This window comes from Streptomyces sp. JLBG701, from assembly GCF_058544905.1.
In genome coordinates this window covers 4528922-4586592 of sequence record NZ_CM178588.1, presented here as the reverse complement: position 1 = coordinate 4586592, position 57671 = coordinate 4528922, and the positions used below count along the sequence as shown (strand labels likewise).

Genomic DNA, 57671 nt, shown 5'->3' with positions numbered 1-57671 from the left:
CGGGTAACTCTCCCCGGTCTCGGGGTCCTTGCACGCGGGGATGTCGACCCGGGTGTCGCGCGGAATGCTCACCACCGCGGCGCTTTTGCGGTCCGCGGAGAGATGGATGAGCATCTGCACGTCGGCGAGCGGCGGGTTGCCGCGGTTGTCCCTGCTGCCGCCCAGCGCCACGTTCTCGTCGGAGTTCCGGCTGTCGGAACCGATGAGCAGGATGTTCAGGGGCGTCTGCCCGGCCGCGTTCGGTGCCGTCTTCCGCGCCTTGGAGTCGCCGCTGCTGCGCTCACCCTTGTCGATGTTGCCGTTCAGATGCTCGTAGTAGAGGTACCCGGCGCCGGCCGTGCCGAGTATCAGCACCGCCAGGGTCGAGGCCGACCAGCGCAGCACGCGGTGCTTGCGCTTGGGCGGCAGCCGTCTCCTCGAACCCCTCGAAGCCTCTGAGCCCCCCAAAACCCCAGACTGCGTCAAAACCCCCGCCTCCCCACCCCTATGACAACCGAACGGGCCTGCCGTCCGCCTTGCTAGACGTACGACAGGCCCCTCAGGTCACTCCGGTGAGGTCAATTACTTGGCGCACTCAACCTGGTCCGCGGTGGACTTGGAGACCCCCTCCGGAGTCTTCCCCGCGGTCGAGGTCATCGAGACGCCGGCCCCCTTGTAGTCCTTGCCCAGGGTCAGCGTCATCGTGGGCAGCCCCTGGGAGTTCTCCACACTCTTGCCCGGCTTCATCGCCGATCCGGACAGCCCCATGATCGCGGCGAGCCTGCGCGCCTGGTCCGCCTGGTCCGGGTCGTACTCCAGCGTGGTCTTGGCCAGCGTCGTCGTCGCGTTGCCCGCGTTCTCCGACTTCAGGACGCCCTCTTCGTTCTGCAGATAGGTGAGGGTCGCCGACGCGGATCCCGCGACCGCGCCGCCGTTGAGGATCCGTACCCGGACCTCGGAGGCGGCGGACTTGGTGCCCTTGAGACGGGCGGCGACGGCGGCCTTCTCCTTCGCCTTCTGCTGCTTGACCTCGGTGAAGGAGGTGTCGCTCTTGATCATGTCGAAGACCTGCGGGGCGGTCGTCGGGTTGACCACGACGGTCACCTTGACCTTCTCCGCCGGGTTGTCGATCACCGGCACGGTCGTGAACGTCAGGTTCTTGACGTTGAGCTTGCCCAGTTCGAGACCGAGGTCCTTCAGCTTGCCGATGCTGTCGAGGTTGGAGTCGACGGTGAGCGCCTTGGTGCCCGCCTCCGCCAGCTTCAGCATCTTCGCCGGGTTGGTGAGCGTGTCGTTCGACTTCAACTTGCGCATCAGCGCGCTGAGGAACTGCTGCTGCAGCTCGATCCGGCTCAGGTCACCGCCGAAGCCCACCGAGTGCCGGGTGCGCACGAAGGCCAGCGCCTGCTCGCCCTGGATGGTGTGCGTGCCCTTCGACAGCTTCAGATGCGAGTCCGGGTCGTCGATGTCCTTGGCCAGACACACCTCGACACCGCCGACGGCCGTGGTCAGCGTCTTGACCGCGTTGAAGTCGGCCACCAGGAAGTTGTCGGGCTGGATCCCGGTGAGCTCGGTGACGGTCCGCGCCGTGCAGCTGGGTGTACGGCCGTCCTGCCCGAGGCTCGTGTTGAAGCGGACGTCGGTCGTCCCCGGGATGGTCTTCGTCGACCCGTCCTCCTGCGTGGTCGGACAGTCCGGGACGTCGACGATCAGGTCGCGCGGGATGCTGAGCGCGGTCGCGTTCGAACGGTCCTTGGAGACGTGCAGCAGGATCGTCGTGTCGGCGTGCCCGACGCTGCCGGAGTCGCCGTACTTCGTGTTGCCCGCGCCGGTGCGCTTGTCGGTGCCGATCACCAGGATGTTGATGGCTTTGCCCTTGTTGAAGCCACCGGTGCTCGCACCGTCGTCGGAGACGGCCGTGATGTTGTCGTTGAGGTGCTTGAGGTAGAAGTACCCGGCGGTCGAGGCGGCGAGCACGATGAACGCCAGACTGCCGCCGGTCCACATCAGGACCTTCTTCGCCTTCGACTTCCTCTTCACCGGCCGACGCCCACGCCGCCCGGGCAACGGCTCCTCGGGCACCCCGCGCCGCCTGCGCGGCGGCGGCACCTCACGGCCCGGCGTCTGACGACCGGGCGGCGCGGCGGTCCGGTTGCGCACCGGAACCCCCCCGGCATCACGCGGTGCAGCTCTACGAGGCCCAGGGACCGCTGATTGCGGTCCGGAAGGAGTCAGTCGCAGTTCGTATTCGCCAGTGTTCGGATTGAGTACCCACTGGTCTGCGGGGTCGATGTTGTCCGCCCGCCCACGGCTTTGCGCGTCCACGGTTGTCCGAATCCTCCGTCGGGGCCACGCGGCGCCTTCCCCCTCAAAGACGCTCGGGTCTCTCGGTCAAACAGTGCGCGACCCCAGGACTGTCCTGAGCCGGTGCACACCGGATCGCTCACACTATCCGCCCAGTTCACAGCCAAGCGACGGCCGTGACGAATTCCACGTCCCTACAACTGGGCAATCCGACGCATTTCTTTGAACTGAAGTTCGTCGGCTTGGCGATCGCTTTACCCGCAGGCGTCCTCGGCGGCCGTGTTCCCCCGAAAAGTGGGGGCGGGGGAGGTGTCGCCGGAGTCGTCGTCGGGCTTCCCGTCGTAGTCGGAGCCGTACTCGCTGTAGTCGTAGGGTTCCTCTTCGTACGCCTCTTCTCCGTACGGTTCTTCGTACGACTGCTTATACGGCTCGCCGTGCGTGTTGTTCTCAACGGATTCGGAAGTCACCTCGACCGGAGCGTCTGCCCGCAGCCGCGCGAACAGCTTCTCCGCCTCCGGCTCCACGAGTTGGTCGCGATTGGAGTTGTAGACGTACGACTCCCGCGGAACGGTCAGGAATTGCACACGTTCAGTGGGAATGTCGCGCAGTCCACGCACGAGTTGGTACAAACCGCTCAGGCTCGCCAAATCCGGGTCGGTGGTCAGCGAGGAGGTGGCGGCGTCGAGCACCGGGTACAGCTTCACGGGGTTCAGCAGAACGTCATTGCCGCGCACCTTGTTGACGAGCGCCCCCAGAAAACGTTGCTGACGGTCCATCCGGTCGGTGTCGCTGCCGTCGCCGATCGACTTACGGGCCCGGACGTACCCGAGCGCCTGCTCGCCGTCGAGCGTCACCTTCCCGGCGGGCAGCTTCAGCCTGGCGGCGGGATCGTCGATGGGTTTGGCGAGACACACCTGAACCCCGTCAAGGGCATCGACCATGTCCTTGAACCCATGGAAGTCGACGACGACATGATGGTCGACCCGAACGTTCGTGAGCCGCTCGACGGTCCGAATGGTGCAGGCCGACCCGCCCACCTGGAACGCGTGGTTGAACATCGCGAACATCGGCTCGGTACGACTCCCGTCCGGCCGCCGGCACCCGGGCACGTCCACCATCAGATCGCGGGGCAGTGAGACGGCGGTGGCGCTGCGCCGGTCGGCGGCGAGATGCAACAGGATCGTCGTGTCCGACCGCTCGGTCCCGGAGTCCTGCCCGTACTTCCCGTTCCCGTCCCCGGCCCGCGAGTCGGACCCGATGAGCAGAATGTTCTGCGCGTCCTTGACGAGCGAGCTGGGTCGCTCCTTCTCATACCGGGCAAGCTCGGCGGCGGCGTCATCGTCGGGCGTGATGTTCGAGTCCAGTTTCGCGTAGAGAACCCACCCGACCCCGGCGGCCCCGAGAACAACGGCACCCACCCCGACAGCACCCCACCGCAGCCAACGCCGCCGACGGCGACGACGTATGTGCGTGCCTTCGCTGTCGGTCACGTCGGAGTCCACCCCTCAGCGTGTACGAGCGTGTCGTGCTGCTCCTACGACGATGACGCGGGGGGAGGGTGAGGGGCGGCTGGAGCTAGGCCGAACGGGCGACGCGGGCAGCGACCGAACAACCGTCACCTGGCGGTAGCAGTGACCCGCTCACTCTCAATCCGCTTGGCCACGGAATCCTCCCCCAACTGCTCAAGATGCCGACACAACACCACAGACCCCCCGGTGGCGAGCGGCGCATACAACCCCGCGCTCAGCCCCGCCCACGTGTCATACGACAACCCCGACAACAGCCGAGACCCCGGCCCGGTCAGCCCCAGCGCCCCCGCGTCGGCCCGAGCCCGCTCCACAACCTCGGCCCCCGTGAACTCACCCCCGGCCACAATCAACGCGGCCTCTTCAGGATCAACGGCGGAAAAGGCGACAAACCGATCCCCTTGGCTCGGCACCTCAACGGCATAGTCGACAAACCCACCCGGCGTCTCCGGAAACCGGCCCCCAAGCGGCCGCAACGCAAGAGCAACCCGCTCCCCCCGACACCCCCGAGCAACCTCCAACGTGTCCGGGCCACTGACCACCATGTCGGCCACGGCAGGGTCCCCACCCACATCGGCGATCACCCCAACCGACGAACAGGCGAGCAACCACACCGCCGTCTGCCAGTGCGCGGGCAACAACAGCGCGACCCGGTCCCCGGGCCCCGCGCCCAGTTCCCCCTGGAGCAGGTTCGAGGTCTTGGCCACCCAATTGGCGAAGGTGGCCACGGACAATTCGACACGTTCGCCCGTGGCATCGTCGTAGAAGGTCACCAGAGGGCGTCCGGGATCCGCGGCAAGCGCGGAACGCAGCAGGTCGGCAGGGGTGCGATCGGTGGCGTTCACCCGCGCAAGCGTACGCGCAGGCACCGACAGTCACCCAGCGCCGGGCCACCGATTCGGACGAACGCGACCCGGCGCCCGGCCCGACGCCCCGTCAGTTCCCCGATGGACAGATTTGTATGACTATGTCCAAGATCAGGAGCATGCGTGGATTCCTAGCTTCCTCGATCGGCGTCACGTGTGCGGCGGCTCTCGCCCTCCCGTTGACCTTGCCCGCAACCGCGGCGACCGCGAGACCGGCGCCGGCCGCGGAAGCGGCCACGACGTCAGCCCGGGCGGCCGAGCCGGACGTACTCGGCAGCACCCAGTCGCTGCCCCTGACCCCCCTCACCCACGACCGTGTCCTGGGCGGTCCCGCCGAACAGGGCGTGCCCCGTCGGGACGTACGGCACTTCTCCCTCGTCGGCGTCATCTGGGACAACCCGGACACCGAACTGCACGGCCGCGTCCAGGTCCGCACCCGCGCGGCCAAGACGGGCGCCTGGTCCGGCTGGCAGGACGTGGAGACGCACAACGCCGACCACGCGCCCGACCCCGACACGGCCGAGCGCACCTCGGGCCGGGTGCGCGGCTCGACCGCCCCGCTGTGGGTGGGGGACTCGGACGGCGTGGAGGTACGCGTGCGTGCGGAGCCGGAAGCGGCGGCGACCCGGGTCGAGGAAACGGCCAGGGGCAGCCGCACGGTAACCGCGTTTACCGCGGCGCCCCCTCTCCCGTCGGGCCTGCGCCTGGAACTGGTGAACCCGGGCGAAGAGTCGGAGTCCCTCCCCCAGGGCGCTCCGGCGAGGGCCCCGCGCGCGGGTGCGGGCGTCCTCTCCGCCGAGACGACCGCAGCCCAGGCCGCGTCCGCCGCCAACACCGAGCTCGTACCGCTCGGCGCGACCGTGATCCCGGCGCTGGGCAGAGCGGCGACCGAACGGGAGTTGGTGACCCTGCCCGGCGCCGAACTGACAGAGGCGCAGCGGGCGAAACCGTACATCGGTCCGCGGCCGCGCATCATCACGCGGCGCGGCTGGGGCGCGAACGAGAAGTGGCGGGAGAAGAAGTTCGTCTACACGAAGAAGGTCAAGGCGGCCTTCGTGCACCACACGGCGGCCGGCAACAACTACTGGTGCTCACAAGCCCCGTCCGTCATCCGCAGTATCTACCGTTACCACGTCAAGAGCAGCGGCTGGCGTGACCTCGGCTACAACTTCCTCGTCGACAAGTGCGGAAACATCTACGAGGGACGCGCCGGGGGCGTGGCCAAGCCGGTCATGGGCGCCCACACTCTCGGTTTCAACACCAACAGCATGGGGATCGCCGTCCTCGGTACGTTCAACTCCGTAAAGCCGTCGTCGGCGGCGGTCAACGCCATCGCCCGGCTCACGGCGTGGAAGCTCGGCCTCTACCGGGTCAACCCGCGCGGAAAGACATATCTGAAGTCCGGCGGTGGAAATCTCTACCCAAAGGGAAGGAATGTACGACTGAATGTGATCTCCGGTCACCGGGACGGTTTCGCGACCCAGTGCCCAGGCCGGCGGCTGTACGGCAAGCTCGGCTCGGCCCGCTCCACGGCGGCGCGCTACCAGGGACGATGAGGTCCGCCACCGCCGTCGAACGTGCCATCGAAACGCGCCATCGAACTGATCGAACGGTCTGCATACACTGGCCGGCCGAGCGACAGCTCGGCCGGTCCCGGCAGGAAGCAGAGACGACAGGTGACAGAAGCGATCCTCCTGGTCGGCGGCAAAGGCACCCGGCTGCGCCCGCTCACGGTGCACACCCCCAAGCCCATGGTCCCGGCTGCCGGGGTCCCGTTCCTCACGCACCAACTGGCGAGAGCGAGAGCGGCGGGCGTCGACCACATCGTCCTGGCGACGTCCTATCTGGCGGAGGTCTTCGAGCCGTACTTCGGCGACGGCTCGGCGCTGGGCCTGCACATCGAGTACGTCACGGAGGACGAACCCCTGGGCACGGGCGGCGCGATCCGCAACGTGGCCCCCCGTCTCCACTCGTCCCCGGACGACCCGATCCTGGTCTTCAACGGCGACATCCTGACCGGCCTGGACATCAGGGCGCTGGTCCGCACACACGAGACGACGGGCGCGGACGTCTCGCTCCACCTGACAAAGGTGACGGACCCGCGCGCATACGGCCTGGTCCCCACGGACGAGGAGGGCAGGGTCCTGGCCTTCCTGGAGAAGCCGCAGACCCCGGAAGAGATCGTCACGGACCAGATCAACGCGGGGGCGTACGTCTTCCGCCGCTCGGTGATCGACACGATCCCGCAGTCCCGCCCGGTATCGGTGGAACGCGAAACGTTCCCGGACCTCCTGGCGGCAGGGGCCCACCTCCAGGGCATGGTCGACTCGACGTACTGGCTGGACCTGGGCACCCCGGCCGCCTTCGTCCGAGGCTCAGCAGACCTCGTGCTCGGCCGAGCCCCGTCCCCGGCGGTCCCGGGCCGCTGCGGCGACCGCCTGGTACTCCCGACGGCACGGGTAGCCCCCGACGCCAAGCTGACGGGCGGCACGGTGGTGGGCGAGGGCGCGTTCGTAGCGGAGGGCGCGAGAGTCTTCGGCTCGACGATCCTCCCCGGCGCCGTCATCGAACCCGGCGCGGTCATCACCGACTCCCTGATCGGCACCCGAGCCCGAGTAGGCGAACGCTCCATCCTCACCGGCACGGTAATCGGCGACGGCGCGGTGATCGGCCCCGACAACGAGTTGAGATCAGGCGTACGGGTGTGGTGCGACGCGAGGATCCCGGCGGGGGCGGTGCGGTTCTCTTCGGACCAGTGAGGTTCGCTGCTGTGGGCGGGCTGGATCTTGCCGGGGCTTCTCAGCGCCGGTCCAGGAATCTCAGCCCGTCTGGGGGTCCCCCCTCTGGGGGAGTTTGAGGACAAGGCCCGTTCAGGGCCGGCAGCGGGGGTCTGGGGGCGCAGCCCCCAGGGATGGGACGGGTAGGGGCGGCGGGGGCGAGATCAAAGCCGCCCGATATCCCCCCGCGGCATCCGCGGAGCACGCCGCGGCGGAGTCCTCCCACTCAACAGAATCAACCGAGCAGCCCGATGCCGCTGCCCCGCATAAGGCTCCAACAACTCCAACATCACGGAGTCATCCGCATCCCGATCCCCCGCAAGCGCCCACCCCACAATCCCGGGCAAATGCAGATCCCCCACGGTCACCGCATCCGCGGCCCCATGACTGCGCTGCACAGTCTCCGCAGACGTCCACGGCCCAACCCCCGGCACAACCTCCAACCGAGCCCGCGCAGCCTCCGCCTCCATCCCCACCGCCTGCTCCAGCCGCGCAGCAACCCGCACGGCCCGCAAAATCGTCGAGGCCCGCTTGTTGTCGACCCCGGCCCGATGCCACTCCCAAGACGGAATCAACGCCCACGTCCGAGCGGCCGGCATCACAAACATCCCCCCGGGCACAGGCACGGGCCCAGGCGCAGGCTCCCCGAACTTCCGCACCAGCGACCGCCACGCCCGATAAGCCTCATCGGTCGTGACCTTCTGCTCCAACACGGACGGAATCAAGGACTCCAACACCATCCCGGTCCGAGTCAGCCGCAACCCAGGCCGCCGATGCCGCGCAAGGGCGACTACCCGATGCCGAGGCTCAAAGGCACCAGGATCATCGGCACCCCCGAGCAACTCCGGCAACCGCTCCAACAGCCACTCGCCCCCCGGCCCCCAAGCTTCCCCACGCACCTCACTCCCGGACACGGCGACCCGCAGCGTCCCAGGCCCGGCGGGCGTAAGACTGGCCCGCCACACGGACCCGTCGGGCATCGCCCGAAACGTAGGATCACCGGGCCCACGCCGAAGCGGCCCCAGCACCAGCCCAAGATCCACCGGTCCATCAGGCACGACAGTCCGCACCCGCCCAGGCACACGGACCTGCCGAGGCACACCCGAGGCCACGGCAACATGCCCACCACGCACAGTCGTACGAGTGGTCCGGGGAGCGAATCGTCCTGCCACGGCGAAGTTCCTAGGGGTGTAAGGGGTGCAGGGGATACCCAACGAGACTAGGCGCTACCTACGACAACGGCGTGCGATGCAAACGACAGTCGGTGCGCCATATCCGAACCCCCCAAAAAAACCATAGGCGCCCGGCACCTCCAGCGAAGCGTCACCGCACCTCGATGAACGCCCCGGCATCCCGATCCCCCCGAGCCCGAGGCTCCTCCGCCGCGTGCCCGACCGCAACGGCCCCCATCGGATCCCACCCCTCCGGCAGCGCCAACACCTCCCGCACGACATCCCGGCAGAACATCGTCGAGGAAACCCACGCAGACCCGAGCCGCTCCCCGGCCAACGCGACCAGGAAGTTCTGCACCCCGGCCCCCATGGCGACGACGAACATCTCCCGCTCGGCCCCGTCCCGCCGAGCGTCCCCGTACGTGTGTGACCCGTCCATCACAAGACACGGCACCACGAGATAAGGCGCGTCACGCAGAACGTCCCCGCGCCGCACCCGCTTGGCAATCGACTCCTCGCTCTTCCCGTCCCGCCGCAGATCGGCGACCCAGGCATCCCGCATGGCATCCAGCAGCGCCCCCCGAGCCCGCTCGGACTCCAGCAGCACGAACCGCCAAGGCGTCGTGTGATGCGGCGCCGGCGCCGTCACAGCCGCGGCCACCGCACGCCGTACGGCCCCAGGATCGACAGGCTCAGAGGTGAACGCCCGCACGGTACGCCGCTGGGTCACCGCCTCCCGTACCGCCTCCGACGTCCCGAGCCGAAACATGTCGTCGCGCGCGTCACGCACCAGGGCCCGTGCCCCCTCGCCGTCGGCGACCACCTGCGACAGCCCGCGCAAGACGGCGACGGGCAGCCCGGCCGCCTTGCCCTTGACCAGGTCACCCGCGGCGGCGAGTTCGTCGGCGGTGGCGACGACGGTGGAGCTGAGCGGATTGCCGTACGCGTCCGTGCCCCCGCGCAGATCGTCGAGTACGCGCACGCCCGCGGCGCCGATCGCGACATCCGTGACCCCCGCGCGCCAGGGTCGCCCGAAGGTGTCGGTGACGACGACGCCGACGTTGACGCCGAGGGCGTCCCGCAGGCCGTCCCGGATCGCGCGCGCGGAACCGTCCGGGTCCTCGGGCAGCAACAGCACGGTTCCGGAAGGGGTGTTGGAGGCGTCGACCCCGGCGGCGGCCATGACGAGCCCCTGCCGGTTCTCGACGATCCGCAGGGCACCGCGCCGCGCCACGACCCGTACGGTCTCGGCGTCGATGGCGGCCTCCCGGTCGGTCGCCTCGACGACCCGCCCCTCCGCCTTGGACACGATCTTCGAGGTGACGAGCAGGACGTCCCCGTCGAGGAGATCCGGCTCGGCGGCGGCGATCAGCTTGGCGAGATCGTCGCCAGGCGCCACCTCGGGAATCCCGGGCAGCGCCCACACCCGATAGCCGTCGGCGGAGGCTTCAGGGAAGCCGCCGTCGGATGCCCCGCTCAAGTCTTCTGACGCTCTCCTCAAGACGCCCGCACCTCCTCCGCCAGCGTCAGCGCCTCGCGCGCCATCCGCGCGGCCGCGTCCACGTCGGTCATCATCAGCGGCACGGCCCGGCACCGGATCCCGGCCGACTCGACCCGCTCCACGGTGCCCGCGTCGACGGTGTCGACGAGCCAGCCGTCCAGCAGCCCCGAGCCGTAGTGCTCGGCCACCGCCGCGGCCGTGGACTCCACGCCCACCGCCGCGAGCACCTTGTCGGCCATGCCCCGCACGGGCGCGTCCCCGACGATGGGGGACAGGCCGACCACGGGCACCCCGGCGTCGGCGATCGCCTCGCGGATGCCGGGCACGGCGAGGATCGTGCCGACGGAGACGACCGGGTTGGAGGGCGGGAAGAGGATGACGTCCGCCGCCGCGATGGCCTCCAGCACCCCCGGCGCGGGCTTCGACTGCTCGGCGCCCACCGGCACGATCGCCTCGGCCGGCACGGAGGCCCGCAGCCGCACCCAGTACTCCTGGAAGTGGATCGCCTTGCGCTCCCCGTCGACCTCGACGGCGACATGGGTCTCGACGCGGTCGTCGGTCATGGGGATCAGCCGTACACCCGGCTTCCACCGGTCGCACAGGGCCTGCGTCACCGCACTGAGCGGATACCCGGCACTGAGCATCTGCGTCCGCACGATGTGCGTGGCGAAGTCCCGGTCGCCGAGCCCGAACCACTCGGGCCCCACGCCGTACGCCGCGAGCTCCCCCTTGACGTGGAAGGTCTCGTCGGCCCGGCCCCAGCCCTGCTCCTCGTTGATGCCGCCGCCGAGCGTGTACATCACCGTGTCGAGGTCCGGGCAGACCTTCAGCCCGAAGAGGTGGATGTCGTCCCCGGTGTTGCCGATGACCGTGATGTCCGCGTCCGGCACGGCCTGCTGGAGACCGCGCAGGAACCGGGCACCACCGATGCCGCCTGCCAGAACCACAATGCGCATGGGAGCAAGTCTTGCAGGCGGGTACGACAACGCGGCAGGCGGTTACGAGACCTGCCTACGAGACCTGTGCGGCGGCCGTGCACTGAGGGGCGTGCATCGGCATCTCCGTCAGGCCCGGGTAGTAGACGTGCAGGCTGACCGCCGGCTCCAGCGCGTCGTTGACGACCTCGTGGACGTACCCCGGCGCGAACACCCGCTGGGCGCCGTCGCTCAACGCGCGCGTGCCGCGCTCGGTGCGTTCGGTGAGTGTCCCCTCCAGGACGGTCAGGACGCCGGACGAGCGGCCGTGGTCGTGCAGCCCGCTGCCCTGTCCGGGTACCCAGGACAGGAGCCACACCTCGTAGCCCGGGCCGGTGCGCAGCCGGTGGTACCAGCGGCTCGTCGCGTCGTACTGGACGAGGTGTTCCCACTGGGAGCGGTCGGCGGCGATGGAGCGGGCCAGGCCGACGAAGTCGGCGACGGTGGCCGGGTGCTCGCGCGGTGCCTGGAGGAGGTGGGGGACTTCGAGGATGTCGCCGGCGATCTGGAGGTCGCTGTCGCTGTTCATGGAGTGCGGTGGTTCCTCAGTGAAAGAAGGTCAGAGGGGAACGGAGGTCGGGCCCGCCCGGGTCACGGACGACTCGGCCGACAGCTGGAGCAGGTGTGGCTCAACAGCTGGAACAGCAACAACAGCTACAGCGAGCGTGGACAGCACCGAGGAACCCGGCGGAGCGGGTCGAGGTGAGTGCCAAGTTCGCGAGCATGCCCACAAGGCAATCGGTTCACACCTTCACTGTCAACTCGACGCCCGGTATGTGGGACATGTTTCACCTCATCCGGTTCATCTCCGAGGTGAAAGGTTTGTTCATACGCCTACCGGGACACATGGCGCACAACCGGGCGCGCGAGCCCCGTGGGAACGAGATCGAACTCCTGGGCGTCCTCCTCTGTACAAGCCCTGTGCCGGGCGGGAGGCCCTCACGGGTCTCCTCTGCCTGTCAAGGTTTATGCCGATTTGAACACTTTCTGCATGGCCTTGGTTCCGCAGAGTGAATAAGGGGCCCAATAGCAGATCTCGGCTTGACTCGCCCGGAGCAGCACACTTGTAATTTCACTCGTGTCGTTCAGCCGAAATCGGTAACGGCTACATCACGGGGACGCGAAAGACAGACGAGGGGCGCACATGACCGAGACGGTGCAGCAACTGCTGGTCGACGACGCGGACGAGGAACTCGGCTGGCAGGAGCGCGCACTGTGCGCCCAGACCGACCCCGAGTCCTTCTTTCCCGAGAAGGGCGGCTCCACCCGCGAGGCCAAGAAGGTCTGCCTCGCCTGTGAGGTCCGCTCCGAGTGCCTCGAATACGCCCTCGCCAACGACGAACGCTTCGGCATCTGGGGCGGCCTGTCCGAGCGCGAGCGCCGCCGGCTGAAGAAGGCCGCCGTCTGACGTACGCCGGGGTACAAACCCCCACGTATTCTCGTACCTACGTAACGAACGGCCCGTCGCGGGTGGGTTATCCACAGGCGGCGGGCCGCCGTGCTGCCCAGCCGATAGTGTGGTCGCTCGTCCAAGACACCCCGCTGCCCCCTGTGGGCACAGGCGTCCACCGCATTCCATCGAACCGGGGCCCGTACCTCGATGTCCGTGCACAGCCACACGGCAGCCCACCAAGACGTCGCTGCCACACCTGAGTTCCCGCGTCATGTGGTGACCGCGGTGCTCGTCTCCCACGACGGCGCCCGCTGGCTGCCCGACGCGCTCGCCGGTCTGCTCGGCCAGGAGCGCCCCGTTCAGAACGTGATGGCGGCCGACACCGGCAGCGCCGACGCCTCCGCACAGCTGGTCACCGACGCCCTCGGCGCCGACCATGTGCTGCACCTCGCGCGCCGTACCGGCTTCGGCCAGGCCGTCGAGGAGGCCAACCGCACGGCCCCCGTCCTCACCCCGGACGACCTGCCGTACCTGAAGCGCCCCAGCGGCTGGGACCCCGTCACGCGCACGTGGCGCGACGACGCCTACGACATGCCGGAGCTCCCGCACGGCGAGCCCGTCCAGTGGCTGTGGCTGCTGCACGACGACTGCGCTCCCGAGCCGGACGCCCTGGCCCAGTTGCTGCGGGTCGTGGAGAACGAGCACGAACTCGGCCGCGACGACGTCGCCGTCGTAGGCCCCAAGCTCCGTGGCTGGTACGACCGCCGGCAGCTCCTGGAGGTCGGCGTCACCATCGCCCACTCCGGCCGCCGCTGGACCGGCCTCGACCGCCGCGAACAGGACCAGGGCCAGCACGACCACGTGCGGCCCGTGCTGTCCGTGTCCACCGCCGGCATGCTGATCCGCCGCGACGTCTTCGAGGAACTCGGCGGCTTCGACCGACGGCTGCCCCTGATGCGCGACGACGTCGACCTGTGCTGGCGCGCCAGCGCCCTCGGCCACCGCGTCCTCGTCGCCCCCGAGGCGGTCGTACGACATGCCGAGGCGGCCTCCCGCGAGCGCCGCGCCGTCGACTGCGTGGGCCGCACCGCCGCCTCCCCGCACAAGGTCGACAAGGCCGGCGCCGTCTACACCCTGCTCGTCAACACGCGTACGGCCATGCTGCCCTGGGTGCTGCTGCGGGTCGTCCTCGGCACGGTGCTGAGGACCGTCGCCTACCTCGTCGGCAAGGTCCCCGGACAGGCCGTCGACGAGATCCGCGGCCTCGTGGGCACGCTGCTGCGACCCGAGCGGATCATCGCCGGGCGGCGCAGGCGCGGCAAGCCGCAGGTCGACAAGGGCGAACTGCGGGCGCTGTTCCCGCCGCCCGGTGCGACCGTCCGGGCCACCATCGAACAGGCCGCGGGCAACCTGGTCGGCAGCTCCGACCCCGAGGCCACCTCGGGAGCGGGCCGGCACGGCGGCGGCGTCGAGTCCGGACCCGGCGGCGACGACGCCGACTTCCTGGAGATCGAGCAGTTCGCCCGCCTCAAGCGCATCGCCCGCAAGCCCGGCCCGGTGCTCTTCGTGGTGCTGCTGTTCGTCTCGCTCATCGCCTGCCGCGAACTCCTCGGCAGCGGCGCGCTCGCGGGCGGTGCCCTGCTGCCCGCCCCGGCCGACTCCAGCGAGCTGTGGGCGCGCTACCTGGACGCCTGGCACCCCGTCGGCGCGGGCGGCAGCCCCTCCGCACCGCCGTATCTCGCGCTCATCGCGATGCTGGCCTCCCTGCTCTTCGGCTCCACGGGCCTCGCGGTCACCGTCCTCCTGGTCGCCTCGGTGCCGCTGGCCGGCTTCACCGCGTACTTCGCCTCCCGCCCGCTCGTCGAGTCGCGCCTGCTGCGCGCGTGGGCGGCCGTCGTCTACGCCTTCCTGCCTGCCGCCACCGGCGCGCTCGCGGGCGGCCGCATCGGCACCGCCGTCCTCGCGATCCTGCTGCCGCTCATCGCGCGCGCGGGCATCTCGGCCAGCGGCCTGGCGCACGCCTCGGACGCGCGCGGCAGCTGGCGTGCGACCTGGGCGTACGCCCTGCTCCTGACGATCACCACGGCCTTCACGCCGATCGTGTGGCCCATCGCCCTGCTCCTGGGCATCGGGCTCCTGGCCGTGCGCCGAAGCGACATCACGGCCTATGGGCTGCGCTTCCTGGCCCAGCTCGGCACCCCGCTGCTGATCCTCGCGCCCTGGTCGCTGACGCTGCTCCCGTTCGGCTTCTTCCGGGAAGCCGGCCTGGAGTACGGCTCGGGGTCCGCCTCCGCCCTCGACCTCCTCGGCGCCAGTCCCGGCGGACCCGGCACGGTCAACGGGCTGATGCTCATCGGCATCGTGCTGGCCGCGCTGGCCGCCCTGCTGCGCTCGGACCGTCAGTTCGGAATCTGGACGGCCTGGGTCGTCGCCCTCCTGGGCTTCGTCTTCGCCGTCCTGTCCAACAGCTCCACCTGGGCCGGCCCCGCGACCCTCGTCTACGGCCTCGCCCTCCTCGCCGCCGCCCTCCTCGGCGCCGACGGGGCACGCACGCGCGTGGCCGAGCAGAGCTTCGGCTGGCGTCAGCCGGTCGCCGCGCTGATCCTGTTCACGGCGGCCGCCGGGCCTTTGCTCGTCGCCGCCGGCTGGATGATCCGTGGCGCCGACGGACCCGTCGAGCGACGCGACCCCGTACAGGTGCCCGCGTTCGTCGCCGAGGAGAGCGGCACCCGCGACCAGGCCCGCACCCTCGTCCTCGACAGCGACTCCGGCGCCCACGTCGGCTACAGCCTGGTCCGCGGCTCCGGCGCCCGCCTCGGCGACGCCGAACTCGCCGCGGCCGACGGCGAGAACGCCAAGCTCGACAAGGTCGTCGCCAACCTCGTCGCCGGCTCCGGCGCCGACCAGGCCGACCAACTCGGCGGCTTTGCGGTGCGCTACGTCCTCGTCCACAAGGGCGCGCCCCGCGAGGTCAGCCGCGTCCTGGACGCCACGCCCGGCCTGAGCCGGCTCAGCCAGCAGGACGGCAGCGCCCTGTGGCGGGTGGACCGCCAGGTCGCCCGCGCGACCATCGTGGCGAAATCCGGCGACCCGCAGCCGATCGCCGCCGGACCCGTCGAGATCCACACCACGGTTCCCGCCGGCGCGGACGGCCGCGTCCTGCGTCTCGCCGACTCCGCGGCCGAGGGCTGGACCGCCACCCTGGACGGCGCGCCCCTCACCCCGACCACGGTCGACGGCTGGGCCCAGGGCTTCGAACTCCCCGCCTCCGGCGGCACGCTGGACGTCACCTTCGACGACCCGATCGGCCACACCGCGTGGCTGTGGGTCCAGGGCTCCCTCGCCGTCGTCCTCGTGGTGATGGCGCTGCCCGGCCGGCGCCGCGACATCGACGACGACCTCCCGGAGGAGGAGATCGTCCCCTCCGAGCCCGTCGCAGGCGAGGGCCGCCGCGCCCGCCGACTGCGCGCCCAGGCGGAGGCCGAGGAGGCCGAGCAGACGAACGAGGCCGGGGAACCGGGCGAGTTCGGCCCGGACATGCCTCCTCCTCCGGAGGAGGTCCCCGTCGCCGTCCCACAGCAGCAGACCTACGGCGAGTGGGACTCGGCGAGCTACACGGGCGCCGAGTACGGCACCTACGGCGGCGAGCAGTACCAGGGCGCCCAGCAGTACCCGGCCGGCACCTACGACCAGTCGTACCAGGCCGACCCGTACCAGGCGGACCCCTACCAGGGTGGTCAGTACGACCAGTACACCTACGGCGGACAGCCCCAGCAGCAGTCGTACGACCAGACGTACCAGCAGGGTTACGACCCCACGTACGACCCCGCTCAGCAGCATCCGCACGACGGCAGTGAGCGCCCCGACGGGAGCCAGCAGTGAACCGCACCACCCTGTCCCTGATCGCCGGCGCGACCGCGCTCGCCGCCGTCACCGGATTCGCCGCACTCACCACGCCGGACGCCACCGGCTCCACCACGGCCGAGGCCGCCGCCCAGCTGCCCGTGGAGCGCACCAGCCTGCTCTGCCCGGCTCCCAGCACCTCCGACATCGCGGAGACGTCGTACACATCCTTCACGCCCGTCACCGAGGGCACGGAGAGCAGCGGCACGGCCGAACTCCAGTCCGCCACGGGGGAGTCGGCCGACGGCGCCTCGGAGAAGAGCGGCAAGAAGGCGGACAAGCCCGTACTGGAGCCCGCCGACCCGGGGAAGCCGGCCATCGGTGACACCTCCGGCGGTGACGCGCCCGCGCTGGTCGGCACCGCCGAGGGGAAGTTCGCGCCCGGCTGGACCGTCCAGGAGACCACCGAGGTCGCCGCGGGCACCGGACGCGGCCTTCTGGGCGTCAACTGCACCGCTCCGGACACCGAGTTCTGGTTCCCGGGCGCCAGCACCGCCGCCGACCGCACCGACTACGTCCACCTGACCAACCCCGACGACTCCGCCGCCGTCGTCGACATCGAGCTCTACGGCAAGGACGGCGCCCTCAAGTCCACGGTGGCGGAAGGCATCACGGTCCAGCCGCACGCCACCGAGCCGATCCTGCTGTCCACGCTGACCGACGAGGAACAGACCGACCTCACCGTGCACGTCACCGTCCGCAGCGGGCGGGTCGGCGCCGCGGTGCAGGCCCTCGACGACAAGCTGGGCGGCGACTGGCTCGCCGCGTCCACGGATCCGACGGGCAGCCTCGTCCTGCCGGGCATCCCGAAGGACGCGACGTCGGTGCGGCTGGTGGCCTTCACCACCGGGGACGCCGACGCGGACCTGAAGGTGCGCCTGGCCTCCCCGTCCGGGCTGATCACACCCGCCGGGAACGAGACACTGCACGTCAAGTCGGGCATGACGACCGCCGTCGACCTCGGCGACGTCACGCGCGGCGAGGCGGGCTCCCTGGTGCTGACCCCCAGCGACCGGTCCGTGCCGGTCGTCGCCGCCCTCAAGGTCGTACGGGGCAAGGGTGCCAAGCAGGAGACGGCGTTCATCCCCGCCACGCGCGCGGTCGGCACGCGCGCGACGTCCGTCGACAACACCGCGAAGGGCTCCACCCTGTCGCTGACGGCCCCCGGCCGCACCGCGCAGGTCAAGGTCACCGCGTCGGCCGGCAGCGGTGGCGGTACGGCGGTCTCGAAGACGTACACGATCAAGGGCGGCACGACGCAGGACGTCGAACTGCCGGTGCCGGGCGGCCTGAAGGGCACGTACGCGCTGACGGTGGAACCGGTGTCGGGCGGCTCGGTCTACGCGGCCCGGACCCGGACGACGACGGTGAACGGCGTATCGGGCTTCACGGTGCAGACGCTGCCCGACGACCGGGGGATGGTGGCGGTGCCGGAAGCGGACGAGGACCTGTCGGTGCTGCAGAAGTAGGCGGGGTGGCCGGCGACGTACAAGCCCGCCGGTCAGTCCTCCCCGTACCGCGGATCCACCGTCTCCGGCGTCAGCCCCAGCAACTCGGCCACCTGCTCGACCACGACCTCGTGCACCAGCGCCGCCCGCTCGTCGCGCCCCTTCGTGCGGATCTCCACGGGCCGCCGATAGACCACCACGCGCGCGGGACGCCCCTCGCGGGCGGCGATCGTGCCGCCCAGCGGAACCGACTCGTCGTTCCACGCATCCCCGGACCCGCCCAGTCGCGGCACCTCGAGGATGAGGAAATCGATGTCGGCGAGCTGCGGCCAGCGGCGTTCGAGGCGCTCCACGGAGTCCTGCACCAGGTCCGCGAACGCCTCGGCGCGGCTCGCGGCGAGCGGCACCTGGGGTGGCGCGATCGGGCCGCGCATGCCCCGGCCGTGGCGATCGCGGCGGCGGGGCCCGGGGCCGGCGGCACGGGGCGGTACGGGGTTGTCCATCACTGGTGAAGCGTAGTCCCCGCCGAGTCCGGGTGCCCGACACCCGCGCGGCGTCCGGGACGACATCAGGGTCCGTAGGGCATGTCGCCGGATGACTATTCCAGCCAAGGTTGGGCTCGTTTCCGTGTCTCTCCGAGACCGTCGTTCTCAAGGCAATTGACGTGGTTTGTGCCGAGTGGTGACCGGAACCAGGATCGCTCCGCATGCCGGAAGGCGGTATCTGTGCAGGTCAGGGACGTGTGTCCGGAGGGGCGTGTGGGGCGTTTCACAACACGACACGGTGGAGTGACCCGGGGGAGAGTCGTCGCGGCCCGCTCAAGAGTGCGGTACCGTCCAACGTCGTGAGCCCTGTACGTCGCTGTTCGCGCACCGCTTGCGGCCGTCCCGCCGTCGCGACGCTGACGTACGTCTACGCCGACTCGACCGCGGTCCTCGGCCCGCTCGCCACCTACGCCGAACCCCACTGCTACGACCTGTGCGCCGAGCACTCAGAGCGCCTCACCGCCCCCCGGGGCTGGGAGGTCGTCCGACTGCTCGACTCCTCGGCCCCCGCGCGCCCCAGCGGCGACGACCTGGAAGCGCTCGCCAACGCGGTGCGCGAGGCGGCCCGACCGCAGCAGCGGACGGCGGAGGCCGGCGGGAGCGGGGCGCGTGCCGCGGACCCGATGGAGGTCGCGCGCCGCGGTCACCTGCGAGTGCTGCGCTCGCCGGACAACTGACCCGGGACGGGGCCCAGTCGGCTCGCCTCTCCATCCAATCTCCACCGCTTCCGTTTCGCTGAGTGACGCACGCCCATTGACTTGGAGTTGTCGCGGACACGACCATGCCGTCACCCGTGTGAATTCACTTTCCGCATAGCGGAATCCGGGGAGGCGCCCGTGTACGTCCAGGAACTGGAACCCGTCGCCAACTCGCTGGGCCTGTCCGCCCTCGTGGCAGCCCTGCCCCTCGTCATCGTCCTGGTCCTGCTCGGCGGCGTCCGTCTGAAAGCGCATCTGGCGGGCCTGACCGGCCTGTTGGCGGCCGCGCTGGTCGCCTGGCTCGCCTACGGCATGCCGCTGGACCAGACGATCTCCAGCGCCGCCCAGGGGGCCGTCTTCGGCCTCTTCCCCATCCTGTGGATCGTCGTCAACGCCCTGTGGGTGTACCGGATGACCGTCCGCACCCGGCACTTCGACATCCTGCGCCGCTCGTTCGGGCGGCTGTCCGACGACCCGCGCATCCATGCGCTCGTGGTCGCCTTCTGCTTCGGCGCCCTGCTGGAGGCCCTCGCGGGCTTCGGCGCGCCGGTCGCGATCTGCTCGGTCATGCTCGTCGCGCTCGGCTTCGATCCGGTGCGCGCGGCCGTCGTCGCGCTGGTCGCCAACACCGCGCCCGTGGCCTTCGGCGCGATGGGCACGCCCGTGGTGACGCTCGCCCAAGTCACCGGCCTGCCCCTGGACTCGGTGGCGTCCGTGGTGGGGCGCCAGACGCCGCTGCTGGCCCTGGTCGTGCCCCTTGTCCTGGTCTTCCTGGTGGACGGGCGGCGAGGGCTGCGCGAAACCTGGGTGCCCGCCCTCGCCTGCGGAACGGCCTTCGCCGTCGGCCAGTTCGTCGCCTCCAACTACGTCTCCGCACAACTCGCCGACATCGGCGCCGCCTTGCTGGGCGCGGGCGCCCTCGTCGCCGTACCGCAGGCGCGCAGGCCCGCCGCCGAACCCGTACGCGTGGCCGTGCTGACCGGCGTGCGGAGCGAGGACCTCGACGAGGAGGACCCGCGGCCCGAAGTCCTGCGCGCCTACGCCCCGTACGCGCTGATCGTCGTCATCTTCTCCATCGCCCAGATCCCGGCGATCAAGGACTGGCTGGCCAAGGCGACACGGACGTACGACTGGCCCTTCCTGAACGTCGCGAACCCGGACGGGAAACCGGTCGGCGGCAACATCTACACCTGGCCGATCGTCTCCACGGGAGGCACGCTCGTGCTGCTCGCCGGCCTGTGCACAGCGGTCGTGCTCGGCGTGCACGCGCGCGTGGCGGTCAAGGAATGGGCGGCCACCGTGCACGAGTTGCGGTTCGCGATCCTGACCGTGACGTCCGTGCTGGCGCTCGCCTACGTCATGAACCTCTCCGGACAGGCGGCCACCATCGGCCACTTCGTGGCGGCGGCGGGTGCGGGACTCGCCTTCCTGTCACCCGTTCTCGGGTGGTTCGGCGTCGCGGTGTCGGGGTCGGACACCTCGGCGAACGCGCTCTTCGGAGCCCTCCAGGTGACCGCGGCCCGCGAGTCGGGGCTGTCGCCCGAACTCCTCGCCGCCGCCAACAGTTCGGGCGGCGTCCTCGGCAAGATGATCTCCCCGCAGAACCTCACCATCGCGTGCGCGGCCGTGGGACTCGCAGGTCGTGAGGGGGACCTGCTGCGCAAGGTGCTGCCCTGGAGCATCGGACTGCTGCTGGTGATGTGTCTGATCGTGGTCGGACAGAGTTCACCGGTGCTGGGCTGGATGCTGCCCTGATCTGTTGCCCTGACCTGAGGTTACGGCTGGGAGTCCACTGGGCTCCCACACAGCCGATTGTCAGCCGGTGCGGGTAGTTTGGGGTGACCGATAGGACTTTCAGGAGGGTTGGCCGTGACCGCTGATCTGTCGCAGCTCGTGAAGGCGTATGACGTACGCGGGGTGGTCCCGGACCAGTGGGACGAGTCGATGGCCGAGCTCTTCGGAGCCGCCTTCGTCCAGGTGGCCGGGGCGAGCGCGATCGTGATCGGGCATGACATGCGCCCCTCGTCACCGGGGCTCTCGGGTGCTTTCGCGCGCGGGGCGGCGGCGCAGGGGGCCGACGTGACCGAGATCGGCCTGTGCTCGACCGACCAGCTGTACTACGCGTCGGGCGCGTTCGACCTGCCCGGCGCGATGTTCACGGCCTCGCACAACCCGGCCCAGTACAACGGCATCAAGATGTGCCGGGCGGGCGCGGCCCCCGTCGGCCAGGACACGGGCCTCGCGGACATCCGCGCGCTGGTGGAGGGCTGGCTGGACTCGGGCGCCCCGCAGCCGGTCGGGACGCCGGGAACGATCACGCAGCGTGACACGTTGGAGGATTACGCGGCGCACCTCCGCTCCCTCGTCGACCTGACCTCGATCCGCCCCCTGAAGGTCGTGGTCGACGCCGGCAACGGCATGGGCGGCCACACGGTCCCCACGGTCTTCGCCAGCCTGCCCCTGACCCTCGTCCCGATGTACTTCGAACTGGACGGCACCTTCCCCAACCACGAGGCCAACCCCCTCGACCCGGCCAACATCGTCGACCTCCAGAAGCGGGTCCGCGAGGAGGGCGCCGACCTCGGCATCGCCTTCGACGGCGACGCCGACCGCTGCTTCGTGGTCGACGAGCACGGCGACCCGGTCTCCCCGTCGGCGATCACCGCCCTGGTCGCCTCGCGCGAACTGGCCAGGCACGGTGGCAAGGGCGTGGTCATCCACAACCTGATCACCTCCTGGACCGTCCCCGAGGTAGTCAAGGAGAACGGCGGCACCCCGGTCCGCACCCGCGTGGGCCACTCCTTCATCAAGGCCGAGATGGCGGCCTCCGGCGCGATCTTCGGCGGCGAGCACTCCGCGCACTACTACTTCAAGGACTTCTGGAACGCCGACACGGGCATGCTGGCAGCTCTACACGTCCTGGCGGCCCTGGGAGGCCAGGAGGGCCCCCTCTCCGCGCTGGTGGCCCAGTACGACCGCTACGCAGGCTCGGGCGAGATCAACTCCACGGTCGACGACCAGACGGCCCGCCTGGCCGCGATCAAATCGGCGTACGAGTCCCGCGAGGGCATCACCCTGGACGAACTGGACGGCCTCACCGTCTCCGCCCCCGACTGGTGGTTCAACGTCCGCCCATCCAACACGGAGCCCCTCCTCCGCCTGAACGCAGAGGCCCGCGACGAGGCAACGATGACCAAGGTGAGGGACGAGGTACTGGAGATCATCAGGGGCTGACACGTAGAGGAGCACGCCTGGACGCCGGCCGGGTTCATCGGACCTGTCCGGCGTCACTGCTAGATGCCGGGCGGTGTTCTCAGCCCGTCTGGGGGTCCCCCCTCTGGGGGAGTTTGAGGACGAGGCCCGTTCAGGGCCGAAAGGGGGGTCTGGGGGCGCAGCCCCCAGGGATGGGACGGGTAGGGGCGGCGGGGGCGAAAGACCGCGACGCTCACCCCAACCCCGGCCGGCCCAACCCCCGCACCCAACCCCCACCGGCGGTAACCTGACCAGGCACATCCGCACACGCACACACAGACGAACCCGCCCCGAAGGGACACCCCATGCCGCTCGAAGCCGGCCTCCTGGAGATCCTCGCCTGCCCGGCCTGCCACGCCCCCCTCAAGGAGCAGGACACCGAGCTGATCTGCACAGGCCAGGACTGCGGCCTGGCATACCCCGTCCGAGACGGCATCCCCGTCCTCCTCGTCGACGAGGCCCGCCGCCCCGCGTAACGACGACACGCGATCGGAGGCTGCCGCCCATGCTCGACGAATCGCTGCTAGACGCCCCCGAGGCACTCTCGGAGGCCGACCGCCGAGGCCTGCTCCGCGGCGCCGCAGAGGCCGGCGCCCGCGTCCGCACGGCCGCCCGCCACGCCGCCGAGGCCGGCGTCAACGACCTCAAGCCCGACGGCCGCCCCCGCGGCATCCTGATCGCGGGCCCCGGCGCGGCCGCGGCCTGCGCAGCCGACCTCCTCGGCACCCTGGCAGGCGCCGCCTGCCCGGTGACCAGGCTCGCCCCGACGGGCGTAGCCCCCGCCGCAGGCGCCCTGCGCTGGGAACTCCCCGGCTGGGTCGGCTCCGTGGACCTGCTCCTCATCGCCACCCCCGACGGTTCGGAACCGGGCCTGTCCCTGCTCGCCGAGCAGGCCTACCGCCGCGGCTGCACAGTCGTAGCCGTAGCCCCCGCCCGCAGCCCGATCACGGAGGCGGTAGACGGCGCGCACGGCCTGTTCGTCCCGATGGCGACGGCCCCCTACGAGCAGGACGAACCCCTCACCGCCTCGGCTCCCGGCGTCCTGTGGGCGCTGCTCACCCCACTGCTCGCACTCCTCGACCGCACCGGCCTGCTCACCGCCCCGCCGGACGCCCTGGAGAAGATCGCCGACCGCCTCGACGGCATCGCCGAACGCTGCGGCCCGGCCATCGCGACCTACAGCAACCCCGCCAAGACCCTCGCCGCCGAGCTCTTCGAGGCGCTCCCGGTGGTCTGGACGGAGGGCACGTCGGCGGGTCCCGCGGGCCGCCGTTTCGCCGCCGCGCTCGCCGAACTCGCCGGCCGCCCCGCGCTCGTCGCCGAACTGCCGGAGGCGCTCGCCGCGCACAACGCCCTGCTCGCGGGCCCGTTCGCGGAAGGCAGCGACCCGGACGACTTCTTCCGCGACCGCGTGGAGGAGGCACCCACCCTGCACGCACGCGTGGTGCTACTCCGCGACCGTCCGATCGGCGGTCTCACCGCCGCCCCGTCCGCCCGTGACCTGGCCCTCAGCCACGACACGCCGATCAGCGAACTGGAGCCGGAGCCCGGCGGCGAACTGGAGACCCTCGCGGAACTGATCGCCATCACGGATTTCGCCGCCGTTTACCTGGCGCTCGCTTCGGGGGCCTGATCCTGGCGTCGACGCCCTGACCGCCGTACGAGGGACGAACCGACAGTCGTACCCACGGCGAACCGGCGTCGTACGCAGAGACAACGGCCGCGACACCGGCTGAGACGACGGCTGAAAGAACCGGCAGAGAGAAGCGCATGGACCGCCTCGACAACACCATCCGCCCCTACGCCTGGGGTTCCACCACCGCCATCCCGAAGCTGCTCGGCGTCGAGCCGAGCGGCGAACCGCAGGCGGAGATGTGGATGGGCGCCCACCCGGGCGCACCCTCGCGCACGGAGCGCGGCACCCTCGTCGAGGTGATCGACGCGGCCCCGGAGCGCGAACTCGGCCCCAGGACCGTCGCCAAGTTCGGCCCGCGCCTGCCCTTCCTCCTCAAGATCCTTGCCGCCGGCGCCCCGCTCTCCCTCCAGGTGCACCCCAACCTGGCGCAGGCCAAGGAGGGCTACGAGGACGAGGAGCGCCGCGGTATCCCGGTCGACGCCGGCCACCGCAACTACAAGGACGCCAACCACAAGCCCGAACTGATCTGCGCCCTCACCGAGTTCGACGGCCTGTGCGGCTTCCGCGACCCGATCCAGGCCGCCGACCTGGTCGACGGCCTGGGTGTCGACTCCCTCAAGCCGTACGTCGACCTCCTGCACGCCCACCCGGAGGAGGCGGCCCTGCGCGAGGTCCTCACCGCCGTACTCAGCGCGGACCGCGAGGAGATGGCCCACACGGTCGCCGCGGCCACCACCGCCTGTACCCGCCTCGGCGGCGACTACGCCCCCTATGCCGACCTCGCCCACCACTACCCGGGCGACCCGGGCGTCATCGCGGCGATGCTCCTCAACCACGTCCGCCTCCAGCCCGGCGAGGCCCTGTTCCTCGGCGCGGGCATCCCGCACGCCTACCTCAACGGCCTCGGCGTCGAGATCATGGCCAACTCCGACAACGTCCTGCGCTGCGGCCTGACCCCCAAGCACGTCGACGTCCCCGAACTCCTGCGCATCGTCCGCTTCGAGGCGGCCGACCCCGGAGTCCTGCGCCCGGAGGCATCCCCGGACGGCGAGGAGGTCTACGAGACCCCCATCGACGAGTTCCGCCTCTCCCGCTACGTCCTCCCCGAGGGAGCCGTCGCCCACGACCTCGCCCTGGAGACCCCGCAGATCCTGCTCTGCACGGCGGGTTCGGTGAGGGCGGGGGAGGAACAGCTGACCCCCGGTCAGTCCGTCTTCGTCCCGGCGGGCGAAAAGGTCGAAGTATCCGGTACCGGCACGATCTTCCGTGCCACGGTGGTCGCCTGAGGCAGGCGGTACGGGTGGCCTGACGCGTCGCTGTCGGACCGGGCTGCAACAATGGCCCACTGGCAAAGGACGGGCAAAGGCCGGGAGGGCGTACGAGGGTGTACGACCGGGGCCCGGGAACGGCGTACGAAGGGACAACGCGAACACATGAGCGCGTCAGGCGGCACCAAGGCGATCGTGGCGGCACTCGGCGCCAACCTCGCGATCGCGGTAGCGAAGTTCGTGGCGTTCCTCTTCAGTGGTTCGTCGTCGATGCTCGCCGAGTCCGTGCACTCGCTCGCGGACTCCGGCAACCAGTTCCTGCTGCTGCTCGGCGGCAAGAAGGCTCAGCGCGAAGCGACCCCGCAACACCCCTTCGGCTACGGCCGCGAGCGCTACATCTACGCCTTCCTCGTCTCCATCGTGCTCTTCTCCGTCGGCGGCATGTTCGCGGTCTACGAGGGCTACGAGAAGATCAAGCACCCGCACGAGATCGAGCACTGGTACTGGCCGGTCGGCGTCCTGGTCTTCGCGATCATCGCGGAGTCGTTCTCCTTCCGGACCGCCATCAAGGAGTCCAACCCGCTGCGCGGCGACCTTTCCTGGAAGGAGTTCGTCCGCCGCGCCAAGGCCCCCGAGCTCCCAGTCGTCCTCCTGGAGGACTTCGGCGCGCTCGTCGGCCTGGTCCTCGCCCTCGGCGGCGTCGGCCTGGCCCTGATCACCGGCGACGGCGTCTGGGACGGCATCGGCACCCTCTGCATCGGCATCCTGCTCATCGTCATCGCGATCGTCCTGGCCGCCGAGACCAAGTCCCTCCTGCTGGGCGAGGCCGCCGGCATCGACGAGGTCAAGAAGATCGAGACCGCCGTCGTCGACGGCGACACCGTCACCGGCATCATCCACATGCGCACGCTCCACCTCGGCCCCGAGGAACTCCTCATCGCCGCCAAGATCGCCGTCCAGCACGACGACACGGCCGCCGAGGTCGCCTCCGCCATCAACGCCGCCGAGGCCCGCATCCGCGAAGCCGTCCCGATCGCCCGAGTCATCTACCTCGAACCGGACATCTACAGCGAGGCGGAAGCCGCCAAGGGCCCGGACCGCGAGGCCACCCCGGGCGGCCCGGCCCAGCACCCCGCCGAACACTGATTTCCCAGTCCTACGCCCCTGGGGCCCGCCGAGTTCCGGCGGGCCCTGCCCGTTGCGGCACCGGCCGGACAGGGGCGTCGACCACCCGATCCGGCCGATGCCCCGCACGATGTGTCTGGAGGCGGACTGGGGACGGCTGGGCCGTCCGGTGTAGCTTGGGACGGAGCCAGACGTCGCTGCTGATGGCGGTCGGGCGGTCCCACCGCGGACCGACCGAGGGAGAGAGGGCCTCCGACGAACTGCGCTGCGCGCACCGGGCATGCCTGTGCCCTCTTCGGGCACCCCCGTGTCCGCCGCCGCGCAGACCAGCCCTACCCACCTCGACCCATACTCCGAGGAGCAGCCCGTAATGACGACTGTCGAAAACCGACAGGACTTCAAGGTCGCCGATCTCTCCCTGGCCGAGTTCGGCCGCAAGGAGATCACCCTCGCCGAGCACGAGATGCCCGGCCTGATGTCGATCCGCAAGGAGTTCGCCGCCACCCAGCCGCTGGCCGGCGCCCGAATCATGGGCTCGCTGCACATGACCGTGCAGACCGCCGTCCTGATCGAGACCCTGGTCGCGCTGGGCGCCGAGGTCCGCTGGGTGTCCTGCAACATCTTCTCCACCCAGGACCACGCGGCCGCCGCCATCGCCGTCGGCCCGAACGGCACGCCCGAGAACCCGCAGGGCATCCCGGTCTTCGCCTGGAAGGGCGAGACCCTGGAGGAGTACTGGTGGTGCACGGAGCAGGCGCTGACCTGGCCGAACACCCCCTCCGGCGGCCCGAACATGATCCTGGACGACGGCGGCGACGCCACCATGCTCGTCCACAAGGGCGTCGAGTACGAGAAGGCCGGCAAGGTCCCCTCTGCCGACACCGCCGAGTCCGACGAGCACCGCGTCGTCCTCGAACTGCTCGACCGCACCATCACCGAGGGCTCGCAGAAGTGGACCCAGCTCGCCTCGGAGATCCGCGGCGTGACCGAGGAGACCACGACCGGCGTCCACCGCCTGTACGAGATGCAGCGCGACGGCTCCCTCCTGTTCCCGGCGATCAACGTCAACGACGCCGTCACCAAGTCGAAGTTCGACAACAAGTACGGCTGCCGCCACTCCCTGATCGACGGCATCAACCGCGCCACCGACGTCCTCATCGGCGGCAAGACCGCGGTCGTCTTCGGCTACGGCGACGTGGGCAAGGGCTGCGCGGAGTCCCTGCGCGGACAGGGCGCCCGCGTCATCGTCACCGAGATCGACCCGATCTGCGCGCTCCAGGCGGCGATGGACGGCTACCAGGTCGCGACTCTTGACGACGTCGTCGACAAGGCCGACATCTTCATCACCACGACCGGCAACAAGGACATCATCATGGCCTCGGACATGGCCAAGATGAAGCACCAGGCGATCGTGGGCAACATCGGCCACTTCGACAACGAGATCGACATGGCCGGCCTCGCGAAGATCCCGGGCATCGTCAAGGACGAGGTCAAGCCGCAGGTCCACACCTGGAAGTTCCCCGACGGCAAGGTCCTCATCGTGCTGTCTGAGGGCCGCCTGCTGAACCTGGGCAACGCCACCGGTCACCCGTCGTTCGTGATGTCCAACTCCTTCGCGGACCAGACCCTGGCCCAGATCGAGCTGTTCACCAAGCCCGACGAGTACCCGACCGACGTCTACGTGCTCCCCAAGCACCTCGACGAGAAGGTCGCCCGCCTCCACCTGGACGCCCTCGGCGTGAAGCTGACGACGCTCCGCCCGGAGCAGGCCGCGTACATCGGCGTCGAGGTCGAGGGCCCGTACAAGCCGGACCACTACCGCTACTGAGCCGGCACCCCAGCGTGTGGTGAGCGCCGCCCGTGCACTGACGGCGCTCACCGACAACTGACACGCGGCCCAGCAGCAGACCGGATCCTCCGGGGCAGGCCCCCGCACCCCCGTGCCGGGGGCCTGCCTCTTTGGCCCGGATCAGCCCGTCAAGACCCAGGACCCCCATGCCCCGCGGCCGTTATTCGCTCCACGATCCGCACGATCACACCCCCCTCGCAGACGAGCACTTCCACTGCGCCCCCGGCCCATCCGGCTGGCGCTACGTCTCCCAGCTGACCACCCCCGCAGGCGACCACAGCGGCTCCGTCGACCTCACCCTCGACGACCTCGGCCGCCCCATCCGTCTCGAACTCCACGCGGCGAGCTGGCAGGTGCGCGGCGCCGCCCTCGAAGGCGTCACCTGGGTCCGCACCGACCCCACCGGCACTCATGCCACCGAAGGCAATGTCCGCGCCCACGCCTTCACCGGCACATCCCCCGCGTTCCTCATCGCCACCACCCGTCTCCTGCGCCTCACCCCCTCCGCCTCGGCAACCCGCGTACGCCTCGTCGCTTTCACAGACCCGGTCCTCGCTCCGCGCACCGTGGACCAGTCCTGGGCCTTGCTGAAAAGAGAAGCACACGCCACTGACAACGGCCCTCTGACCGTGGAGGAATACCAGGTCACAGCCCTGGACACGGGCGAACAGCACACCGTGCACATCGCCGGCGACGTGGTGCTCGCGGCACCCGGAATCGAGCTGGAAGACCTCGAGTCACCGCCGTCCGTCTTCGCCTGAGGACCCGAGCGGGACTACGCAGGCGGCGCGAACCCGGTGGAGGGGCGGTCGGCTACCGGCGCCGCGTCCCCGAAACCACCGTCCGGGGACGGCGAAGGAGCAGAGGGAAGCGGAGCAGGAGAGGTGCCGGACGACTGGGGAGCCTGAGCACCCGGATGAGACGCTGCCGTCGGGTAAGGAGCAGGGTTGCCGTGGGCGCCAGGCACCCCGGCGGGCGGCCAGACACCGACAGCCGGTCCACTCCCCGCGCCCCCGTCCCCATAGGCCCGCCGCACCTCCCGAGCCTGCCGCTCCTGCACCACGGCCGCCAGATACGCGGCCGCCGGAACGCCTTGCGGCGCCGGAGCCCCCGTACGAGCCGCGAGATCGGCGGCGAGCTGCTCGGCCATGGCCCATGCGACCTGCGGATCCAGCTGATGCATGCGCGTCAGGTACTGCCGGATGGCAAGCCACAAGTCGTCCGGCACCGCCGACAGATCAAGTCCCGAGAACCGCCCGGCCAGCCAGTGCGGCGGCGGAGGAACGAAACCGGTCCGAGAAGCGGGCACCCGTTCCCGTACGACGAGAGTCCCCGCGAAGACGTCCCCGAGCCGCCGTCCTCGCGCCGAAACGAGCGAGGCGATACAGGCGATGACCCCGAACGTCATCAGAATCTCGACGACACCGATGGCACCCCGCACCAGCGCGTGCCGGAACCGGATCGGCCCACCGTCGTCCCGCACCACCCGCAACCCGCACGCCATCTTCCCGAGCGAGCGCCCATGGCTGAGGGTCTCGACCGCGATGGGTCCGCCCACCAGGACGAGAAGGAAAGCCGCGATCGACAGCGCGACCTGCGCCGCCTCGTCAAGCGACGCCGTGGAAGCGACCAGGACGATCGACACCACGATGTAGACGACCATGGCCACGGCGAGATCCAGCAACACGGCCAACGCTCTACTGGGCAGCTTCGCCGGGCGCAGTTCCAGCGCCACCGCCTCGCCCGTCACCAGCTCACTCACGTCCGCCGCCCTTCCCCTGACCTGCCCCGAGAACGGCCAGTCTGCCAAGCTGTGGCCACATCGCGCCCCAGTACGACAAGCTGACACCAACGACGAGCCCCTGACGAGCAGCCGAGGAGCAGGCAAACCGATGGACCTCGACGTCTTCGTCTCCGCCCACCGGGCAGAGTGGGACCGCCTGGACGCCTTGCTCCGCCGCCAGCGCCGCCTCACCGGAGCCGAGAGCGACGAACTCGTCGTCCTCTACCAACGCACCGCCACCCATCTCTCCCTGATCCAGTCCAGCGCCCCGGACCCCCAGCTGACCGGCCGACTCAGCCAGCTCGTGGCACGCGCGCGTAGCGCCGTGACGGGGACCCGCCGCGCTTCCTGGCGCGATGTCACACGCTTCCTCGCGTACGGCTTCCCCGCAGCCGTCTACCGATCGCGCCACTGGTGGGTACCGACCGCACTCCTGTCCACCGCGGTCGCGGTCCTCCTGGGCTGGTGGATAGGTAGCCACCCCGAAGTGCAGTCCTCCATCGCGGCCCCCGACGAACTCCGCGCACTCACCCGCCCGGGCGGCGAGTACGAGACGTACTACTCCAGCCACCCCGCGGCCTCCTTCGCGGCCCAGGTCTGGACGAACAACGCCCAAGCCGCCGCGATGTGCCTCGTCCTGGGAATCTTCCTGGGCCTCCCCGTCATCTGGATCCTCTTCCAGAACATGCTCAACCTCGGCGTCGGATTCGGCCTGATGTCCTCAGCAGGCCGCCTCGACACCTTCCTCGGCCTCGTCCTGCCGCACGGCCTTCTCGAACTGACCGCGGTCTTCGTGGCCGCCGGCACCGGACTACGCCTCGGCTGGACCCTCATCGACCCAGGCCCACGTTCCCGCCGCACGGCCCTCGCAGAGGAGGGCCGTGCAGCCGTGGGCATGGCGATAGGCCTCGCCCTGGTCCTCTTCGTCTCCGGCGCCATAGAAGGCTTCGTGACCCCGTCGGGCCTCCCCACCTGGGCCCGCATCGGCATAGGCATCGCTGCAGAGGTCGCCTTCCTGGCGTACGTCTATGTCCTGGGCGGTCGTGCGTCCCGCACGGGCGAGACGGGGGACGTCGAGGCGGCCGAGCGCAGCGCCAGTGTTCCGACGGCCGCCTGATGTGCGTCCACCGCCGTTGAGCTGCTAGTCTCCTCTTCGCCCACAAGAGCCGTTGACACGGAGCGCGTGGGGAGGTAGATTCGAACAGTTGCCTAGAACTGGACTCGTCCGGTCGCAACGGTTAGCATCTGCTGGCTCCCCAGGAACTTGGATTCCTGAGAAGCCCCTCCCGATTACTCAGAAATGAGCGGCCGGTCAGACCGGCCGAAAGCTTCTGATAAAGTCGGACTCGCCGAAAGAGAGCCGGAAGGCAATCGAATAGGCAAAGGCCCATCCAGCGGCCACCGGAAATGAATTCCGACCGGAAACGGAACGGAAAACGGATCTGGTAAGGTTGGAAACACAGAAGGGAAGCGCCCGGAGGAAAGCCCGAGAGGGTGAGTACAAAGGAAGCGTCCGTTCCTTGAGAACTCAACAGCGTGCCAAAAATCAACGCCAGATATGTTGATACCCCGTCCATCGGATTCTTCCGGTGGCGAGGTTCCTTTGAAGAAAACACAGCGAGGACGCTGTGAACGGCCGGGCTTATTCCGTCTGGCTGTTCCGCTCTCGTGTGTGTGCACCGGATGACCGGTAAACATTCACGGAGAGTTTGATCCTGGCTCAGGACGAACGCTGGCGGCGTGCTTAACACATGCAAGTCGAACGATGAACCGCTTCGGTGGGGATTAGTGGCGAACGGGTGAGTAACACGTGGGCAATCTGCCCTGCACTCTGGGACAAGCCCTGGAAACGGGGTCTAATACCGGATAACACCGTCTCGGGCATCTGGGATGGTTGAAAGCTCCGGCGGTGCAGGATGAGCCCGCGGCCTATCAGCTTGTTGGTGAGGTAGTGGCTCACCAAGGCGACGACGGGTAGCCGGCCTGAGAGGGCGACCGGCCACACTGGGACTGAGACACGGCCCAGACTCCTACGGGAGGCAGCAGTGGGGAATATTGCACAATGGGCGAAAGCCTGATGCAGCGACGCCGCGTGAGGGATGACGGCCTTCGGGTTGTAAACCTCTTTCAGCAGGGAAGAAGCGCAAGTGACGGTACCTGCAGAAGAAGCGCCGGCTAACTACGTGCCAGCAGCCGCGGTAATACGTAGGGCGCAAGCGTTGTCCGGAATTATTGGGCGTAAAGAGCTCGTAGGCGGTCTGTCGCGTCGGATGTGAAAGCCCGGGGCTTAACCCCGGGTCTGCATTCGATACGGGCAGACTAGAGTGTGGTAGGGGAGATCGGAATTCCTGGTGTAGCGGTGAAATGCGCAGATATCAGGAGGAACACCGGTGGCGAAGGCGGATCTCTGGGCCATTACTGACGCTGAGGAGCGAAAGCGTGGGGAGCGAACAGGATTAGATACCCTGGTAGTCCACGCCGTAAACGGTGGGAACTAGGTGTTGGCGACATTCCACGTCGTCGGTGCCGCAGCTAACGCATTAAGTTCCCCGCCTGGGGAGTACGGCCGCAAGGCTAAAACTCAAAGGAATTGACGGGGGCCCGCACAAGCAGCGGAGCATGTGGCTTAATTCGACGCAACGCGAAGAACCTTACCAAGGCTTGACATACACCGGAAAGCATCAGAGATGGTGCCCCCCTTGTGGTCGGTGTACAGGTGGTGCATGGCTGTCGTCAGCTCGTGTCGTGAGATGTTGGGTTAAGTCCCGCAACGAGCGCAACCCTTGTTCTGTGTTGCCAGCATGCCCTTCGGGGTGATGGGGACTCACAGGAGACCGCCGGGGTCAACTCGGAGGAAGGTGGGGACGACGTCAAGTCATCATGCCCCTTATGTCTTGGGCTGCACACGTGCTACAATGGCAGGTACAATGAGCTGCGATGCCGTGAGGCGGAGCGAATCTCAAAAAGCCTGTCTCAGTTCGGATTGAGGTCTGCAACTCGACCCCATGAAGTCGGAGTTGCTAGTAATCGCAGATCAGCATTGCTGCGGTGAATACGTTCCCGGGCCTTGTACACACCGCCCGTCACGTCACGAAAGTCGGTAACACCCGAAGCCGGTGGCCCAACCCCCTTGCGGGGAGGGAGCTGTCGAAGGTGGGACTGGCGATTGGGACGAAGTCGTAACAAGGTAGCCGTACCGGAAGGTGCGGCTGGATCACCTCCTTTCTAAGGAGCACTTCTCACCGACTCCGGTTGGTCAGAGGCCAGTACATCGGCGTACGTCCGATGCTGGTTGCTCATGGGTGGAACGTTGATTATTCGGCCGGGTTCACGGGTCGGAGGCTGCAAGTACTGCCCTCGCAAGAGGGCGTGGAAAGCATGATCTCCGGGCGGGACCGGGCCGGGCACGCTGTTGGGTGTCTGAGGGCACGGCCGTCTGGTCGTCCTTCGGTGCCGGCCCCAGTGAACTCGCCGAGTAGGGCGGGGTGATGGGTGGTTGGTCGTTGTTTGAGAACTGCACAGTGGACGCGAGCATCTGTGGCCAAGTTTTTAAGGGCGCACGGTGGATGCCTTGGCACCAGGAACCGATGAAGGACGTGGGAGGCCACGATAGTCCCCGGGGAGTCGTCAACCAGGCTTTGATCCGGGGGTTTCCGAATGGGGAAACCCGGCAGTCGTCATGGGCTGTCACCCATACCTGAACACATAGGGTATGTGGAGGGAACGCGGGGAAGTGAAACATCTCAGTACCCGCAGGAAGAGAAAACAACCGTGATTCCGGGAGTAGTGGCGAGCGAAACCGGATGAGGCCAAACCGTATACGTGTGAGACCCGGCAGGGGTTGCGTGTGCGGGGTTGTGGGATCTCTCTTTCACAGTCTGCCGGCTGTGAGACGAGTCAGAAACCGTTGATGTAGGCGAAGGACATGCGAAAGGTCCGGCGTAGAGGGTAAGACCCCCGTAGTCGAAACGTCAGCGGCTCGTTTGAGAGACACCCAAGTAGCACGGGGCCCGAGAAATCCCGTGTGAATCTGGCGGGACCACCCGTTAAGCCTAAATATTCCCTGGTGACCGATAGCGGATAGTACCGTGAGGGAATGGTGAAAAGTACCGCGGGAGCGGAGTGAAATAGTACCTGAAACCGTGTGCCTACAAGCCGTGGGAGCGTCGGGATGGAGCTTGCTCCATCCTCGTGACTGCGTGCCTTTTGAAGAATGAGCCTGCGAGTTTGCGGTGTGTTGCGAGGTTAACCCGTGTGGGGAAGCCGTAGCGAAAGCGAGTCCGAACAGGGCGGTACAGTAGCGCGCTCAAGACCCGAAGCGGAGTGATCTAGCCATGGGCAGGTTGAAGCGGAGGTAAGACTTCGTGGAGGACCGAACCCACCAGGGTTGAAAACCTGGGGGATGACCTGTGGTTAGGGGTGAAAGGCCAATCAAACTCCGTGATAGCTGGTTCTCCCCGAAATGCATTTAGGTGCAGCGTCGTGTGTTTCTTGCCGGAGGTAGAGCACTGGATAGGCGATGGGCCCTACCGGGTTACTGACCTTAGCCAAACTCCGAATGCCGGTAAGTGAGAGCGCGGCAGTGAGACTGTGGGGGATAAGCTCCATGGTCGAGAGGGAAACAGCCCAGAGCATCGACTAAGGCCCCTAAGCGTACGCTAAGTGGGAAAGGATGTGGAGTCGCAGAGACAACCAGGAGGTTGGCTTAGAAGCAGCCACCCTTGAAAGAGTGCGTAATAGCTCACTGGTCTAGTGATTCCGCGCCGACAATGTAGCGGGGCTCAAGCGTACCGCCGAAGTCGTGTCATTCCAGCATGAGGGCCAACGCCCGCTGGGATGGGTAGGGGAGCGTCGTGTGCCGGGTGAAGCCGCAGCGGAAGCTAGTGGTGGACGGTTCACGAGTGAGAATGCAGGCATGAGTAGCGATACACACGTGGGAAACGTGTGCGCCGATTGACTAAGGGTTCCTGGGTCAAGCTGATCTGCCCAGGGTAAGTCGGGACCTAAGGCGAGGCCGACAGGCGTAGTCGATGGATAACCGGTTGATATTCCGGTACCCGCTGTGAAGCGTCAAACATTGAACCAGGCGATGCTAAGTCCGTGAAGCCGCCCCGGAGCCTTCGGGCAAGGGGGAGTGGTGGAGCCGACGGACCAGACCTGCAGTAGGTGAGTGATGGGGTGACGCAGGAAGGTAGTCCAGCCCGGGCGGTGGTTGTCCCGGGGTAAGGGTGTAGGACGTCAGGTAGGTAAATCCGCCTGGCACATAGTCTGAGACCTGATGCCGAGCCGATTGTGGTGAAGTGGATGATCCTATGCTGTCGAGAAAAGCCTCTAGCGAGTTTCATGGCGGCCCGTACCCTAAACCGACTCAGGTGGTCAGGTAGAGAATACCGAGGCGTTCGGGTGAACTATGGTTAAGGAACTCGGCAAAATGCCCCCGTAACTTCGGGAGAAGGGGGGCCATCACTGGTGAGGGGACTTGCTCTCCGAGCTGGGGGTGGCCGCAGAGACCAGCGAGAAGCGACTGTTTACTAAAAACACAGGTCCGTGCGAAGCCGTAAGGCGATGTATACGGACTGACGCCTGCCCGGTGCTGGAACGTTAAGGGGACCGGTTAGTCAAGATTCGTCTTGGCGAAGCTGAGAACTTAAGCGCCAGTAAACGGCGGTGGTAACTATAACCATCCTAAGGTAGCGAAATTCCTTGTCGGGTAAGTTCCGACCTGCACGAATGGCGTAACGACTTCTCGACTGTCTCAACCATAGGCCCGGTGAAATTGCACTACGAGTAAAGATGCTCGTTTCGCGCAGCAGGACGGAAAGACCCCGGGACCTTTACTACAGTTTGATATTGGTGTTCGGTTCGGCTTGTGTAGGATAGCTGGGAGACTTTGAGCTCTGGACGCCAGTTCAGGGGGAGTCGTCGTTGAAATACCAGTCTGGTCGTGCTGGATGTCTAACCTGGGTCCGTGATCCGGATCAGGGACAGTGTCTGATGGGTAGTTTAACTGGGGCGGTTGCCTCCTAAAGAGTAACGGAGGCGCCCAAAGGTTCCCTCAGCCTGGTTGGCAATCAGGTGTTGAGTGTAAGTGCACAAGGGAGCTTGACTGTGAGACCGACGGGTCGAGCAGGGACGAAAGTCGGGACTAGTGATCCGGCGGTGGCTTGTGGAAGCGCCGTCGCTCAACGGATAAAAGGTACCCCGGGGATAACAGGCTGATCTTCCCCAAGAGTCCATATCGACGGGATGGTTTGGCACCTCGATGTCGGCTCGTCGCATCCTGGGGCTGGAGTCGGTCCCAAGGGTTGGGCTGTTCGCCCATTAAAGCGGTACGCGAGCTGGGTTTAGAACGTCGTGAGACAGTTCGGTCCCTATCCGCTGCGCGCGCAGGAATATTGAGAAGGGCTGTCCCTAGTACGAGAGGACCGGGACGGACGAACCTCTGGTGTGCCAGTTGTTCTGCCAAGGGCATGGCTGGTTGGCTACGTTCGGGAGGGATAACCGCTGAAAGCATCTAAGCGGGAAGCCTGCTTCGAGATGAGTATTCCCACCCCCATGAGGGGTTAAGGCTCCCAGTAGACGACTGGGTTGATAGGCCAGATCTGGAAGCCCGGTAACGGGTGGAGGTGACTGGTACTAATAGGCCGAGGGCTTGTCCTCAGTTGCTCGCGTCCACTGTGTTGGTTCTGAAACCACGAACAACCCCGTTGTCACGGTCACGGCAGCGGTGCGGTATTCACAGTTTCATAGTGTTTCGGTGGTCATAGCGTGAGGGAAACGCCCGGTTACATTCCGAACCCGGAAGCTAAGCCTTACAGCGCCGATGGTACTGCAGGGGGGACCCTGTGGGAGAGTAGGACACCGCCGAACAAATATTGCGAAAGGCCCACACCTTTATGGTGTGGGCCTTTTTTGCGTTCAAAGGCGTCCGGCCGCTTTCAGTGCCAGATACGCATCCGCCAATGCCGGGGCAAGTTCGTCCGGTGTCGCGTCGACGATTACGACGCCGTGGCGGCGGAGTTGTTCTGCCGTGCGCCGGCGTTCGGTCTGTGCCTGGGCGGCGGCTGCCGCCTCGTAGACCGCCTCCGTGTTTCCGCGGGCCATTGCCATGTTGGCGATGTGCGGGTCCGCCACTGATGCCACCAGGACCGTGTGGCGCTGGGTGAGTTGGGAGAGGACGGGGAGCAGGCCTTCCTCCACCGGTGCGGCTTCGAGGCTGGTGAGCAGCACGATGAGGGAGCGGCGGGGGGCCGTGCGGAGCGCGGTGGCTGTGAGGCCTCGGGCGTCTGTCTCGATGAGTTCCGGTTCGAGGGTTGCCATCGCGTTGACCAGGGACGGCAGGACGTCGCCGGCTGTGCGGCCCTGCACCAGGGCGCGTACTCGGCGGTCGTAGGCGAGGAGGTCGACGCGGTCGCCGGCTCGGGAGGCCAGGGCGGCGAGGAGTAGTGCCGCGTCCATGGAGGCGTCCAGACGGGGGGCGTCGCCGACGCGGCCGGCCGAGGTGCGGCCGGTGTCGAGGACCAGGAGGATGTGGCGGTCACGTTCGGGGCGCCAGGTGCGCACGGCGACCGTGGTCTGGCGGGCTGTGGCTCGCCAGTCGATGGAGCGGGTGTCGTCGCCGGGGACGTATTCGCGCAGGCTGTCGAATTCGGTGCCCTCGCCTCGGGTGAGGACGCTGGTCCGGCCGTCCAGTTCGCGCAGGCGGGCGAGCTTGGACGGGAGGTGCTTGCGGCTGGTGAACGGGGGCAGGACGCGTACCGTCCAGGGGACTTTGTGGGTGCCCTGGCGGGAGAGGAGGCCGAGGGGGCCGTACGAGCGGATGGTGAGGCGGTCGGCCTGGCGGTCGCCGCGTCGGGTGGGGCGTAGGCGGGTCGTGACGCGGCGGCGTTCGCCCGGGGGGACTGTGAGGCGGTGTCGGGAGGCCTCTACCTCTGTGCCGGGCTGCCAGCTGCTGGGGGGCCAGGCGTCGCGGAGGCGGGCGCGGAGCAGGCGGCGGGACGGGTTGGCGACAGTGAGGGTGACCTCGGCCGGTTCGCCGAGGCGTGCGGAGGTGTCGCCGGAGCGGGTCAGGCCGAGACGGCGTACGGGTGCTGCCAGGGCGAAGTCGCAGGCGCAGGCCAGTGCCAAGGGGGCGTTCACGGCGAGGATGCCCGTCCAGCTGGGTTCCCAGATGCCGACGGGGAGGGAGCCGAGGGCCGCCAGGAGGGCGGCGCGTCCGGTGAGTGCCATCAGCGGGGGACGGGGACGTGGGCGAGGATCGCGTTGATGACGGAGTCGGCCGTCACGCCCTCCATTTCGGCCTCCGGGCGGAGTTGCACACGGTGGCGGAGGGTGGGGAGGGCCAGTGCCTTGACGTCGTCGGGGATGACGTAGTCGCGGCCCGTCAGCCAGGCCCAGGCGCGCGAGGTTGCCAGGAGGGCGGTGGCGCCTCGGGGGGAGACGCCGAGGGTGAGGGACGGGGATTCGCGGGTGGCTCGGCAGATGTCCACGACGTAGGCGGTGATTTCGGGGGAGATCGCTGTCTTGGCGACTGCCGCGCGGGCGGCTTCCAGGTCGGCGGGGCCCGCGACCGGGCGTACGCCGGCGGCGCGCAGGTCGCGCGGGTTGAAGCCCTCCGCGTGGCGGGTGAGGACGTCGATCTCGTCCTGGCGGGAGGGGAGCGGGATCGTCAGCTTGAGGAGGAAACGGTCCAGCTGGGCTTCGGGGAGGGGGTATGTGCCCTCGTACTCGACCGGGTTCTGTGTCGCGGCGACCAGGAACGGGTCGGGGAGGAGGCGGGGGGTGCCGTCGACCGTGACCTGGCGTTCCTCCATGGCCTCCAGGAGGGACGACTGGGTCTTCGGCGGGGTGCGGTTGATCTCGTCCGCGAGGAGGAGGTTGGTGAAGACCGGGCCGGGCTGGAAGGAGAACTCCGCGCTGCGCGTGTCGTAGACGAGGGAGCCTGTGATGTCGCTCGGCATCAGGTCGGGAGTGAACTGGACGCGTTTGGTGTCGAGTTCGAGTGCGGACGCGAGGGCGCGGACGAGCAGGGTTTTGGCGACTCCGGGGACGCCTTCGAGGAGGACGTGTCCGCGGCAGAGGAGGGCGACGACTAGGCCGGTCACGGCGGGGTCCTGGCCGACCACGGCTTTGGCGATCTCGGTGCGCAGGGCCTCCAGGGAGGCTCGGGCGGTGCCCGGGTCCCCGGTGATCCCGGCGTTGTCAGTGGTCGGGTCCATCATGGACGGCGAACCTCTCTTTCGAGGGCGTCGAGTTGGTCGGCGAGGGCGATGAGGGCCGTGTCGTCGCTGGGCGGCGGGCCGAAGAGGAGGGAGTGCAGGGCCTGTCCGTCTCCGTGGTTGTGGAGGTGGGAGGACAAGGCGGGGAGCAGGGCTTCGGGCGCGTGCGCCTGCGAGACGGGGACGCCTACCAGGGGGGCGAGGCGAGTGCGGGTGGTGGAGCGAAGAGCGGTGGCCGCGCGGTCGCGGGCGTTGGCCTTGCGGTAGAGACGGGCGCGGCCTTCGACGGTTTCGGAGGCGCGGATCGCCACGGGGAGTTTTTCAGGCACCAGGGGGCCGAGCCGGCGTGCCCGCCAGAGGGCGGCCAGGGCTGCGGCGATGAAGAGCTGCAGGGTGCCCCAGAGCCAGCCCGAGGGGAGCAGATCGAAGAAGTCCTGGTCACCGGTGTCGGTGGCCGAGCCGTCGGACAGGGAGGGGAGGTACCAGACCAGATGGGGGCGGGAGCCGAGGAGTTGGAGGGCGAGGGAGGCGTTGCCCTGCTCGTCGAGGCGGTCGTTGAAGAGGATGTCGGGCGCGCCGAGTACGACGGTGTCGCCGTCCCCGGAGACCGCCGGGACGCGCAACAGGGTGGCCAGGCCCTCGCTGAAGTAGCACGAGTCGGCGTCGAGGTTTGTGGTGGTGTAGCGGTAGCCGCCCGTCTCGGCGGTGCCCGCGCGGCGGGCGGCCGGCAGGCCGCAGTCGGGGGCGAGGGCCGAGTCGAGGCTGGTGACGGGGTCCGCGGTGACGCCGGGAGCGAGCCTCCCGACGGACCAGTCACCGGGGGAGACCAGGACGGTACGCCCTCCGGAGTCGGTGATCGCCGAGTGGAGCCGGGTCTGTTGACGTTCCGTCAGCAGGTCGGGGACGGCGACCAGGAGCGTGGTGTCGGGGCCGGCTGCCGCGCGGGCTTCGGCCAGGGTGGTGACCACGCGCGTGGACACGCCGCGGTCGGCGAGGAGTTCGGCGACGGCTCGGCTGCCGTAGGTGTCGACGGAGCGCGGGTCGAGGCGACCGTGCTGGGCGTCGGAGCGGATCGCGGCGATCGCCACGGCCGCCGCCAGCAGGACCAGGAGGGCGAGCAGGATGCCTCGCCCGCGCGTCCACACCTGGCGGGCGGTGGGCGAGGTCGAGGTGGACGGGAGCGTGGCCTCAGCGGTCATTCGGCGGCTCCCTGGCGGGTGTTGTGGGCCGCGCTGTGGGCGCTGCTCGCGAGCACCGGCTTGGTGCGCTCCAGGTCACGGTCGAGTTCGGCGATGCGGTGGTACGACTGCTCGCTCGCCCTCCGTCCGCCGTACGTCACGTCGTCGAAGTCCCGCGCGGCGGCGCGCAGTCGGTCCGTGTGGGCGGGCAGGGCGTGGCCGGCCTCGGCGGCCGCCTCGTCGGCGGTGCGGCCGGGGCGGACGTCGAGGAGAGCGCGTTCCTCCAGGGAACGGACGATGGCGCGCATGCGTTCCTGGACGGCCTGGTTCCAGTGGCCCTGGGCGGCGTGCGCCTCGGCGGCCGCGCGGTGCTCGGCGGCGCTGCGGGGGCGGTCGTCGAACAGGGCGGCGGAGGAGGTCGGTTGGCGGCGCGGGGTGCCGAGGCGCCACCACAGGGCGCCCAGGACCGCGAGCACGGCCAGGACGACCAAGATCAGGCCGATGGCTCCGCCGGGTGTCATGGCGGAGGCCGCGCCGAACAGCCTGCCGACCCAGTCCCAGAAGGCGTCGATGGCGCGTTGGAGCAGGCCGGGGTCGTTCTCGTGGTACATCCGCTTGGACAGTTCGCGCCGGGCGGCTTCCCGCGCGGGGTCGCGCGGGATCGTCAACGGTGGTTCGTCGCCGGAGCGCGCGAGTGACAGTACGGATGTGTCGCCGGCGCGCAGCAAGGTGCGTACGGCGTTGTCCGCGGCGCTCTGCAGGATCGGCGCCGTGGTGAGAACTCCCCCCGCCAGGCTCACCGCATCAGCTCCCCGGGGTGGTGCCGGGCGCGCCGGCGCCGTAGTCCTGGAGGCCGGCGGCGCGGGCGAGGTCGAGGTCGAGGGCCTCGCGGCGGATGCGCTGGTCGATGTAGAGCAGCACGGTGACGCCCGCCGAGATCGGGAACGTGATCATGGAGCCGATCACCGAGCCGATGCCGCTGATGATGAGGAACGTCCAGCCGTAGTTGCCGGTGCCGTTGAGGAAGCCGGAGATGCCGTCGCCGCTGAGGGCCGCGGCGATGACGGCGAAGGGGATGACCACGATCGACGCCACGATGTTGGCGATGATCGTGGCGAGCAGCTGGATGCCGAAGACGCGCCACCAGGAGCCGCGGACCAGCTTCACGGAGCGGCTCATCGCCTTCGCGATGCCCTGCTTCTCCAGCATCAGCGCGGGCGAGGCCAGGGAGAAGCGGACCATCAGCCACAGTGCGACGACACCGGCGCCGAGGCTGCCGAGTACGGCCAGGGCGGCACCCGCGGCGTTGGATCCCGCGACGGCCACGAGGATGCCGGGCAGCGCACCGCCCGCGACGATGGCGACGCCGATGAGCAGCAGCAGGAAGATCAGGCCGGCCAGCTTCAGGATCTGCGGGCGGGCGTCGCGCCAGGCTTCGCCCGCGGTCACCGACTTGCCGAGGACGGCGCGGCTGGTGACGGTCGTGAGCAGGGCGGTCGCGGCGATGGTGCCGATCAGGGAGATCAGGAAGACGATGCCCGTGCTGAGCATGGTGTCGCCCATGGCGCGGGTCAGTTCGTCGAGGCTGGCGCTCGGGTCGTTGAGGGCTTCGGTGCTCGCGCTGTCGTCCAGGGCGAAGCCCTGGACGAGGATGACGATGATCTGCATGACGACCGCGACGGTCAGCGAGATGCCCAGCACCGTGCGCCAGTAGGTGCGCATGGTGGAGACCGCGCCGTCGAGGATCTCGCCCACGCCGAGCGGTCGCAGGGGGATCACGCCGGGCTTGGCCGCGGGCGGGGGGCCGCCCCAGCCGCCGCCCCAGCCTCCGTAACCACCGGGGGCGCCGTAGCCGCCGGGGCCGCTCGGGGGCGGGCCGCCCCAGCCCGGGCCGGGTGGCGGGGGCGGTGGGGCCTGGCCGGGGCTCGGCGGTCCGGTGGGCGCGGACCACTGGGCGGCGGGCGGCTGCTCCTTGGACCACTTCGGGCCGGCGTCCTGCGGGTCCTGGGCGGGCTGGTCCGCGGGCTCTGCGGGGCCGGACGCGTCGGGCTCCTGCCCGTCGGACGGGGCAGATCCGGGCGAGGCCCAGCCCGGAGTGTCGTTCATCGTCGCTCCTTCACAGTGCCCGTCCGCGCTCGCGGCGGCAGGTTGGCAGACATCGTGTCATGGGGTGGTCGTCGGGGGACCGGCCACGGTATGGGCTGCACACCTTCAATTGTCCGCCGGACAAGGGGCAGACTGACCGCATGGCTGATCAGTACGCGCAATCCGGTGGCGACAACCGGCCGTCCGAGATACCTGCGATCCGTTGGGAGGAGCCACCCGAAGGCCCCGTACTGGTCCTTCTCGACCAGACGCGGTTGCCGGCCGAGGAGGTCGAGCTGGTGTGCACGGACGCGCCGGTTCTGGTGGAGGCGATCCGTTCGCTCGCCGTGCGCGGAGCGCCGCTGCTCGGCATCGCGGGGGCGTACGGCGTCGCGCTCGCCGCCGTACGCGGCTTCGACGTGGACGAGGCCGCGGACTCGCTGGCGGGTGCCCGGCCCACCGCGGTGAACCTCGCCGTCGGCGTGCGCAGAGCCCAGTCCGCGCATCGGGCGGTGCTGGCCCGGGGCGGGGATTCCGCGGAGGCCGCCGCGGCGGCACTGTTGGCGGCGCGGCAGCTGCACCGGGAGGACGCCGAGGCCAGTGCGCGGATGGCCGAGCGGGGGCTGGCGCTGCTGGACGAGCTGTTGCCCGGTGGCGGGCACCGGATCCTCACGCACTGCAACACCGGATCGCTGGTGTCGGGCGGTGAGGGCACGGCGTTCGCGGTGGCGCTCGCGGCGCATCGGGCGGGACGGCTGCGGCGGCTCTGGGTGGACGAAACGCGTCCGTTGCTGCAAGGTGCTCGCCTGACGGCCTATGAGGCGGCGCGCAGCGGAATGGCGTACACCTTGCTCACGGACAACGCGGCGGGATCGCTCTTCGCGGCGGGGGAGGTGGACGCGGTGCTGATCGGTGCCGACCGCATCGCGGCCGACGGTTCGGTGGCGAACAAGGTGGGGAGCTATCCGCTCGCGGTGCTCGCGCGGTATCACCATGTGCCGTTCATCGTGGTGGCGCCGGTGACGACGGTGGATTTGGAGACGCCGGACGGGGCGTCGATAGAGGTCGAGCAGCGCCCAGGCCATGAGGTGACGGAGATCACAGCGCCCCAGGTGCCGGTGGCGGGAGCGGAAGCGGGAGGCGGGATTCCGGTAGCACCCCTGGGGACCCAGGCGTACAACCCGGCGTTCGATGTGACGCCGCCGGAGCTGGTGACGGCGATCGTCACCGAAGAAGGTGCTGTTTCCCCCGTGACGGCTGATGCTCTTGCTGAGCTGTGTGACAGGTCACGACAGGTAACGATTTAGTTAATGGGATGATGACGTTTATGAAGGGACGAGTCCTTGTCGTCGATGACGACACCGCACTGGCCGAGATGCTCGGCATTGTGTTGCGTGGTGAAGGTTTTGAGCCGTCTTTCGTAGCCGACGGCGACAAGGCGCTGGCCGCTTTCCGCGAGGCGAAGCCCGATCTGGTGCTGCTGGACCTGATGCTGCCCGGCCGGGACGGCATCGAGGTGTGCCGCCTGATCAGGGCGGAGTCCGGGGTGCCGATCGTGATGCTCACGGCGAAGAGCGACACCGTCGATGTCGTCGTGGGCCTCGAGTCGGGCGCCGACGACTACATCGTGAAGCCGTTCAAGCCGAAGGAGCTCGTGGCCCGGATCCGGGCGCGGCTGCGGAGGTCGGAGGAGCCGGCTCCCGAGCAGCTGACCATAGGTGACCTCGTCATCGACGTGGCCGGTCACTCCGTGAAGCGGGACGGGCAGTCGATCGCGCTGACGCCGCTGGAGTTCGACCTGCTGGTGGCGCTGGCCAGGAAGCCCTGGCAGGTGTTCACCCGTGAGGTCCTGCTGGAGCAGGTCTGGGGGTACCGGCACGCGGCGGACACCCGTCTCGTGAACGTTCATGTGCAGCGGCTGCGTTCCAAGGTCGAGCGGGACCCGGAGCGGCCGGAGATCGTGGTGACCGTCCGTGGCGTGGGTTACAAGGCCGGGCCGAGCTGACATGTCCGGAGACAGTGCCGCTTCGGCGCCCGGTCGGTCCGGGGCCCCCGCGGGGCGGCCTGTCGGCCGGAAGACGACGGGCTCCCGCTGGGGACGCCTGTGGGAGGACGCGCTGCTGCAGGGCGGCGTCCAGGGCAGCCCGGTCCTCCGCCTGTTCATGCGCTGGGTGCGCCGGCCGCTGCTGCCCGTCATGCGGCTGTGGCGGCGCAACATCCAGCTCAAGGTCGTCGTCACGACGCTGCTGATGTCGCTGGGCGTCGTTCTGCTGCTCGGTTTCGTCGTCATCGGGCAGGTGCGCAACGGCCTCCTCGACGCAAAGGTGAAGGCCTCGCAGAGCCAGGCCACCGGTGGGTTCGCGGTGGCCAAGCAGAAGTCCGACGAGGCGGCGAGCGGGACCGGCGAAGACGCCGTCGGCGCGGACGGCCGTCCCTCGCAGAACGTCAGCGAATGGATGAGCGATCTCGTGGCATCGCTCTCCAGCGGCGGCCAGGGCGCCTTCGACGTGGTGACGCTCCCTGTGGGCGACGACACGGGCGGCGGGCGTGGACGGCGTGCCTCCGGCGGCGTGGACCCGACGGCGAGCGTGCCCGAGGATCTGCGCGAGCGGGTCGACAGCAGTGTGCTGGCGGCGCAGAGCTACACCCGCATCGTCTACAAGGAGGGCACGGAGTCCCAGCCCGCCCTGGTCATCGGCAAGCAGGTCAGCGACCCGAACGGTAACGCGTACCAGCTCTACTACCTCTTCCCGCTCACGCAGGAGGAGAAGTCGCTGAGCCTGGTCAAGGGGACGCTCGCGACGGCCGGCCTGTTCGTCGTCGTACTGCTCGGAGCCATCGCGTGGCTCGTGGTGCGGCAGGTCGTCACGCCCGTACGGATGGCGGCCGGGATCGCCGAGCGGCTGTCTGCCGGGCGCCTTCAGGAACGTATGAAGGTCACCGGCGAGGACGACATCGCGCGGCTCGGCGAGGCCTTCAACAAGATGGCGCAGAACCTGCAGCTGAAGATCCAGCAGCTGGAGGACCTGTCGCGGATGCAGCGGCGGTTCGTGTCCGACGTGTCGCACGAGCTGCGGACGCCGCTGACGACCGTACGGATGGCCGCCGACGTCATCCACGAGGCGCGGCAGGACTTCGATCCGGTGACCGCGCGGTCGGCCGAGCTGCTCGCCGACCAGCTGGACCGGTTCGAGTCGCTGCTCGCGGATCTGCTGGAGATCAGCCGCTTCGACGCGGGCGCTGCGGCGCTGGAGGCCGACGCGATAGACCTCAGGGAGGTCGTACGGCGGGTCGTGAGCGGTGCCGAGCCGCTCGCCGAGCGCAAGGGCACGACGATACGGGTCGTCGGCGACCAGCAGCCCGTCGTCGCCGAGGCGGACGCCCGGCGGGTGGAGCGGGTGCTGCGCAACCTCGTCGTCAACGCCGTGGAGCACGGCGAGGGCAAGGACGTCATCGTGAAGCTGGCCTCCGCCGGCGGTGCGGTCGCGGTCGCGGTGCGCGACTACGGAGTCGGGCTCAAGCCCGGCGAGGCCACGCGCGTGTTCAGCCGCTTCTGGCGGGCCGACCCGGCACGCGCGCGTACCACCGGTGGCACGGGGCTGGGGCTGTCCATCGCCCTGGAGGACGCGCGGCTGCACGGCGGCTGGCTGCAGGCTTGGGGCGAGCCCGGGGGCGGATCGCAGTTCCGGCTGACACTGCCGCGGACCGCGGACGAGCCGCTGCGAGGCTCCCCGATACCACTGGAGCCCAAGGACTCACGCCGAAATCGTGGACTTGACGACGCAGGTCTGCCGCGCGGGGGCGAGGACAAGTCCGCCACCGTGCCGGCGCAGCCCAGGAGTGACCAGGGCCGGCCCAGACCGGCGCAGACCCCGATCGCGCCGCTTATGAACGCCGCGCTACCCACGGCCGACCCGACCGCGCTGCCCGGCAACGGCGCGCGCGTGGTGCCCCGGCCCACCGGCGGCACGCGGCGGCAGGACGACAGGCCCGTCGTTGACGCGGCGCGGAGCGAGACCTCGCGCCGCACGGACGCCGGGCCCGAGGACTCGATCAAGCAAGGGGAGGCATTCCGTGGGCGCTGACCGCGCGCGGGGCGCCCGGCGGACGCCGGGACGAGCGGTGGCGTACGCCGTCTGTGGCGTCGTAGCGCTGGCGGGGTGTGCCTCGATGCCCGACAGCGGGGACCTGCGGCAGGTCGAGTCCACGCCCAGGCAGGACACGCAGGTGCGGGTCTTCGCGATGCCGCCCAGCAAGGACGCCGACCCCCAGGAAATCGTGCAGGGCTTCCTTGAGGCGCTGACCAGCGACGATTCGACCTACGCGACGGCGCGCCAGTATCTGACGACCGAGGCCGGGAAGGCGTGGCAGCCGGAGAGGTCCACCACCGTGCTCGCCAACGCGCCCGGCACGGACGTGGTCAGCCAGCGCGACCCGGAGGACACCCAGAACTACGCGATCATGCTGACCGGCAACAGGGCCGCCTCGGTGGACGCGCAGCAGGCGTACTCGCCGACCGAGGGGCCCTACAGCCAGGCGGTGCACCTGACGCGGAGCAAGAAGACCGGGCAGTGGCGCATCGACACGCCGCCGCAGGGCGTCGTCATGGGGCAGTCGGACTTCCAGCGCAACTACATGTCCGTCAACAAGTACTACTTCGCCTCGAACGTCACGGTCACCTCGGACTCACGGCCGATGGCCGTCGCGGATCCCGTCTACGTGCGCAGGCGCGTTGACCCCATGACGCAGATGGTGCGCTCCCTCCTCAACGGCCCCACCAGCGGACTCGGCCCCGTGGTCAGGTCGAGCTTCCCAACCGGTACGGCGTTGCAGAAGGGCGTCTCCTCGCTGACGCCCGACGACCAGAACAAGCTGACGGTGCCGTTGAACGAGAAGGCCGCGCAGGTCGGCCTGGGCAAGTGCGACGAGATGGCGACCCAGCTCCTGTTCACCCTGCAGAACCTCACGCCCGCGGTGGACGAGGTCGAGGTGCAGGCGGGCGGCTCGCAGCTGTGCGTGGTCAACGAGAGCGATGCCGTGAGCACCGCGGCGCACGGCTCGGCGAAGGGCCCCGAGTATCTGTACTTCCTCGACGCCAAGCACCGGCTCGTACGGATACCGGGCGGCACCAGCGGCACGGACGCCGATCCGGTGCCGGGCGCGCTGGGCGAGGGCGACAAGGAGCTGCGGTCCGTGGCGGTCTCCCGGGACGAGGCCACCGCGGCCGGCGTCGGCCTCGACGGAAAGGCGCTCTACGTCGGGTCGTTGGCGTCCGGCGGTTCGCTCGGGGAACCCGTCCTGGAGAGCAAGGGCAAGACGACCGAGGACCGGCTGACGACGCCCAGCTGGGACGCCGAGAACGACCTGTGGGTGGCCGACCGCGACCCCGAGAACGCCCGGCTGCTCATGCTGCAGGACGGCGCGGGCGAGCCGTTGAAGGTGGAGACTCCGGGGCTCGACGGGCGCATCGAGGCGGTGCGGGTGGCCGCCGATGGAGTGCGGATCGCGCTCGTCGTCGAGAAGGACGGCAAGCAGTCCCTGCTCGTCGGGCGGATCGAACGGCAGCGGGAGGCGGGGGAGACCCCGACCGTCTCGGTCCTCGAACTGACCTCTGTGGCACGGGAGCTGGAGGAGGTTACGACCATGTCGTGGGCCGGGGACAGCCGGCTCGTGGTGGTCGGGCGCGAGGAGGGTGGCGTGCAGCAGCTGCGGTACGTCCAGGTCGACGGCTCCACACCGGAGGGGGCGGCGCCCGCGGCCCTGACCGGGGTGAAGGACATCGCCGCGTCGGAGGACGAGCGGCTGCCTCTGGTGGCGTACTCGGAGGACGGGATCGTACGGCTGCCGTCCGGGGAGCAGTGGCAGACGGTGGTCAAGGACGGGTCGGCGCCGGTTTATCCGGGGTGACGGGCTGAGGGGCTTGGGGGCTGACAAGACGGCCGTCTTTGTCGGGGTGCGGTTCTGGGCGGTGGTCCGGGGCTGGAGCCTGGCGGAGGCGGCCGATTTGCGTGGGGTGGGGAGGCCGTGCACTCGTGTGAGTGACGGCCGTGGGCTGGTGCGTGGAGTTGTCCACAGGCAGTTGTCCACAGGGGTGGCCGGTCGGCGTGGGCGTTGGCACAGTGGTGGGCATGCGGGGGTGGTGGCAGGACCTCACGGATCTGGTGCTGCCGGCCGAGTGCGGAGGCTGCGGGAGGCCTCGCACGGTGCTCTGCCCGGAGTGCCGTGCCGCCTTGACCGGGGCCGCACCGCGCCGGGTGCGACCGGCGCCGGAGCCGCCGGGGCTGCCGGCCGTGCACGCGGCGGCTCCCTATGCGGACGAGGTGCGGGCGGTGCTCCTGGCCCACAAGGAGCGCGGCGCGCTGGCACTCGCGGGGCCGCTCGGAACGGCTCTGGCGGGGGCTGTGCGGGCGGGGCTCGGGGCGGGTGTCGGCGCAGGTATCGGGACGAGGGCATACGGGGCTTGGGCGGAGGTCGGTGGGACGGGTGCCCAAAGGGGCGCTCCGGGGGCGTCAGGGGTGCTCCCAGGGTCCCTGGAGGGGCATGCCTTGACTTCGGCGGGTCGCCCCGCGGGGCACGCGGTGCGGGCGACGGGCGGCGATGTGCGCGCCGGTGCTCCCGTGCTTCTCGTTCCCGTTCCGTCCGCGGTGCGGGCGGTGCGGGCGCGGGGGCATGATCCGGCGCGGCGGATCGCGCTCGCGGCGGCGGGTGAGCTGCGGCGGGCCGGGACGCCGGCCCGGGTGCTTGCCGTGCTGCGGCAGCGGCGGGCCGTGGCCGACCAGTCGGGGCTCAACTCCCGGCAGCGGCTGGACAATCTCGCGGGCGCGCTGATGGTGGCCGCCGGTGGGGGGCGGCTGCTCGTCGGCGGGGGCAGGGTGGTGCTCGTGGACGACCTGATGACGACGGGGGCCTCCCTCGCGGAGGCGGCGCGTGCCGTGCGCGGGGCCATGGCGGAGGAGGCGGGCACAGAGGGGGCGAGCGTTGAGTCGGATGCGTGCGGCGGCACGTACGGAGAAGTAACTATGGCCGTGTACCGGGGAGCTGATGGGGAAGACGGGGGAGAACGAGGGAATGGATCAACGGGTGTGAACGGCCTGGGTGACGCGATCTGCGCGGCTGTGGTCGCCGCGTCGCCGGATTCCTTCGAAATAAACCGGAACTGACTGCGAACTTGCATCGTTGCAGGTAACGAGAGGCTCATTTCACCTGAACGGAGGTACGCCGCGGTAGAGGGTGACGACATCCGTCCGGGCGAGATATGTTCGGTTGTGAGAGAAAGGCGCAGGCCATCCCTCTCGTATCCGAATGCCGTGCCGCGGGTTCTGCGTAATCACCCGCCGCGCTGGGGTGGAGATCTTGCCCATGGGGGAGGAGGAGGTGGAAGTCACCGAGTCCGAGGTTCCGGGGCTTACCGGAGCCTGGTGCAAAAGGGAGATGCTCCGCCGTGGATGCGGAGCGATCCGGGAACGGAGTTCTGCGTGGACATCGTCGTCAAGGGCCGCAAGACCGAGGTGCCCGAGCGGTTCCGCAAGCACGTGGCCGAGAAGCTGAAGCTGGAGAAGATCCAGAAGCTCGATGGCAAGGTGATCAGCCTCGACGTCGAGGTGTCCAAGGAGCCCAACCCCCGACAGGCCGACCGCTGTGACCGAGTGGAGATCACGCTCCGCTCCCGCGGTCCGGTGATCCGGGCGGAGGCAGCGGCCAGCGATCCCTACGCGGCGCTCGACCTGGCGGCGGAAAAGCTGGATGCCCGGCTGCGGAAGCAGCACGACAAGCGTCACACGCGCCGAGGCGCACGCCGACTCACGGCGGCCGAGGTCCCCGACCACGTTCAGGGCGCGGCGACGCTCAACGGGAACGGCCACGACTTCCAGGAGGAAGAGCCGGAGGGCGTGCCCACGAAGAAGATCGGCTCGCTGGAAGTGAAGGGCGAAGGCCCCCTCATCGTCCGCGAGAAGACGCACGTAGCCTCCCCGATGTCCCTTGACCAGGCTCTCTACGAGATGGAACTGGTCGGGCACGACTTCTATCTGTTCGTCGACTCCGAGACCAAGGAACCGAGTGTCGTCTACCGGCGGCACGCATACGACTACGGCGTCATCCACCTCAGCACGGACCCGATGGTCGCCCAGGCGCACTCGCCCGCGGCCGGCGGCACGCTGGGCGGCTGACCCACTCGACTGACGGCTGAGCCGGTGCCCCTGGAGCGCTTGTGCGCCCCCAGGGGCACCGGTGTGCGACCACTTCGCGCCCCGCACTGTGACCGCGGTGCGGTCCGGGCATGAAATCATGGCCGCATCGGCCCAACCGGTGGGCCGTTGCCTTGGGTTGGCGATGGCACAGGACCACAGGCCACAGCCTTCAGGGGGAGGAACGATGGCGGACAGCTTCGGACCGATGCATGACGGGGACGCCGACGACGGCGTCGTCGGCATGGGACCGGACGCGGGCTCTCCACGCAAGGAACCGATCAGAGTCCTTGTGGTGGACGACCATGCCCTCTTCCGCCGGGGACTGGAGATCGTCCTCGCCGCCGAGGAGGACATCCAGGTCGTGGGAGAGGCGGGTGACGGGGCCGAGGCCGTCGACAAGGCCGCCGACCTGCTGCCCGACATCGTCCTGATGGACGTACGGATGCCCAAGCGGGGCGGGATCGAGGCGTGCACTTCCATCAAGGAGGTCGCGCCCAGCGCGAAGATCATCATGCTGACGATCAGCGATGAGGAAGCCGATCTCTACGACGCGATCAAGGCGGGCGCGACCGGCTATCTCCTCAAGGAGATCTCGACCGATGAGGTCGCCACCGCCATTCGCGCCGTGGCCGACGGACAGTCGCAGATCAGCCCTTCCATGGCGTCGAAGCTGCTCACCGAGTTCAAGTCGATGATTCAGCGGACGGACGAGCGTCGGCTCGTTCCCGCGCCGCGGCTGACGGAACGCGAGCTGGAGGTTCTCAAACTCGTCGCCACGGGGATGAACAACCGGGATATCGCCAAGGAGTTGTTCATCTCCGAGAACACCGTGAAGAACCACGTCCGCAACATCCTGGAGAAGCTGCAGCTGCACTCCAGGATGGAGGCGGTTGTGTATGCGATGCGGGAGAAGATCCTTGAGATCCGGTGAGATGCGCTGAGCTGTGGTTGCCGTCAGGCCAGGGTGCGGGCTAGTTCCTTGGCCAGCGGGGCGCGCAGTTCTGGGGCGTCCACTATCTCCACGCGTACGTTCGTGCAGTCCACCCAGGTCGCGGCCTCGATGAGCGCCTGAGCCACGGCGGGGATCGCCTTCGGGCCGTCCAGGGTGACCTGCCTGGCCACCAGCGTGCGGCCCTCGCGAGCCGGGTCCACGCGGCCCACCAGGTGGCCGCCGGCCAGGACCGGCATCGCGAAGTAGCCGTACACGCGCTTCGGCTTGGGGACGTAGGCCTCCAGGCGGTGGGTGAAGCCGAAGATCCGTTCTGTGCGGGCCCGTTCCCAGATCAGGGAGTCGAACGGGGACAGGAGTGTGGTGCGGTGGCGGCCTCGCGGGGGTGTCTCCAGGGCCGCCGGGTCGGCCCACGCGGGTTTGCCCCAGCCCTCTACCGTGACCGGGACCAGGCCCGAGTCGGCGATGACCGCGTCTACCTGTTCGCTCTTGATGCGGTGGTAGTCGGCGATGTCCGTGCGGGTGCCGACGCCGAGGGAGTGGCCCGCGAGGGCGACCAGGCGGCGTAGGCACTCGGTGTCGTCCAGGTCGTCGTGCAGCAGTGCTTGGGGGATGGCGCGCTCGGCCAGGTCGTAGACGCGCTTCCAGCCGCGGCGTTCCACGCAGACCACCTCGCCGTACATGAGTGCTCGTTCTGCGGCGACCTTTGTGCCGGACCAGTCCCACCACTCGCTGGTGCGTTTGGCTCCGCCCAACTCCGTGGCTGTGAGGGGGCCTTCGGTTTTTAGCTGCTTGATGACCTGGTCGTAGGCGCCGTCCGGGAGTTCGTGGTTCCAGTGGGGGCGGTTGCGGTAGGTGCGGCGGCGGAAGGCGAAGTGGGGCCACTCCTCTACCGGGAGGATGCAGGCGGCGTGCGACCAGTACTCGAAGGCGTGGGTCTCCGTCCAGTAGGAGCTCTCCACGGTTTTGCGGCCTACGGCGCCCAGGCGGGCGTAGGGGATGAGTTCGTGGGAGCGGGCCAGGACCGAGATGGTGTCGAGTTGGACCGCGCCGAGGTGGCGGAGGATGCCGCGGACGCCGGACTTTCGGTCGGGGGTGCCGAGGAAGCCTTGGGCTCGGAGGGCGATGCGGCGGGCGTCGTCTGCCGAGAGTTCCGTCGTCGGGCGCGGGAGGGTCGTCATGGCTCCGCACGATAGGGGGTGGGACTGACAGTGCGGGGTGAGCTGGGGGTTTGGGGGTGAGGGGGTGCGGTGCTGCTGCGGGCGCCGGCTTTTCTCGCCCCCGCCGCCCCTACCCGTCCCATCCCTGGGGGCTGCGCCCCCAGACCCCCCTTCGGCCCGAAGGGCCTCGTCCTCGAACGCCGGGCGGGCTGAAGACACCGGCCGGCAGCGGGAAGTGCGGCCCCCAGTGGGTGGGTGGGGGATCGGGACGGCAGGGCGTCCTCGAACGCTGGGCGGGCTGGAATGCACCGGCCGGCATCGAGGAGCGCGGCCCCAGTGGGTGGGAGGGGGATTGGGAAGGTGGGAGCTTCCTCGGGCCCGGGCTGTAGTTACCTGGGCCGGTGTCGGGAGGTGTGGGTCCTCCTCAGGTGTTGGAACGGCTGGGGTCTGTCGGTGTGTACGGGGACATCGACGGTAGGCCCAGGTCCGATGGGAGTAGGGAAGCGACCCAGCAGTCCCTGCGTACGCCCTTGTTGTTCAGGGCTGAGCGGAGAGTGCCTTCCATGGTGAAGCCCGCTCGGGTTGCTGTTGCTCGGGAGGCCTCGTTGCCTACCTCCGCTCGCCATTCCACTCGGTCGATCGAGGCGTGGGTGAAGGCCCAGCGGGAGGCGGCGATCGTCGCTTCGGTGATGTAGCCGTTGCCTCGGTGCTCTTTTGTGGCCCAGAAGCCGATTTCGCCCACGCCTACAGGGCGCGTCATGATGCCGAGCATGCCCACCAGCTCCCCTTCGGGGAGGAAGACGCCGAAGGTGAACATGGAGCCGCTTGCCCAGCCGTCGGGGGCCAGTTGTTCCGTGAAGCTTTCCGCGTGCTCGGGGAGGTACGGCGAGGGGATCAACGTCCAGCGCTGGATGTCCGGGTCCTGGGCGGCGCTGTACACGGCGTCGGTGTCGGGCGGGCCGACCGTGCGCAGGACGAGGCGGGCGGTGGTGAGGGTGACGGGGTCCATCGGCCGATTCTGCTCGGGGGTGCGCCGGGGCGCCATCCTTTTGCCGTGCGTGAGCGGGTGATCACAATTCGCGCAATTCGGCGGTGAGACGCGGCACCATCCGAGAGGCCCGGCCGTTGTGCCCTTTGAAGCAGACGGCAGGCCTCCCGGCGTGGCGGGGTCCTCGCATACGATGGCCGTTGCTCAGTTATGTCAATGGAAACCGACCGTCCAAGGCCCGACCGGCAAGGAGACCAACCCCCGTGTCCGTCCTCTCGAAGATCATGCGTGCAGGCGAAGGCAAAATCCTGCGCAAGCTGCACCGCATCGCGGACCAGGTCAACTCCATCGAAGAGGACTTTGTCGACCTCTCCGACGCCGAGCTGCGGGCCCTCACCGATGAGTACAAGCAGCGGTACGCCGACGGTGAGAGTCTGGACGACCTGTTGCCCGAGGCCTTCGCCACCGTGCGCGAAGCGGCCAAGCGCGTTCTTGGCCAGCGTCACTACGACGTCCAGATCATGGGCGGTGCCGCCCTCCACCTCGGCTATGTCGCCGAGATGAAGACCGGCGAGGGCAAGACCCTGGTCGGCACCCTGCCCACTTATCTCAACGCCCTCTCCGGAGACGGCGTTCACCTCATCACGGTCAACGACTACCTGGCCGAGCGCGACTCCGAGATGATGGGTCGCGTCCACAAGTTCCTGGGCCTGACCGTCGGCTGCATCCTCGCCAACATGACGCCCGCCCAGCGCCGCGAGCAGTACGCGAGCGACATCACGTACGGCACGAACAACGAGTTCGGCTTCGACTACCTGCGCGACAACATGGCGTGGTCCAAGGACGAACTCGTCCAGCGCGGCCACAACTTCGCCGTGGTCGACGAGGTCGACTCGATCCTCATCGACGAGGCCCGTACGCCGCTGATCATCTCCGGCCCGGCCGACCAGGCCACCAAGTGGTACGGCGACTTCGCCAAGCTGGTCACGCGCCTCAAGCGCGGCGAGGTCGGCAACCCGCTGAAGGGCGTGGAGGAGACCGGCGACTACGACGTCGACGAGAAGAAGCGCACGGTCGCCATCCACGAGCCCGGTGTCAGCAAGGTCGAGGACTGGCTGGGCATCGACAACCTCTACGAGTCGGTGAACACGCCGCTCGTCGGATACCTGAACAACGCCATCAAGGCCAAGGAACTCTTCAAGAAGGACAAGGACTACGTCGTCATCGACGGCGAGGTCATGATCGTCGACGAGCACACCGGTCGTATCCTCGCCGGCCGCCGCTACAACGAGGGCATGCACCAGGCGATCGAGGCGAAGGAAGGGGTGGACATCAAGGACGAGAACCAGACGCTCGCCACGATCACCCTGCAGAACTTCTTCCGCCTCTACGACAAGCTCTCCGGCATGACCGGTACGGCGATGACCGAGGCCGCCGAGTTCCACCAGATCTACAAGCTCGGCGTCGTCCCGATCCCGACCAACCGGCCGATGGTCCGCGCGGACCAGTCGGACCTGATCTACCGCACCGAGGTCGCGAAGTTCGAGGCGGTCGTCGACGACATCGCCGAGAAGCACGAGAAGGGCCAGCCGATCCTCGTCGGTACGACGTCGGTCGAGAAGTCCGAATATCTCTCGCAGCAGCTCTCCAAGCGCGGTATCCAGCACGAAGTGCTGAACGCCAAGCAGCACGACCGTGAGGCGACGATCGTCGCCCAGGCCGGCCGCAAGGGCGCCGTGACCGTCGCCACGAACATGGCCGGCCGTGGTACCGACATCAAGCTCGGCGGCAACCCCGACGACCTCGCCGAGGCGGAGCTGCGCCAGCGCGGCCTCGACCCCGAGGAGCACATCGAGGAGTGGGCCGCCGCGCTGCCGGCCGCCCTGGAGCGGGCCGAGAAGGCCGTGAAGACGGAGTTCGAGGAGGTCAAGGACCTCGGCGGGCTCTACGTCCTCGGTACCGAGCGGCACGAGTCGCGTCGTATCGACAACCAGCTGCGCGGTCGTAGCGGCCGTCAGGGCGACCCGGGCGAGTCCCGCTTCTACCTGTCGCTCGGTGACGACCTGATGCGCCTGTTCAAGGCCCAGATGGTCGAGCGCGTGATGTCGATGGCCAACGTCCCGGACGACGTGCCGATCGAGAACAAGATGGTCACGCGCGCGATCGCGTCCGCCCAGTCGCAGGTCGAGACGCAGAACTTCGAGACCCGGAAGAACGTCCTCAAGTACGACGAGGTCCTCAACCGGCAGCGCGAGGTCATCTACGGCGAGCGGCGCCGCGTCCTGGAGGGCGAGGACCTGCACGAGCAGATCCAGCACTTCATGGACGACACGATCGACGCGTACATCACCGCCGAGACCGCCGAGGGCTTCCCGGAGGACTGGGACCTCGACCGGCTGTGGGGCGCCTTCAGGCAGCTCTACCCGGTGAAGGTCACCGTCGAGGAGCTGGAGGAGGCGGCCGGTGACCGGGCCGGTCTGACCGCCGAGTTCATCTCCGAGTCCATCAAGGACGACATCACCGAGCAGTACGAGAGCCGTGAGACCCAGCTCGGCTCCGAGATCATGCGTGAGCTGGAGCGCCGGGTCGTGCTGTCGGTCCTGGACCGCAAGTGGCGCGAGCACCTCTACGAGATGGACTACCTCCAGGAGGGCATCGGCCTGCGCGCGATGGCGCAGAAGGACCCGCTGGTCGAGTACCAGCGCGAGGGCTTCGACATGTTCACCGCCATGATGGAGGGCATCAAGGAGGAGTCCGTCGGCTATCTGTTCAACCTGGAGGTCCAGGTCGAGCAGCAGGTCGAGGAGGTCCCGGTCGAGGACACCAAGCCGTCGCTCGACAAGAAGGCCGCCGAGGACACCGTGCCGGCCCAGGCGGGTGCCCGTCCCGAGATCCGCGCCAAGGGGCTCGACGCCCCGCAGCGTCCCGACCGGCTGCACTTCTCCGCGCCGACCGTGGACGGCGAGGGCGGCATCATCGAGGGCGACTTCACCAGCGACGACGACGAGGCGGGCGTACGTTCCGAGGCCGACGGTCTCACCCGCGCGGAGCGGCGCAAGCAGTCCCGTGGCGGGCGGCGCCGCAAGAAGTGACGGGCGCTCCTTGAGGAGCGGTGAGTTGTGAAGGGCCGGGCATCTCAGGGTGCCCGGCCCTTCGGCTATGTGCGTGGCTCAGCCGTCGGCCGTGTGGGGTGTGCGCGGGCCGCCCAGTTCCACCGCCGTGCAGCGCCAGCGGAGGTCGGGGCCCTGTTCCAGGCGGAAGGCCATCGCGCGGAGGCGGTCGCCGGCCCCGATGCGGGCGAAGGCCTCGATGGCGCCGGCGCGGGGGACGTAGTAGCCGATGTCGCGGACCACGGGGAGGGTGCCGCGGGTGCGCAGCGGGCCGCGTTCGGCGAGCCGGGCCAGTTCGTCGTAGGCGCGGCCCGCGGTGTGGCGGAGCATCCAGTGGACGGGGCGCTGGCCGCTCAGGACGGCCAGGAGACGGTCTGCGAAGACATCGGTGGGGCGGGGGCGGGGAGCGGCCCTGACAGGCGCTGGAACCGACCTGGTGGTGGCTTGGGCGGGGACCCTGGGCGGCGGCTCCGTGGTGCGGGTGGCCGTACGGGAGGTGACCGGGCCGGGTGCCGCCAGCGGGCGGTCGGTCGTGGGCCTCGTACGGGCCGCGTCTGGATTCGGTGCGGTCGGCGGGCGGTCGTTCCCCGGTGTCGTGCGGGCTGGGCCGCCGACCGATGTGCGGGGTGCGCCGGGGCGGCGTGGGTCGCGGCGGGTCGGGGGGCGGGTGCCCGGGTGGTGGTTCGCCCTGGTCATGACCTTGTTCATGGATGTCCCCGCTCGGTGGGCCCGGGTGATACCGGGCAGTAACTTGGTGGTGGGGATCTTGTACGGGGGCGGGGGTGGCTGTCGCAA

At 69.1% G+C, this 57671-nt stretch carries 41 protein-coding genes, 3 rRNA genes and 1 pseudogene (1 of these 45 cut by a window edge); 26 read left to right on the top strand and 19 right to left on the bottom strand.

Annotation, left to right across the window (positions count from 1 at the left end; genetic code table 11):
• The 4 genes from AC5DRG_RS20985 to AC5DRG_RS20970 form a co-directional block, all read right to left on the bottom strand.
• Nucleotides 1-447: the 5' portion of an LCP family protein gene (locus tag AC5DRG_RS20985; protein WP_491812099.1), read on the bottom strand. Its footprint begins 1104 nt before the window's first position; the window shows 447 of its 1551 coding nt (coding positions 1-447); it begins with the start codon at nucleotides 445-447; its stop codon lies beyond the left edge, outside the window.
• A 114-nt stretch (nucleotides 448-561) separates the two neighbouring features.
• Nucleotides 562-2304 (bottom strand): LCP family protein, encoded by a 1743-nt coding sequence (locus AC5DRG_RS20980; RefSeq protein WP_491812098.1) that lies wholly within the window; start codon nucleotides 2302-2304, stop codon nucleotides 562-564.
• Nucleotides 2305-2537: 233 nt separating this feature from the next.
• The gene (locus tag AC5DRG_RS20975) at nucleotides 2538-3773 is read right to left on the bottom strand and encodes an LCP family protein (RefSeq protein WP_491812097.1); all 1236 of its coding nucleotides are present in this window, start codon (nucleotides 3771-3773) and stop codon (nucleotides 2538-2540) included.
• Nucleotides 3774-3898: 125 nt separating this feature from the next.
• On the bottom strand, nucleotides 3899-4654 hold the full coding sequence (locus AC5DRG_RS20970; RefSeq protein WP_491812096.1) for a TIGR03089 family protein: 756 nt from the start codon (nucleotides 4652-4654) through the stop codon (nucleotides 3899-3901).
• Nucleotides 4655-4794: 140 nt separating this feature from the next.
• On the opposite strand from AC5DRG_RS20970, the gene AC5DRG_RS20965 reads away from it, so the two are divergent.
• The gene (locus tag AC5DRG_RS20965) at nucleotides 4795-6231 is read left to right on the top strand and encodes a peptidoglycan recognition protein family protein (protein WP_491812095.1); all 1437 of its coding nucleotides are present in this window, start codon (nucleotides 4795-4797) and stop codon (nucleotides 6229-6231) included.
• A gap of 120 nt (nucleotides 6232-6351) precedes the next feature.
• Nucleotides 6352-7434, top strand: a complete 1083-nt coding sequence (gene manB, locus AC5DRG_RS20960; RefSeq protein WP_491812094.1) for a mannose-1-phosphate guanylyltransferase — start codon at nucleotides 6352-6354, stop codon at nucleotides 7432-7434.
• A gap of 182 nt (nucleotides 7435-7616) precedes the next feature.
• Here the strand turns inward: manB and AC5DRG_RS20955 are convergent, their stop codons facing one another.
• The 4 genes from AC5DRG_RS20955 to AC5DRG_RS20940 all read right to left on the bottom strand — a co-directional run bounded on the left by AC5DRG_RS20955 (nucleotide 7617) and on the right by AC5DRG_RS20940 (nucleotide 11628).
• Nucleotides 7617-8624, bottom strand: coding sequence for a DNA-3-methyladenine glycosylase family protein (locus tag AC5DRG_RS20955; protein WP_491812093.1), 1008 nt, complete (start codon nucleotides 8622-8624; stop codon nucleotides 7617-7619).
• Between the two features lie 151 nt (nucleotides 8625-8775).
• Nucleotides 8776-10104 carry a coenzyme F420-0:L-glutamate ligase gene (locus tag AC5DRG_RS20950; protein WP_491812092.1) on the bottom strand — a complete coding sequence of 443 codons (1329 nt, stop codon included), beginning with the start codon at nucleotides 10102-10104 and terminating at the stop codon, nucleotides 8776-8778.
• 17 nt (nucleotides 10105-10121) lie between these two features.
• Entirely contained in the window at nucleotides 10122-11081 is a 960-nt protein-coding gene (cofD, locus tag AC5DRG_RS20945) for a 2-phospho-L-lactate transferase (RefSeq protein ID WP_491812091.1), read from the bottom strand.
• Nucleotides 11082-11136: 55 nt separating this feature from the next.
• The gene (locus AC5DRG_RS20940) at nucleotides 11137-11628 is read right to left on the bottom strand and encodes a cysteine dioxygenase (RefSeq protein WP_491812090.1); all 492 of its coding nucleotides are present in this window, start codon (nucleotides 11626-11628) and stop codon (nucleotides 11137-11139) included.
• A 615-nt stretch (nucleotides 11629-12243) separates the two neighbouring features.
• On the opposite strand from AC5DRG_RS20940, the gene AC5DRG_RS20935 reads away from it, so the two are divergent.
• From AC5DRG_RS20935 to AC5DRG_RS20925, 3 genes are all read left to right on the top strand, one after another.
• Nucleotides 12244-12507 carry a WhiB family transcriptional regulator gene (locus tag AC5DRG_RS20935; protein WP_010034659.1) on the top strand — a complete coding sequence of 88 codons (264 nt, stop codon included), beginning with the start codon at nucleotides 12244-12246 and terminating at the stop codon, nucleotides 12505-12507.
• A 192-nt stretch (nucleotides 12508-12699) separates the two neighbouring features.
• Nucleotides 12700-16374 (top strand): glycosyltransferase family 2 protein, encoded by a 3675-nt coding sequence (locus AC5DRG_RS20930; RefSeq protein WP_491812089.1) that lies wholly within the window; start codon nucleotides 12700-12702, stop codon nucleotides 16372-16374.
• Nucleotides 16371-17864, top strand: a complete 1494-nt coding sequence (locus AC5DRG_RS20925; protein WP_491812088.1) for a DUF5719 family protein — start codon at nucleotides 16371-16373, stop codon at nucleotides 17862-17864. Before AC5DRG_RS20930 ends, AC5DRG_RS20925 begins: the two co-directional genes overlap by 4 nt.
• 32 nt (nucleotides 17865-17896) lie before the next feature.
• Here AC5DRG_RS20925 and AC5DRG_RS20920 read toward each other — a convergent pair whose 3' ends face one another.
• On the bottom strand, nucleotides 17897-18346 hold the full coding sequence (locus AC5DRG_RS20920) for a metallopeptidase family protein (protein WP_491813103.1): 450 nt from the start codon (nucleotides 18344-18346) through the stop codon (nucleotides 17897-17899).
• Between the two features lie 341 nt (nucleotides 18347-18687).
• Here AC5DRG_RS20920 and AC5DRG_RS20915 point away from each other — a divergent pair, with 341 nt between their 5' ends.
• The 3 genes from AC5DRG_RS20915 to AC5DRG_RS20905 all read left to right on the top strand — a co-directional run bounded on the left by AC5DRG_RS20915 (nucleotide 18688) and on the right by AC5DRG_RS20905 (nucleotide 22320).
• Nucleotides 18688-19065, top strand: coding sequence for a DUF3499 domain-containing protein (locus tag AC5DRG_RS20915; RefSeq protein ID WP_491812087.1), 378 nt, complete (start codon nucleotides 18688-18690; stop codon nucleotides 19063-19065).
• Nucleotides 19066-19224: 159 nt separating this feature from the next.
• Nucleotides 19225-20841: an L-lactate permease gene (locus tag AC5DRG_RS20910; protein ID WP_491812086.1), complete on the top strand. Its 1617-nt coding sequence runs from the start codon at nucleotides 19225-19227 to the stop codon at nucleotides 20839-20841.
• 114 nt (nucleotides 20842-20955) lie between these two features.
• Nucleotides 20956-22320 (top strand): phosphomannomutase/phosphoglucomutase, encoded by a 1365-nt coding sequence (locus AC5DRG_RS20905; protein WP_491812085.1) that lies wholly within the window; start codon nucleotides 20956-20958, stop codon nucleotides 22318-22320.
• A 77-nt stretch (nucleotides 22321-22397) separates the two neighbouring features.
• On the opposite strand, the pseudogene AC5DRG_RS20900 reads toward AC5DRG_RS20905, so the two are convergent.
• A pseudogene (locus AC5DRG_RS20900) lies at nucleotides 22398-22569 on the bottom strand (cobyrinate a,c-diamide synthase); the annotation flags it as partial.
• A gap of 74 nt (nucleotides 22570-22643) precedes the next feature.
• Here AC5DRG_RS20900 and AC5DRG_RS20895 point away from each other — a divergent pair.
• From AC5DRG_RS20895 to AC5DRG_RS20870, 6 genes are all read left to right on the top strand, one after another.
• A complete protein-coding gene (locus tag AC5DRG_RS20895; protein WP_007382472.1) occupies nucleotides 22644-22814 on the top strand; it encodes a Trm112 family protein in 171 nt (56 codons plus the stop codon).
• A 29-nt stretch (nucleotides 22815-22843) separates the two neighbouring features.
• Nucleotides 22844-23971 carry an SIS domain-containing protein gene (locus tag AC5DRG_RS20890; RefSeq protein WP_491812084.1) on the top strand — a complete coding sequence of 376 codons (1128 nt, stop codon included), beginning with the start codon at nucleotides 22844-22846 and terminating at the stop codon, nucleotides 23969-23971.
• A 137-nt stretch (nucleotides 23972-24108) separates the two neighbouring features.
• A complete protein-coding gene (gene manA, locus AC5DRG_RS20885; RefSeq protein ID WP_491812083.1) occupies nucleotides 24109-25260 on the top strand; it encodes a mannose-6-phosphate isomerase, class I in 1152 nt (383 codons plus the stop codon).
• Between the two features lie 147 nt (nucleotides 25261-25407).
• Nucleotides 25408-26388 carry a cation diffusion facilitator family transporter gene (locus AC5DRG_RS20880; RefSeq protein ID WP_491812082.1) on the top strand — a complete coding sequence of 327 codons (981 nt, stop codon included), beginning with the start codon at nucleotides 25408-25410 and terminating at the stop codon, nucleotides 26386-26388.
• A gap of 349 nt (nucleotides 26389-26737) precedes the next feature.
• A complete protein-coding gene (ahcY, locus tag AC5DRG_RS20875) occupies nucleotides 26738-28195 on the top strand; it encodes an adenosylhomocysteinase (RefSeq protein ID WP_491812081.1) in 1458 nt (485 codons plus the stop codon).
• 167 nt (nucleotides 28196-28362) lie between these two features.
• On the top strand, nucleotides 28363-28977 hold the full coding sequence (locus AC5DRG_RS20870) for a hypothetical protein (RefSeq protein WP_491812080.1): 615 nt from the start codon (nucleotides 28363-28365) through the stop codon (nucleotides 28975-28977).
• 14 nt (nucleotides 28978-28991) lie between these two features.
• Here AC5DRG_RS20870 and AC5DRG_RS20865 read toward each other — a convergent pair whose 3' ends face one another.
• A complete protein-coding gene (locus AC5DRG_RS20865; protein WP_491812079.1) occupies nucleotides 28992-29978 on the bottom strand; it encodes an RDD family protein in 987 nt (328 codons plus the stop codon).
• A 130-nt stretch (nucleotides 29979-30108) separates the two neighbouring features.
• On the opposite strand from AC5DRG_RS20865, the gene AC5DRG_RS20860 reads away from it, so the two are divergent.
• The 4 genes from AC5DRG_RS20860 (at nucleotide 30109) to rrf (ending at nucleotide 36869) form a co-directional block, all read left to right on the top strand.
• Entirely contained in the window at nucleotides 30109-31116 is a 1008-nt protein-coding gene (locus AC5DRG_RS20860; protein ID WP_491812078.1) for a stage II sporulation protein M, read from the top strand.
• 580 nt (nucleotides 31117-31696) lie between these two features.
• Nucleotides 31697-33224 (top strand): 16S ribosomal RNA (locus AC5DRG_RS20855).
• A 314-nt stretch (nucleotides 33225-33538) separates the two neighbouring features.
• Nucleotides 33539-36659, top strand: a 23S ribosomal RNA gene (locus AC5DRG_RS20850).
• A 93-nt stretch (nucleotides 36660-36752) separates the two neighbouring features.
• Nucleotides 36753-36869 (top strand): 5S ribosomal RNA (gene rrf, locus AC5DRG_RS20845).
• Together the 16S, 23S and 5S rRNA genes form the textbook arrangement of a ribosomal RNA operon.
• Before the next feature lie 48 nt (nucleotides 36870-36917).
• Here rrf and AC5DRG_RS20840 read toward each other — a convergent pair.
• From AC5DRG_RS20840 to AC5DRG_RS20820, 5 genes are read right to left on the bottom strand one after another with little or no spacing between them, the layout of a single operon-like run.
• Nucleotides 36918-38228: a DUF58 domain-containing protein gene (locus AC5DRG_RS20840; protein ID WP_491812077.1), complete on the bottom strand. Its 1311-nt coding sequence runs from the start codon at nucleotides 38226-38228 to the stop codon at nucleotides 36918-36920.
• Nucleotides 38228-39217, bottom strand: coding sequence for an AAA family ATPase (locus AC5DRG_RS20835; RefSeq protein ID WP_491812076.1), 990 nt, complete (start codon nucleotides 39215-39217; stop codon nucleotides 38228-38230). Before AC5DRG_RS20835 ends, AC5DRG_RS20840 begins: the two co-directional genes overlap by 1 nt.
• Nucleotides 39217-40416: a DUF4350 domain-containing protein gene (locus AC5DRG_RS20830; protein WP_491812075.1), complete on the bottom strand. Its 1200-nt coding sequence runs from the start codon at nucleotides 40414-40416 to the stop codon at nucleotides 39217-39219. Before AC5DRG_RS20830 ends, AC5DRG_RS20835 begins: the two co-directional genes overlap by 1 nt.
• Nucleotides 40413-41195 carry a DUF4129 domain-containing protein gene (locus AC5DRG_RS20825; protein ID WP_491812074.1) on the bottom strand — a complete coding sequence of 261 codons (783 nt, stop codon included), beginning with the start codon at nucleotides 41193-41195 and terminating at the stop codon, nucleotides 40413-40415. The genes AC5DRG_RS20830 and AC5DRG_RS20825 overlap by 4 nt, the downstream gene beginning before the upstream one ends.
• A gap of 4 nt (nucleotides 41196-41199) precedes the next feature.
• Nucleotides 41200-42501 carry a DUF7847 domain-containing protein gene (locus AC5DRG_RS20820; protein WP_491812073.1) on the bottom strand — a complete coding sequence of 434 codons (1302 nt, stop codon included), beginning with the start codon at nucleotides 42499-42501 and terminating at the stop codon, nucleotides 41200-41202.
• Between the two features lie 140 nt (nucleotides 42502-42641).
• On the opposite strand from AC5DRG_RS20820, the gene mtnA reads away from it, so the two are divergent.
• From mtnA to AC5DRG_RS20785, 7 genes are all read left to right on the top strand, one after another.
• Nucleotides 42642-43787 (top strand): S-methyl-5-thioribose-1-phosphate isomerase, encoded by a 1146-nt coding sequence (gene mtnA, locus AC5DRG_RS20815; RefSeq protein WP_491812071.1) that lies wholly within the window; start codon nucleotides 42642-42644, stop codon nucleotides 43785-43787.
• Between the two features lie 8 nt (nucleotides 43788-43795).
• A complete protein-coding gene (gene mtrA, locus AC5DRG_RS20810) occupies nucleotides 43796-44485 on the top strand; it encodes a two-component system response regulator MtrA (protein ID WP_491812070.1) in 690 nt (229 codons plus the stop codon).
• Between the two features lies 1 nt (nucleotide 44486).
• Entirely contained in the window at nucleotides 44487-46565 is a 2079-nt protein-coding gene (gene mtrB, locus AC5DRG_RS20805; protein WP_491812069.1) for an MtrAB system histidine kinase MtrB, read from the top strand.
• Entirely contained in the window at nucleotides 46555-48387 is a 1833-nt protein-coding gene (locus tag AC5DRG_RS20800) for an LpqB family beta-propeller domain-containing protein (RefSeq protein WP_491812067.1), read from the top strand. Before mtrB ends, AC5DRG_RS20800 begins: the two co-directional genes overlap by 11 nt.
• Before the next feature lie 221 nt (nucleotides 48388-48608).
• Nucleotides 48609-49640 (top strand): ComF family protein, encoded by a 1032-nt coding sequence (locus tag AC5DRG_RS20795; RefSeq protein WP_491813102.1) that lies wholly within the window; start codon nucleotides 48609-48611, stop codon nucleotides 49638-49640.
• Nucleotides 49641-49955: 315 nt separating this feature from the next.
• On the top strand, nucleotides 49956-50648 hold the full coding sequence (gene hpf, locus AC5DRG_RS20790) for a ribosome hibernation-promoting factor, HPF/YfiA family (RefSeq protein WP_491813101.1): 693 nt from the start codon (nucleotides 49956-49958) through the stop codon (nucleotides 50646-50648).
• Nucleotides 50649-50853: 205 nt separating this feature from the next.
• Nucleotides 50854-51600: a response regulator gene (locus tag AC5DRG_RS20785; protein ID WP_491812066.1), complete on the top strand. Its 747-nt coding sequence runs from the start codon at nucleotides 50854-50856 to the stop codon at nucleotides 51598-51600.
• Between the two features lie 23 nt (nucleotides 51601-51623).
• Here the strand turns inward: AC5DRG_RS20785 and AC5DRG_RS20780 are convergent, their stop codons facing one another.
• Together AC5DRG_RS20780 and AC5DRG_RS20775 are read right to left on the bottom strand one after the other, a co-directional pair.
• Entirely contained in the window at nucleotides 51624-52799 is a 1176-nt protein-coding gene (locus tag AC5DRG_RS20780) for a winged helix-turn-helix domain-containing protein (protein WP_491812065.1), read from the bottom strand.
• A gap of 403 nt (nucleotides 52800-53202) precedes the next feature.
• Nucleotides 53203-53787 carry a GNAT family N-acetyltransferase gene (locus AC5DRG_RS20775; protein ID WP_491812064.1) on the bottom strand — a complete coding sequence of 195 codons (585 nt, stop codon included), beginning with the start codon at nucleotides 53785-53787 and terminating at the stop codon, nucleotides 53203-53205.
• A gap of 242 nt (nucleotides 53788-54029) precedes the next feature.
• On the opposite strand from AC5DRG_RS20775, the gene secA reads away from it, so the two are divergent.
• Entirely contained in the window at nucleotides 54030-56858 is a 2829-nt protein-coding gene (gene secA / locus AC5DRG_RS20770; protein ID WP_491812063.1) for a preprotein translocase subunit SecA, read from the top strand.
• 78 nt (nucleotides 56859-56936) lie between these two features.
• Here secA and AC5DRG_RS20765 read toward each other — a convergent pair whose 3' ends face one another.
• Nucleotides 56937-57584, bottom strand: coding sequence for an Rv3235 family protein (locus tag AC5DRG_RS20765; protein ID WP_491812062.1), 648 nt, complete (start codon nucleotides 57582-57584; stop codon nucleotides 56937-56939).
• Between the last annotated feature and the right edge of the window lie 87 nt (nucleotides 57585-57671).

Bases quoted from the DNA above. Each gene is read 5' to 3' on its own strand.
- AC5DRG_RS20965 (WP_491812095.1), top strand. From the start codon at position 4,795: ATGCGTGGATTCCTAGCTTCCTCGATCGGCGTCACGTGTGCGGCGGCT.
- cofD (WP_491812091.1), bottom strand. From the start codon at position 11,081: ATGCGCATTGTGGTTCTGGCAGGCGGCATCGGTGGTGCCCGGTTCCTG.
- AC5DRG_RS20940 (WP_491812090.1), bottom strand. From the start codon at position 11,628: ATGAACAGCGACAGCGACCTCCAGATCGCCGGCGACATCCTCGAAGTC.
- AC5DRG_RS20935 (WP_010034659.1), top strand. From the start codon at position 12,244: ATGACCGAGACGGTGCAGCAACTGCTGGTCGACGACGCGGACGAGGAA.
- AC5DRG_RS20930 (WP_491812089.1), top strand. From the start codon at position 12,700: ATGTCCGTGCACAGCCACACGGCAGCCCACCAAGACGTCGCTGCCACA.
- AC5DRG_RS20920 (WP_491813103.1), bottom strand. From the start codon at position 18,346: ATGGACAACCCCGTACCGCCCCGTGCCGCCGGCCCCGGGCCCCGCCGC.
- AC5DRG_RS20895 (WP_007382472.1), top strand. From the start codon at position 22,644: ATGCCGCTCGAAGCCGGCCTCCTGGAGATCCTCGCCTGCCCGGCCTGC.
- AC5DRG_RS20890 (WP_491812084.1), top strand. From the start codon at position 22,844: ATGCTCGACGAATCGCTGCTAGACGCCCCCGAGGCACTCTCGGAGGCC.
- manA (WP_491812083.1), top strand. From the start codon at position 24,109: ATGGACCGCCTCGACAACACCATCCGCCCCTACGCCTGGGGTTCCACC.
- AC5DRG_RS20880 (WP_491812082.1), top strand. From the start codon at position 25,408: ATGAGCGCGTCAGGCGGCACCAAGGCGATCGTGGCGGCACTCGGCGCC.
- ahcY (WP_491812081.1), top strand. From the start codon at position 26,738: ATGACGACTGTCGAAAACCGACAGGACTTCAAGGTCGCCGATCTCTCC.
- AC5DRG_RS20870 (WP_491812080.1), top strand. From the start codon at position 28,363: ATGCCCCGCGGCCGTTATTCGCTCCACGATCCGCACGATCACACCCCC.
- AC5DRG_RS20860 (WP_491812078.1), top strand. From the start codon at position 30,109: ATGGACCTCGACGTCTTCGTCTCCGCCCACCGGGCAGAGTGGGACCGC.
- AC5DRG_RS20840 (WP_491812077.1), bottom strand. From the start codon at position 38,228: ATGGCACTCACCGGACGCGCCGCCCTCCTGGCGGCCCTCGGCTCCCTC.
- AC5DRG_RS20835 (WP_491812076.1), bottom strand. From the start codon at position 39,217: ATGGACCCGACCACTGACAACGCCGGGATCACCGGGGACCCGGGCACC.
- AC5DRG_RS20830 (WP_491812075.1), bottom strand. From the start codon at position 40,416: ATGACCGCTGAGGCCACGCTCCCGTCCACCTCGACCTCGCCCACCGCC.
- AC5DRG_RS20820 (WP_491812073.1), bottom strand. From the start codon at position 42,501: ATGAACGACACTCCGGGCTGGGCCTCGCCCGGATCTGCCCCGTCCGAC.
- mtnA (WP_491812071.1), top strand. From the start codon at position 42,642: ATGGCTGATCAGTACGCGCAATCCGGTGGCGACAACCGGCCGTCCGAG.
- mtrA (WP_491812070.1), top strand. From the start codon at position 43,796: ATGATGACGTTTATGAAGGGACGAGTCCTTGTCGTCGATGACGACACC.
- mtrB (WP_491812069.1), top strand. From the start codon at position 44,487: ATGTCCGGAGACAGTGCCGCTTCGGCGCCCGGTCGGTCCGGGGCCCCC.
- AC5DRG_RS20795 (WP_491813102.1), top strand. From the start codon at position 48,609: ATGCGGGGGTGGTGGCAGGACCTCACGGATCTGGTGCTGCCGGCCGAG.
- AC5DRG_RS20785 (WP_491812066.1), top strand. From the start codon at position 50,854: ATGGCGGACAGCTTCGGACCGATGCATGACGGGGACGCCGACGACGGC.
- AC5DRG_RS20780 (WP_491812065.1), bottom strand. From the start codon at position 52,799: ATGACGACCCTCCCGCGCCCGACGACGGAACTCTCGGCAGACGACGCC.
- AC5DRG_RS20775 (WP_491812064.1), bottom strand. From the start codon at position 53,787: ATGGACCCCGTCACCCTCACCACCGCCCGCCTCGTCCTGCGCACGGTC.
- AC5DRG_RS20765 (WP_491812062.1), bottom strand. From the start codon at position 57,584: ATGAACAAGGTCATGACCAGGGCGAACCACCACCCGGGCACCCGCCCC.